This window comes from Streptomyces sp. NPDC058295 (assembly GCF_042880655.1).
Lineage (GTDB): Bacteria > Actinomycetota > Actinomycetes > Streptomycetales > Streptomycetaceae > Streptomyces > Streptomyces coriariae.
This window is the reverse complement of record NZ_JBHVYO010000010.1, coordinates 113,951-170,541: the sequence shown is the minus strand read 5'-3', so window position 1 is coordinate 170,541 and position 56,591 is coordinate 113,951. Positions and strand designations below refer to the sequence as shown.

Annotated in this window: 49 protein-coding genes, 1 tRNA gene and 3 pseudogenes (2 of these 53 running past the window's edge); 16 read left to right on the top strand and 37 right to left on the bottom strand. The window is 71.6% G+C overall.

Features of this window, described 5'->3' with window-relative positions; genetic code table 11:
- Positions 1 to 172, top strand: partial view of a YbjQ family protein gene (locus ACFVYS_RS13510; protein ID WP_389501698.1) — the final stretch only. It extends 194 nt beyond the left edge of the window; 172 of the gene's 366 nt are visible here — the last part of the coding sequence; its start codon lies off the left edge, out of view; it ends in the stop codon at positions 170 to 172.
- Between the two features lie 129 nt (positions 173 to 301).
- On the opposite strand, the gene ACFVYS_RS13505 is transcribed toward ACFVYS_RS13510, so the two are convergent.
- Positions 302 to 1,063 (bottom strand): MerR family transcriptional regulator, encoded by a 762-nt coding sequence (locus ACFVYS_RS13505; protein WP_389501696.1) that lies wholly within the window; start codon positions 1,061 to 1,063, stop codon positions 302 to 304.
- A 125-nt stretch (positions 1,064 to 1,188) separates the two neighbouring features.
- On the opposite strand from ACFVYS_RS13505, the gene ACFVYS_RS13500 reads away from it, so the two are divergent.
- Both ACFVYS_RS13500 and ACFVYS_RS13495 read left to right on the top strand, forming a co-directional pair.
- The gene (locus ACFVYS_RS13500; protein WP_389501694.1) at positions 1,189 to 2,472 is read left to right on the top strand and encodes an ion channel protein; all 1,284 of its coding nucleotides are present in this window, start codon (positions 1,189 to 1,191) and stop codon (positions 2,470 to 2,472) included.
- A gap of 30 nt (positions 2,473 to 2,502) precedes the next feature.
- Positions 2,503 to 3,909, top strand: a complete 1,407-nt coding sequence (locus tag ACFVYS_RS13495; protein ID WP_389501693.1) for a glutamate decarboxylase — start codon at positions 2,503 to 2,505, stop codon at positions 3,907 to 3,909.
- A 7-nt stretch (positions 3,910 to 3,916) separates the two neighbouring features.
- Here the strand turns inward: ACFVYS_RS13495 and ACFVYS_RS13490 are convergent, their stop codons facing one another.
- The 5 genes from ACFVYS_RS13490 to ACFVYS_RS13470 all read right to left on the bottom strand — a co-directional run bounded on the left by ACFVYS_RS13490 (position 3,917) and on the right by ACFVYS_RS13470 (position 8,874).
- Positions 3,917 to 4,678, bottom strand: a complete 762-nt coding sequence (locus tag ACFVYS_RS13490; protein ID WP_389501692.1) for an ABC transporter permease — start codon at positions 4,676 to 4,678, stop codon at positions 3,917 to 3,919.
- On the bottom strand, positions 4,675 to 5,646 hold the full coding sequence (locus ACFVYS_RS13485; protein WP_389501691.1) for an ATP-binding cassette domain-containing protein: 972 nt from the start codon (positions 5,644 to 5,646) through the stop codon (positions 4,675 to 4,677). The genes ACFVYS_RS13490 and ACFVYS_RS13485 overlap by 4 nt, the downstream gene beginning before the upstream one ends.
- Before the next feature lie 81 nt (positions 5,647 to 5,727).
- The gene (locus ACFVYS_RS13480; protein ID WP_389501690.1) at positions 5,728 to 6,369 is read right to left on the bottom strand and encodes a PadR family transcriptional regulator; all 642 of its coding nucleotides are present in this window, start codon (positions 6,367 to 6,369) and stop codon (positions 5,728 to 5,730) included.
- Positions 6,370 to 6,466: 97 nt separating this feature from the next.
- Positions 6,467 to 7,927 (bottom strand): aldehyde dehydrogenase family protein, encoded by a 1,461-nt coding sequence (locus tag ACFVYS_RS13475; RefSeq protein ID WP_389501689.1) that lies wholly within the window; start codon positions 7,925 to 7,927, stop codon positions 6,467 to 6,469.
- 122 nt (positions 7,928 to 8,049) lie between these two features.
- A complete protein-coding gene (locus ACFVYS_RS13470; RefSeq protein WP_389501806.1) occupies positions 8,050 to 8,874 on the bottom strand; it encodes a helix-turn-helix domain-containing protein in 825 nt (274 codons plus the stop codon).
- 374 nt (positions 8,875 to 9,248) lie between these two features.
- On the opposite strand from ACFVYS_RS13470, the gene ACFVYS_RS13465 reads away from it, so the two are divergent.
- Positions 9,249 to 9,734 carry an ATP-binding protein gene (locus ACFVYS_RS13465; RefSeq protein WP_028807289.1) on the top strand — a complete coding sequence of 162 codons (486 nt, stop codon included), beginning with the start codon at positions 9,249 to 9,251 and terminating at the stop codon, positions 9,732 to 9,734.
- A gap of 145 nt (positions 9,735 to 9,879) precedes the next feature.
- On the opposite strand, the gene ACFVYS_RS13460 is transcribed toward ACFVYS_RS13465, so the two are convergent.
- The 5 genes from ACFVYS_RS13460 to rpmG form a co-directional block, all read right to left on the bottom strand.
- Positions 9,880 to 10,098 (bottom strand): DUF397 domain-containing protein, encoded by a 219-nt coding sequence (locus tag ACFVYS_RS13460; RefSeq protein WP_052183895.1) that lies wholly within the window; start codon positions 10,096 to 10,098, stop codon positions 9,880 to 9,882.
- Between the two features lie 960 nt (positions 10,099 to 11,058).
- Positions 11,059 to 11,295: a 30S ribosomal protein S18 gene (rpsR, locus tag ACFVYS_RS13455; protein ID WP_389501688.1), complete on the bottom strand. Its 237-nt coding sequence runs from the start codon at positions 11,293 to 11,295 to the stop codon at positions 11,059 to 11,061.
- A gap of 3 nt (positions 11,296 to 11,298) precedes the next feature.
- The gene (locus ACFVYS_RS13450; protein WP_389501805.1) at positions 11,299 to 12,438 is read right to left on the bottom strand and encodes a CobW family GTP-binding protein; all 1,140 of its coding nucleotides are present in this window, start codon (positions 12,436 to 12,438) and stop codon (positions 11,299 to 11,301) included.
- A 2-nt stretch (positions 12,439 to 12,440) separates the two neighbouring features.
- Positions 12,441 to 12,704: a type B 50S ribosomal protein L31 gene (locus tag ACFVYS_RS13445; RefSeq protein WP_389501686.1), complete on the bottom strand. Its 264-nt coding sequence runs from the start codon at positions 12,702 to 12,704 to the stop codon at positions 12,441 to 12,443.
- A gap of 9 nt (positions 12,705 to 12,713) precedes the next feature.
- Positions 12,714 to 12,878 (bottom strand): 50S ribosomal protein L33, encoded by a 165-nt coding sequence (gene rpmG / locus ACFVYS_RS13440; protein WP_389501684.1) that lies wholly within the window; start codon positions 12,876 to 12,878, stop codon positions 12,714 to 12,716.
- 74 nt (positions 12,879 to 12,952) lie between these two features.
- Between rpmG and rpmB the strand changes: the two genes are divergently transcribed.
- From rpmB to ACFVYS_RS13420, 4 genes are all read left to right on the top strand, one after another.
- Complete coding sequence (rpmB, locus tag ACFVYS_RS13435; RefSeq protein ID WP_389501682.1) at positions 12,953 to 13,189, top strand: 50S ribosomal protein L28; 237 nt, start codon at positions 12,953 to 12,955, stop codon at positions 13,187 to 13,189.
- Positions 13,189 to 13,494, top strand: a complete 306-nt coding sequence (rpsN, locus tag ACFVYS_RS13430; RefSeq protein ID WP_389501680.1) for a 30S ribosomal protein S14 — start codon at positions 13,189 to 13,191, stop codon at positions 13,492 to 13,494. The genes rpmB and rpsN overlap by 1 nt, the downstream gene beginning before the upstream one ends.
- 142 nt (positions 13,495 to 13,636) lie before the next feature.
- Positions 13,637 to 14,164, top strand: a complete 528-nt coding sequence (locus ACFVYS_RS13425; protein ID WP_389501678.1) for a hypothetical protein — start codon at positions 13,637 to 13,639, stop codon at positions 14,162 to 14,164.
- A gap of 231 nt (positions 14,165 to 14,395) precedes the next feature.
- Positions 14,396 to 14,941 carry a DUF4232 domain-containing protein gene (locus tag ACFVYS_RS13420; RefSeq protein ID WP_389501676.1) on the top strand — a complete coding sequence of 182 codons (546 nt, stop codon included), beginning with the start codon at positions 14,396 to 14,398 and terminating at the stop codon, positions 14,939 to 14,941.
- A 71-nt stretch (positions 14,942 to 15,012) separates the two neighbouring features.
- Here the strand turns inward: ACFVYS_RS13420 and ACFVYS_RS13415 are convergent, their stop codons facing one another.
- Positions 15,013 to 16,230 (bottom strand): DUF2786 domain-containing protein, encoded by a 1,218-nt coding sequence (locus tag ACFVYS_RS13415; protein ID WP_389501674.1) that lies wholly within the window; start codon positions 16,228 to 16,230, stop codon positions 15,013 to 15,015.
- Between the two features lie 91 nt (positions 16,231 to 16,321).
- On the opposite strand from ACFVYS_RS13415, the gene ACFVYS_RS13410 reads away from it, so the two are divergent.
- Entirely contained in the window at positions 16,322 to 17,062 is a 741-nt protein-coding gene (locus ACFVYS_RS13410) for a Clp protease N-terminal domain-containing protein (protein ID WP_389501672.1), read from the top strand.
- 121 nt (positions 17,063 to 17,183) lie between these two features.
- Positions 17,184 to 18,923, top strand: a complete 1,740-nt coding sequence (locus ACFVYS_RS13405; RefSeq protein ID WP_389501670.1) for a bifunctional 3'-5' exonuclease/DNA polymerase — start codon at positions 17,184 to 17,186, stop codon at positions 18,921 to 18,923.
- A 173-nt stretch (positions 18,924 to 19,096) separates the two neighbouring features.
- Here the strand turns inward: ACFVYS_RS13405 and ACFVYS_RS13400 are convergent, their stop codons facing one another.
- From ACFVYS_RS13400 to ACFVYS_RS13390, 3 genes are all read right to left on the bottom strand, one after another.
- Positions 19,097 to 21,268 (bottom strand): BTAD domain-containing putative transcriptional regulator, encoded by a 2,172-nt coding sequence (locus ACFVYS_RS13400; protein ID WP_389501669.1) that lies wholly within the window; start codon positions 21,266 to 21,268, stop codon positions 19,097 to 19,099.
- A gap of 453 nt (positions 21,269 to 21,721) precedes the next feature.
- The gene (locus tag ACFVYS_RS13395) at positions 21,722 to 22,642 is read right to left on the bottom strand and encodes a glycosyltransferase family 2 protein (protein WP_389501667.1); all 921 of its coding nucleotides are present in this window, start codon (positions 22,640 to 22,642) and stop codon (positions 21,722 to 21,724) included.
- Between the two features lie 237 nt (positions 22,643 to 22,879).
- Complete coding sequence (locus ACFVYS_RS13390) at positions 22,880 to 23,302, bottom strand: DUF3052 domain-containing protein (protein ID WP_389501666.1); 423 nt, start codon at positions 23,300 to 23,302, stop codon at positions 22,880 to 22,882.
- 65 nt (positions 23,303 to 23,367) lie between these two features.
- Here ACFVYS_RS13390 and ACFVYS_RS13385 point away from each other — a divergent pair, with 65 nt between their 5' ends.
- Positions 23,368 to 24,327 (top strand): D-2-hydroxyacid dehydrogenase family protein, encoded by a 960-nt coding sequence (locus ACFVYS_RS13385; RefSeq protein WP_389501664.1) that lies wholly within the window; start codon positions 23,368 to 23,370, stop codon positions 24,325 to 24,327.
- A gap of 34 nt (positions 24,328 to 24,361) precedes the next feature.
- On the opposite strand, the gene ACFVYS_RS13380 is transcribed toward ACFVYS_RS13385, so the two are convergent.
- Positions 24,362 to 24,763, bottom strand: coding sequence for an ATP-binding protein (locus tag ACFVYS_RS13380; RefSeq protein WP_389501662.1), 402 nt, complete (start codon positions 24,761 to 24,763; stop codon positions 24,362 to 24,364).
- A 94-nt stretch (positions 24,764 to 24,857) separates the two neighbouring features.
- Here ACFVYS_RS13380 and ACFVYS_RS13375 point away from each other — a divergent pair, with 94 nt between their 5' ends.
- A complete protein-coding gene (locus ACFVYS_RS13375) occupies positions 24,858 to 25,148 on the top strand; it encodes a DUF397 domain-containing protein (RefSeq protein WP_389501803.1) in 291 nt (96 codons plus the stop codon).
- Between the two features lie 89 nt (positions 25,149 to 25,237).
- On the opposite strand, the pseudogene ACFVYS_RS13370 reads toward ACFVYS_RS13375, so the two are convergent.
- The 12 genes and pseudogenes from ACFVYS_RS13370 to bldG all read right to left on the bottom strand — a co-directional run.
- Positions 25,238 to 25,342: pseudogene (locus tag ACFVYS_RS13370) on the bottom strand (hypothetical protein); the annotation flags it as partial.
- A 699-nt stretch (positions 25,343 to 26,041) separates the two neighbouring features.
- Positions 26,042 to 26,115, bottom strand: a tRNA-Thr gene (locus ACFVYS_RS13365).
- Between the two features lie 108 nt (positions 26,116 to 26,223).
- Complete coding sequence (locus ACFVYS_RS13360; RefSeq protein WP_389501660.1) at positions 26,224 to 27,801, bottom strand: alpha/beta hydrolase; 1,578 nt, start codon at positions 27,799 to 27,801, stop codon at positions 26,224 to 26,226.
- A gap of 229 nt (positions 27,802 to 28,030) precedes the next feature.
- Positions 28,031 to 29,236, bottom strand: a complete 1,206-nt coding sequence (locus ACFVYS_RS13355) for a DNA polymerase III subunit delta' (RefSeq protein ID WP_389501658.1) — start codon at positions 29,234 to 29,236, stop codon at positions 28,031 to 28,033.
- A 133-nt stretch (positions 29,237 to 29,369) separates the two neighbouring features.
- A complete protein-coding gene (tmk, locus tag ACFVYS_RS13350) occupies positions 29,370 to 32,711 on the bottom strand; it encodes a dTMP kinase (RefSeq protein ID WP_389501656.1) in 3,342 nt (1,113 codons plus the stop codon).
- 204 nt (positions 32,712 to 32,915) lie between these two features.
- A complete protein-coding gene (gene topA, locus ACFVYS_RS13345) occupies positions 32,916 to 35,762 on the bottom strand; it encodes a type I DNA topoisomerase (RefSeq protein ID WP_389501654.1) in 2,847 nt (948 codons plus the stop codon).
- A 328-nt stretch (positions 35,763 to 36,090) separates the two neighbouring features.
- Entirely contained in the window at positions 36,091 to 36,288 is a 198-nt protein-coding gene (locus ACFVYS_RS13340; protein WP_389501652.1) for a hypothetical protein, read from the bottom strand.
- Between the two features lie 672 nt (positions 36,289 to 36,960).
- Complete coding sequence (locus tag ACFVYS_RS13335) at positions 36,961 to 38,502, bottom strand: methyltransferase (RefSeq protein WP_389501650.1); 1,542 nt, start codon at positions 38,500 to 38,502, stop codon at positions 36,961 to 36,963.
- Positions 38,503 to 38,558: 56 nt separating this feature from the next.
- A complete protein-coding gene (locus tag ACFVYS_RS13330; RefSeq protein ID WP_028806758.1) occupies positions 38,559 to 39,161 on the bottom strand; it encodes a hypothetical protein in 603 nt (200 codons plus the stop codon).
- 194 nt (positions 39,162 to 39,355) lie between these two features.
- Positions 39,356 to 41,761: a sodium-translocating pyrophosphatase gene (locus ACFVYS_RS13325; RefSeq protein WP_389501648.1), complete on the bottom strand. Its 2,406-nt coding sequence runs from the start codon at positions 41,759 to 41,761 to the stop codon at positions 39,356 to 39,358.
- 321 nt (positions 41,762 to 42,082) lie between these two features.
- A complete protein-coding gene (locus tag ACFVYS_RS13320) occupies positions 42,083 to 42,517 on the bottom strand; it encodes an ATP-binding protein (RefSeq protein WP_230194995.1) in 435 nt (144 codons plus the stop codon).
- 110 nt (positions 42,518 to 42,627) lie between these two features.
- Positions 42,628 to 42,969, bottom strand: a complete 342-nt coding sequence (bldG, locus tag ACFVYS_RS13315; RefSeq protein ID WP_009189842.1) for an anti-sigma factor antagonist BldG — start codon at positions 42,967 to 42,969, stop codon at positions 42,628 to 42,630.
- 81 nt (positions 42,970 to 43,050) lie between these two features.
- On the opposite strand from bldG, the gene ACFVYS_RS13310 reads away from it, so the two are divergent.
- Positions 43,051 to 45,645, top strand: a complete 2,595-nt coding sequence (locus ACFVYS_RS13310; protein ID WP_389501645.1) for a DEAD/DEAH box helicase — start codon at positions 43,051 to 43,053, stop codon at positions 45,643 to 45,645.
- Positions 45,646 to 45,685: 40 nt separating this feature from the next.
- On the opposite strand, the pseudogene ACFVYS_RS13305 reads toward ACFVYS_RS13310, so the two are convergent.
- The 7 genes and pseudogenes from ACFVYS_RS13305 to ssd form a co-directional block, all read right to left on the bottom strand.
- A pseudogene (locus ACFVYS_RS13305) lies at positions 45,686 to 46,078 on the bottom strand (Rv3654c family TadE-like protein); the annotation flags it as partial.
- Positions 46,079 to 46,292: 214 nt separating this feature from the next.
- Positions 46,293 to 46,682: pseudogene (locus tag ACFVYS_RS13300) on the bottom strand (TadE family type IV pilus minor pilin); the annotation flags it as partial.
- Entirely contained in the window at positions 46,669 to 46,884 is a 216-nt protein-coding gene (locus ACFVYS_RS13295; protein ID WP_389501643.1) for a DUF4244 domain-containing protein, read from the bottom strand. The pseudogene ACFVYS_RS13300 and the gene ACFVYS_RS13295, both read right to left, overlap by 14 nt.
- A 209-nt stretch (positions 46,885 to 47,093) precedes the next feature.
- Positions 47,094 to 47,879, bottom strand: a complete 786-nt coding sequence (locus tag ACFVYS_RS13290; protein WP_389501641.1) for a type II secretion system F family protein — start codon at positions 47,877 to 47,879, stop codon at positions 47,094 to 47,096.
- 40 nt (positions 47,880 to 47,919) lie between these two features.
- Positions 47,920 to 48,780 carry a type II secretion system F family protein gene (locus ACFVYS_RS13285; RefSeq protein WP_389501639.1) on the bottom strand — a complete coding sequence of 287 codons (861 nt, stop codon included), beginning with the start codon at positions 48,778 to 48,780 and terminating at the stop codon, positions 47,920 to 47,922.
- Positions 48,773 to 49,981: a TadA family conjugal transfer-associated ATPase gene (locus tag ACFVYS_RS13280; protein WP_389501637.1), complete on the bottom strand. Its 1,209-nt coding sequence runs from the start codon at positions 49,979 to 49,981 to the stop codon at positions 48,773 to 48,775. The genes ACFVYS_RS13285 and ACFVYS_RS13280 overlap by 8 nt, the downstream gene beginning before the upstream one ends.
- On the bottom strand, positions 49,978 to 51,090 hold the full coding sequence (ssd, locus tag ACFVYS_RS13275; protein ID WP_389501636.1) for a septum site-determining protein Ssd: 1,113 nt from the start codon (positions 51,088 to 51,090) through the stop codon (positions 49,978 to 49,980). The genes ACFVYS_RS13280 and ssd overlap by 4 nt, the downstream gene beginning before the upstream one ends.
- 573 nt (positions 51,091 to 51,663) lie before the next feature.
- Here ssd and ACFVYS_RS13270 point away from each other — a divergent pair.
- Complete coding sequence (locus tag ACFVYS_RS13270) at positions 51,664 to 52,497, top strand: HAD family hydrolase (protein ID WP_389501634.1); 834 nt, start codon at positions 51,664 to 51,666, stop codon at positions 52,495 to 52,497.
- Positions 52,498 to 52,909: 412 nt separating this feature from the next.
- Here the strand turns inward: ACFVYS_RS13270 and ACFVYS_RS13265 are convergent, their stop codons facing one another.
- Complete coding sequence (locus tag ACFVYS_RS13265) at positions 52,910 to 53,734, bottom strand: oxidoreductase (RefSeq protein WP_389501633.1); 825 nt, start codon at positions 53,732 to 53,734, stop codon at positions 52,910 to 52,912.
- A 101-nt stretch (positions 53,735 to 53,835) separates the two neighbouring features.
- Here ACFVYS_RS13265 and ACFVYS_RS13260 point away from each other — a divergent pair, with 101 nt between their 5' ends.
- Positions 53,836 to 54,816 (top strand): ATP-binding protein, encoded by a 981-nt coding sequence (locus ACFVYS_RS13260; RefSeq protein ID WP_389501631.1) that lies wholly within the window; start codon positions 53,836 to 53,838, stop codon positions 54,814 to 54,816.
- A 94-nt stretch (positions 54,817 to 54,910) separates the two neighbouring features.
- On the opposite strand, the gene ACFVYS_RS13255 is transcribed toward ACFVYS_RS13260, so the two are convergent.
- Entirely contained in the window at positions 54,911 to 56,194 is a 1,284-nt protein-coding gene (locus ACFVYS_RS13255; RefSeq protein ID WP_389501629.1) for a hypothetical protein, read from the bottom strand.
- 336 nt (positions 56,195 to 56,530) lie between these two features.
- On the opposite strand from ACFVYS_RS13255, the gene ACFVYS_RS13250 reads away from it, so the two are divergent.
- Positions 56,531 to 56,591: the start of a bifunctional SulP family inorganic anion transporter/carbonic anhydrase gene (locus tag ACFVYS_RS13250; RefSeq protein ID WP_389501627.1), read on the top strand. 2,723 nt of this gene lie beyond the right edge of the window; 61 of the gene's 2,784 nt are visible here — the first part of the coding sequence; the start codon lies at positions 56,531 to 56,533; the stop codon falls past the right edge of the window.

Genomic DNA, 56,591 nt, shown 5'->3' with positions numbered 1-56,591 from the left:
GACGAAGACCCTCGTCGAAACCCGCAACCAGGCCATGGAGCGCCTCGTCGAGCAGGCACGCGCGCGGGGAGCCAACGGCGTGCTGATGTTCCGCTTCGACGTGACGGAGGCGGCGGAGGTGGGCACCGAGGTGTGCGCCTACGGAACCGCGGTGGTGCTGGTCCGGGAGTAGCCCGCGAGTCCTCGATCTCCCGGGCGCCCGGACCAGGACCCGGTGCGCCGTCACCCGCTCGCCGCCTCAAGGCGCCTCAAGGCGTCTCAAGGCGTCTCGCTGCGCCTTACTGCGCCGCCTTGTGCCGCCCTACGCCGTCCGCCGGGCCGCGTTCGCCGTGATCGCCTCCTTGAGGTGCTCGGCGAGGCCCGGGCGCATCGCGTCGTAGAAGGCCTTGAAGCGCTCGTCGGAGACGTACATCTCGCCCAGACAGCGGTGCGTCTCGTACGGGCAGTCGTAGAACCACCTGCTGATGTGCTGCCGGTGTTCCTCGGCCATGCCCATCGCCGCGTCGCCGGTCGGCGGCTCACCGGCGGACATGAGGCCCTCGTAGCGCGCGCCCCAGTCGGCGACCTCGTCCTGCATGCGCTTCCAGTCGTCCTTCGTGTAGCGGGCGGCGCGGCGCTGCGACTCCGCGTAGGCCTCGGTGCCGCCCCAGCGCTGTTCCGCCTCTTCGGCGTACCGCTCCGGGTCCTTGTCGCCGAAGACCTCGAACCGTTCCTCGGGCGTGAGGTTGATGCCCATCTCGCGTGCCTCCATCGCGTGTTCCACGGCCGCGGCCATCTTCTGCAGCTGCTCGATCCGGGCGGTCAGCAGTTCGTGCTGCCGGCGCAGGTGCGCGCGCGGGTCGGCCGCCGGATCGTCGAGCAGGGCCGCGACGTCCTCGAGCGGGAAGCCGAGCTCGCGGTAGAACAGGATCCGCTGGAGCCGGTCGAGGTCGGCGTCGTCGTAGCGCCGGTGGCCCGCGTGGCTGCGCCCGCCGGGGACGAGCAGGCCGATGTCGTCGTAGTGGTGCAGCGTGCGCACCGTGACACCGGCGAATCCGGCGACCTGTCCTACCGAGTAGCTCACTTCGTCCGCTCCCTTCTCGTACGTGCTCCACGGTGCGTCCTCACGCCGCGTGAGGTGCAAGGGGATCCCGCCTCGTCCGCCACCGCCCGGATGTCATGTCCGCTTTGCCCGCTTATCGTGAGCCCGTGGCCCAGGACACCGCACAGCAGCCGCCCAGCGTTCCGGCGACCCCGGTACGCACCCTGCTGCCGTCGATCCTGCCCGCCCTCGCCATCGGCGTGCTGGCGAGCCTGATGCTCCTGTTGGTGGAGGGGGCGGCCGAGCAACTCCAGCACGTGCTGTGGCAGAACCTCCCGGACGCGCTGGGCGTGGGCCGGTACTCCGTGCTCTGGATGATGGTCATGCTCACCATGACGGGCGTGCTGGTGGGGCTGGTGGTGTGGAAGGTGCCGGGGCACGCCGGTCCCGACCCGGCCACGATGGGGCTGGACGCGCGCGTGCTGCCGCCCGTGGTTCTCCCCGGGCTGCTGGTGGCGACCGCGCTGATGCTGGCGGGCGGACCCAGCCTGGGCCCGGAGAACCCGATCATCGCCGTGAACGTGGCAGTCGTCTTCTGGCTGGGCCACCGGTTCCGGCCGAAGGCGCCGGGCGCGGTGTGGGTGATGCTCGCGGAGGCGGCGACCATCGGCGCGCTGTTCGGTACGCCGGTGGCGGCGGCGCTGCTGATCTCCGAGGCGTTGGCGGGACGGCAGACCAAGGGGCCGCTGTGGGACAGCGTGTTCACACCGCTGGTCGCCGCCGCGGCCGGCGCGATGACGACCACCCTGGTGGACCATCCGAGCTTCGACATGCACCTGCCCCCGTTCGGACAGCCCGGCTGGGACGACCTGCTGGCGGCGATCGTGGTCGCGTCGGCGGGCGCGGTGCTCGGCATGTGCGGCGTGTACGCCTTCCCGTACCTGCACGGCGCCTTCGCGCGGCTGCGGCACCCGATGCTGATCCTCCCGGCCGGCGGGGTCGTGCTGGGGCTGCTGGCGGCCCTGGGCGGCCATCTGACGCTCTTCAAAGGGCTGGACGAGGTCGCGGAGCTCTCCGCAGACCCCGACGGCTGGACGGCCGGACAGTTCGCCACGATGACGGTGGTGAAGATGGCCGCGCTGGTCGTCGCCGCGACCTCCGGATTCCGGGGCGGGCGGATCTTCCCGGCCGTGTTCGTGGGCTCCGCCCTCGGTCTCACCGCCCATGCGCTCGTGCCGGGCGTCCATCCGGCGGTGGGCGTGGCCACCGGGGTGCTGGGCGTCCTCCTGGCCATCACCCGGCAGGGCTGGGTGAGCCTTTTCGTCGCCGCCGCCCTGGTCGCCTCGCCGTCGATCATCGCCCTGCTCTGCATCGCCTCGCTGCCGGCCTGGCTGCTGGTGACGGGGCGGCCGCAGATGCAGTTGCGCGCGGACGGAACCTCGGTCCGCTGACACCCGTTCCATCCATCAGGAGGCACTCCCATGGCGCTGCACAAAGGTCCCGAGAAGTCCGACGAGCGGCCCCTGTCCGTGAACCCCTTCTACGGCGAGGCCGATCCGGTCAGCGGCATGATCGAGGCGCCGCCCAAGCACCGGCTGCCGGACGGCCCGACGCCACCGTCGGCGGCGTACCAGCTGGTGCATGACGAGCTGATGCTGGACGGCAATTCCCGGCTCAACCTGGCCACCTTCGTCACCACCTGGATGGAGCCGCAGGCCGGTGTCCTGATGGCGGAGTGCCGGGACAAGAACATGATCGACAAGGACGAGTACCCGCGCACCGCCGAACTGGAGCGGCGCTGCGTGGCGATGCTCGCCGACCTGTGGAACGCGCCCGACCCGTCGGCGGCCGTGGGCTGTTCGACGACCGGGTCGAGCGAGGCGTGCATGCTCGCCGGGATGGCGATGAAACGGCGGTGGGCGCAGCGCAACGCCGACCGCTACCCGGGTGCCCGGCCCAACCTCGTGATGGGCGTCAACGTCCAGGTCTGCTGGGACAAGTTCTGCAACTTCTGGGAGGTGGAGGCCCGCCTGGTCCCCATGGAGGGCGAGCGCTTCCACCTCGACCCGCAGGCCGCGGCCGAGCTGTGCGACGAGAACACCATCGGCGTCGTCGGCATCCTCGGCTCCACCTTCGACGGCTCCTACGAACCGATCGCGGACCTCTGCGCGGCCCTCGACGCCCTTCAGGAGCGCACCGGACTCGACATCCCGGTGCACGTGGACGGCGCGTCCGGCGCGATGATCGCCCCCTTCCTCGACGAGGACCTGGTGTGGGACTTCCGCCTCCCGCGGGTGGCCTCGATCAACACCTCCGGGCACAAGTACGGGCTGGTGTACCCGGGTGTCGGCTGGGCGCTGTGGCGTGACAAGGAGGCCCTGCCGGAGGAGCTGGTCTTCCGGGTGAACTACCTGGGCGGCGACATGCCGACCTTCGCCCTCAACTTCTCCCGGCCGGGCGCCCAGGTCGTCGCGCAGTACTACACGCTGCTGCGGCTGGGCCGCACGGGTTACCGGGCGGTGCAACAGACCACGCGGGACGTGGCCCGGGGCATCGCCGAGCGGGTGGAGGCGCTCGGCGACTTCCGGCTCCTCACCCGGGGCGACGAGCTGCCGGTGTTCGCCTTCACGACGGCCCCGGGCGTCGACTCGTACGACGTCTTCGACGTGTCACGGCGGCTGCGCGAGAGCGGCTGGCTGGTACCGGCGTACACGTTCCCGCCGAACCGGGAGGACCTGTCCGTCCTGCGGGTGGTGTGCAGGAACGGCTTCTCGGAGGACCTCGCCGACATGTTCGTGGAGGACCTGTCCCGGCTGCTGCCGGAACTCCGTCGGCAGTCGGCACCGCGGACCCGGGACAAGACCGCGGCGACCGGCTTCCACCACTAGCCGCCCCTCAGCGGCTCATGCGGGCGAACTTCCGGACCGCCAGGGGGAAGAAGACCGCCAGCAGGGCCAGTGGCCAGGCGACGGCCACCCACAGGTGGGCCGGGTCTGCGCCCGAGCCGCCGAACAGGTCGCGTACCGCGGTCGCCGTCCGGGACATCGGGTTCCACTCGACGGCGATGCCCAGCCAGCCGGGCATCGCCGCGGGTGCGGCCAGGGCGTTGGAGAGGAAGCCGACCGGCCAGACCAGGATCTGCACGGCCTGCACCATCTCCGGTTTGCCGGCCACCAGCGCCAGATGGATGCCGATCCACAGCATCGCGAAGCGGAAGAGGAGGAGCAGGCCCACGGCGGCCAGGAAGGCGCCCGGCCCGCCCTGGGGCCGCCAGCCGAGCGCGAGGCCGACGACGATCAGCACCGCCAGGCCCACGGCCGACTGGAGCATGTCGGCCGCCGAACGGCCCACCAGGACCGCGCCGTCGGCCATCGGCATGGCGCGGAACCGGTCGATGACGCCCTTGCCGAGGTCCTGGGTGACGGCGAGCATGGTGCCCTCCAGGCCGAAGGCCATGGTGAGCGCGAGCATGCCGGGCATCAGGTAGTCGAGGTAGTCGCCGCTCACCCCGCGGCCGCCGCCGACCAGGTAGCCGAACATCAGCAGCAGCATCACGGGGAAGACGAGCCCGACGACCAGCCGGCCCGGCTGCCGTGCCCAGTGGGCGAGTTCACGCCGCGTCATGGTCCAGGAATCGATCAGCGCGTACGTACTCACACGGTCTCCTTCGTACGGTCGTCCTGCCCGGTCAGGTGCAGGAACACCTCGTCCAGCGTGGGGCGGCGCAGGGCCACGTCCTCCGCCTCGATCCCGGCCTCCTCCAGGGCGCGGACGACGGCGGAGAGGGCGGCCATGCGGTCGGTGACCGGGGCGCTGAGCAGCCGGCGGTCGGGGTCGACGGTGACGTCCTGCGTGGACAGGGGCAGCAGTGCGAGGGCCGCGCCCAGCAGGCCCGCGTCGCGCAGGACGACGTCGATGCGGTCGCCGCCGGTCAGCGCCTTCAGCTCGTCCGCCGTGCCGTCGGCGATCACGCGGCCCCGGTCGACGACGGAGATCCGGTCGGCGAGCTGGTCGGCCTCCTCCAGGTACTGGGTGGTGAGCACGACCGTCGTCCCGCCGCCGACCAGCGAGCGGACCGCGGACCACACCTCGGCGCGCCCGCGCGGGTCGAGGCCGGTGGTCGGCTCGTCCAGGAAGAGCACCTCCGGGTCGGTGCCGTGTCGGGTGCCGATGAGGGAGGCGGCCAGGTCGAGGCGGCGGCGCATGCCTCCGCTGTAGGCGCGGACCGGCTTGCGGCCGGTGGCGGTGAGGTCGAAGCGCTCCAGGAGTTCGTCGGCGCGCACGCGCGCGTGGCGGGCGCCCAGGTGGTGGAGTCGGCCGAACATCTCCAGGTTCTGGCGGCCGCCCAACTCCTCGTCGAGGGCGGCGTGCTGGCCGAGCAGTCCGATGCGCAGGCGGACCTCCCCGGCGTGGCGCACGACGTCGTGGCCGGCCACCTCGACGCGTCCGGAGTCCGGCCGCAGCAGCGTGGACAGGATCCTGACCAGGGTCGTCTTGCCCGCGCCGTTCGGCCCGAGCACCCCGTGCACGGTGCCGCGGGCCACCGTGAGGTCGAGCCCGTCCAGTGCCTGTGTGTCGCCGTACCTCTTGCGTACGTCTTCGACGGTGATCGCCGTGTCGGCCACGAAAGCCCCCCAGATCCATCCACTAATCAAACTTGATTACTGAGCCAAAGTAACGCCGCGAACCAGGCTCGTCAAACTTGATTAGCGGGCGTCTCCCGGATGCCGCTCATCCGTGGCGTACGGGTTCTCCTCGCCCTCGGCGAGGACGCCGACGAACGGCTCGCCCTCCCCCGCGAAGGTGTACGCGCCGCGCTCGATCCGCGCGATCAGGCCCCGCGTCCAGGTGGCCTCGGCGTCGGCCGTGTGGATCCAGAGGTTCATGATCTCCCCGATGTGGCCCAGTTGCTCCGGCCCGTCCGCGGGGACGTAGTGCTCGGTGACGGCGGAGCGCCACTCCTCGATGCCGTGGATGCGCTCCTTCAGGAGCGACACGGCCTCCGCGCGCGGGAGGTCGACCACGAAGCCGATGGCCGCCGACTTCACGTCCGTCTTCTGGTCGTACGAGGTCAGCGCCTCGCGCAGCAGCCTGAAGAACTCCTCGGTGCCGGCCTCGGTGATCTCGTACTCGGTGCGCGGCGGGCCGCCCGCGGTGGACGGGGCCGTCTCGTGCTCGCGCAGCAGCCCCTGCTTCGCCATCTGCTTCAGGGCGTGGTAGATCGAGCCCGGCTTGGCGTTGGACCACTCGTGGGCGCCCCAGTACTCCAGGTCGCCGCGCACCTGGTAGCCGTGGGCCCGCCCGTGCTGACGCACGGCGCCCAGCACGAGAAGACGGATCGCTGACATGCGCCCAGGTTATGGCGTGGCGGACACGCGCCCGTCAGGTGCCCGGGCGCATGTCCGCCGTACTGCCGAGGTGCCGGCCCTCAGGGGATCGGACGGCTCAGAACGGGAAGCCGCTGCGGCCGTGCTGGACCGAGATCCACTTCGTGGTGGTGAAGGCCTCCAGCGTCGTCTCGCCGTTGAGGCGGCCGACGCCGGAGTTCTTCTCGCCGCCGAAGGGGACGATCGGCTCGTCGTGGACGGTGGCGTCGTTGACGTGGAACATGCCGGTGACGATCTGCTTGGCGAAGGCGACGCCCCGCTCGATGTCGGCGGTGTGGACGGCGCCGCTGAGGCCGTACGGCGTGTCGTTGGCGATACGGACCGCCTCCTCCTCGCCGTCGAAGGTGTTGATGAAGACGACCGGGCCGAAGACCTCCTGCTGGAGCAGGGCGGAGTCGGCGGGCAGATCGGCCAGTACGGAGGGCTCGACCAGGTTGTCCGTGGTCGTGCCGTGCAGCAGGGCGGTCGCGCCCTCGGCGATCGCCTGCTCGACGGCGCCGGTCACGGCCTCCGCCTGCTGGGAGTTGATCACCGGGCCGATGGCGGTCTGCGGGTCGCGCGGGTCACCGGCCTTGAGGGTCTTCACCTTGGCGACGAACTTCTCGGTGAACTCGTCCGCGAGCGAGCGGTCGACCAGGATGCGGTTGGCGGCCATGCAGACCTGGCCCTGGTGGACGAAGCGGCTGAAGACGGCCGCGTCGACCGCGTAGTCGACGTCGGCGTCGTCGAGGACGACGAAGGCGCTGTTGCCGCCGAGCTCGATGATGGACCGCTTGAAGTGCGAGGCGGCGACGGTGGCGACATGGCGGCCGACCTTGTCGGAACCGGTGAAGGAGATGACCCGCGGGATCGGGTGCTCCAGGAAGGCGTCGCCGATCTCGGCGATGTCGGTCACGACGACGTTCAGCAGACCCGGAGGCAGACCGGCGTCCTCGAAGAGCTTGGCGATCACGGTGCCGCCGGCGATCGGGGTGTTCTGGTGCGGCTTGAGCACCACACCGTTGCCGAGGGCCAGCGCGGGGGCGACGGACTTCAGCGACAGCAGGAAGGGCACGTTGAACGGGCTGATCACACCGACGACACCGACCGGCTCCCGGTAGACGCGGTTCTCCTTGCCGTCGATCGGCGAGGGCAGGATGCGGCCCTCGGGACGCAGCGCCAGGTGGATCGACTCGCGCAGGAACTCCTTGGCGAGGTGCAGCTCGAAGGCTGCCTTGCCGAAGGTGCCGCCGGCCTCGGCGACGAGGACCTCGCTGATCTCCGCCTCGCGCTCCTCGACCAGCCGCAGCACCTTCTCGAAGACCGAGCGGCGGGCGTAGGCGTTGGTCGCGGCCCACTGCTTCTGGACGCGGGCGGCGGCGCGGTAGGCGTCGTCGACCTCCTCGACCGTGGCTATGGTGATCGAGGCCAGCTTCTCGCCGTCGTAGGGGTTGAAGTCGATGATGTCCCAGGACCCGGTCCCCGGACGCCACTTACCGTCGATGTACTGCTGGGCCAGGTCAGTGAAGTAGGACGTCATGTGATCCCTCAATCCCCTGCTGCGATCGGCTGCGATCGATCGGCATCACGATCTGATCACACGTCATCGTACGGAAGTTTCAAGGGAGTTGGGGCCGATCCGAGAGGCGCCTGGGGGAATCCCTAGGAGAGCTGGATCAGTCCGCGCAGGATGTCCCGGCTCTCGTCCGGCCCGGGGCTGTCCTGCTGGAGCTCCTTCAGTGCCTGCTCGTACTGCGCGACGTCCTCGCGCTTGTCGAGGTACAGGGCGCTGGTGAGCTGCTCCAGGTAGACGACGTCCTGGAGGTCGGACTCCGGGAAGCTCAGGATGGTGAAGGCGCCGGACTCGCCGGAGTGCCCGCCGAAGCTGAACGGCATCACCTGGAGCCGCACGTTGGGACGCTCGGAGATCTCGATCAGATGCTGGAGCTGGCCGCGCATCACCTCGCGGTCGCCGTACGGCCGGCGCAGCGCCGCCTCGTCGAGGACGATGTGGAAGTCGGGGGCGCTCTCGGCGACGAGGTACTTCTGCCGCTCCAGACGCAGCGCCACCCGCCGGTCGATGTCGGCCGCGTTCGCGCCCTTCATGCCCCGGCTGACGACCGCGTGGGCGTACGCCTCGGTCTGGAGCAGGCCGTGCACGAACTGGACCTCGTACGCCCGGATCAGCGCGGCCGCGCCCTCCAGGCCGACGTAGGTGGGGAACCAGTTGGGCAGGACGTCCGAGTAACTGTGCCACCAGCCCGCCACGTTGGCCTCACGGGCGAGTCCGACGAGCGCCTGGCGCTCGGTGTCGTCCGTGATGCCGTACAGCGTCAGCAGGTCCTCCACGTCCCGGGTCTTGAAGCTCACCCGGCCCAGCTCCATCCGGCTGATCTTCGACTCCGAAGCCCTGATCGAGTAACCGGCCGCCTCGCGTGTGATGCCGCGTGCCTCACGCAGTCGCCGTAGTTGCGAACCGAGCAGCATCCGCCGCACCACCGATCCGGGCTCTCCCGCGCTCACGTTCGCCAGCCTCCCCAACCGTCTTAGGGGCCGCAGTCTGCCACTAAAACACTTCGAGCAGTACTCGTCCGATTACAGAGATGGAAAGAAGACAAAGGATACGTACAGCGCGACGCGAGCGAACAGTGAGGGGAAAGCAAGAGAAGTGGCTCTGATGGGCGAGAAGTTGGCGGAAAAAATGGCCAAGAAGCGGTACGGGCGGGTCCATTTCGGTCACGTGCACGTGCATCTGCCCTTGCATCCGCAGTGCGCATCGGAAACCATGGTCTCGCGCCACCGCTGCATCGCAACGACCGCGAATCCCGGGAGTGCCTCGCATGGGGACGAATGGATCGACCATGCTCGAGCCGTTACGGCAGGGCCTTCCGCCGCTGGATCCCGCGGCCGTGTCCAACGCCGCCTCGTGCGCCCTGCCCGCCCGCTTCGAAGCGGTGCGCGAAGCCCGGCAGTTCACCAAGCGGACCCTCGGCCAGTGGGACGTCGGCGACCGTTTCGACGATGTCTGTCTGGTTGTCTCGGAGCTGGTGACCAACGCCCTGAGACACGGGCTCTCCTCCGACGACGTCCCGCACGTACCGGACCGGCAGCATCCGCCCGTGCGGCTGCACCTGATGCGGTGGACCGAACGGCTCGTGTGCGCGGTGCGCGACCCCAGCCGGGAGAGTCCGCTGCCCCGCGAGAGCGACGACTTCTCGGCGGAGTCGGGCCGCGGCCTGTTCCTCGTCGACTCCTTCGCCGACAGCTGGGGCTGGCACCCGCTCTCCGGCAGCCTGGGCGGCAAGGTCGTCTGGGCGCTCTTCCGGCTGCACACGCCCGCCGAATGACGAACCGCGGCGCGCTCTGACGCCGCGGTTCTACGCGCGTTGCCCACCGTTTTCGCGCGACAAGTCCGAAATCCGGGTGCGCGCGGAGCAGAGACGGAGGAGAGGGACAGCGCGGCCGAGGAGAGGGCGAGGGCGTCGAGGGACGTCAGCTCGCGATCAGGTGATCGAACTCGCCGTCCTTGATACCAAGCAGCATCGCCTCGATCTCCGCGCGGGTGTAGACGAGCGCGGGACCGTCGGGGAAGCGCGAGTTGCGCACGGCCACGTCACCGCCCGGCAGCCGTGCGAACTCGACGCAGGAACCCTGCGAGTTGCTGTGCCGGCTCTTCTGCCAGGCAACCCCGTACAGCTGTGTGGCCGTCATGCCGTTGTACACGTCGTGCCCCCCGTCAACGTGGTGGTCCACAGGTCGCTCCCTGGTGGTGCACTGGCTCGTGTGGCCATTGGTGCCGTGGTCAACTGTCCCGGATCATAACCCCGTTCACGTGCAGACGCGTGAGCAGATGCACGTGCACGCGCGGTGCCTGCCTGGTTACAGCTTTGACGCCCGCTTTACCCGGCGTTCCGCCCCGCACGTCCGGGTCGGCGGTCGACGTCGGGTCCACGTGAAAGTCGTCCGGATCGAACTACTCCTGCACTAGGAACAGACGCGTGGCACGGCCGTCCTGTTCCGTCGACACGGGAACGGATCGGCTGCCGGGGGCCGGTGTGTGGCGGTGGGGCCGTCCCGGCAGGAGGGGTTCCGGCGGATGCGCGTCATCCGCTCGGCACGGTGGGACGCCCCTCCGGATACGGCTCCGCCCGGAGTGCGCCGATCCCGCGGGGCGGCGGCCGACGCGTCGGCCGGGCACGTCTCCGGCGCCCCGGCCACCGCCGAAACCCCCCGGCACCTGTCCGTCCGAGGACGACTCGACCGGTCCGTCGCCCCGCCCGGAACCGGAACATCCCGGGCGACGACGATCAGCGGCGACAAGCCGCCGCCCCCGCGCACGACATTGAAGTCGGCCGCGAGGGTGGGACGGAGACGGCCCGACGCCGTAGCGACGCCTCGGCTCCCAGTTGGGCCGACGGCCGCTTCGAACGGCCAGGGCGAGTAGACGGTGTACGTGAATCCGCTCATACGGGTGAGGGGCGAGCCGTACGGAGACAGCGGGCCCGGAAGTACTCCTGGAGCTACTCCCGGGCGGGGCGCGAGTGGACGGGGAGGGCGCGTACAGGACAGCCGCGGGAGGGGGCTGTGGTGGGTCGGCGCGGGCGGTGGGGCGGGGCGGGTCAGCGGGTGGGGGCGGGGCGGTGGGTGGGGCGGTTCGCGGGGGGGGGTGGGTCAGTGGGGGGTGGTGTACGGGAGGAGGGCCATTTCCCGGGCGGTTTTGATCGCTCGGGACAACTGGCGTTGCTGCTGGGCGGAGATGCGGGTGATCCGGCGGCTGCGGATCTTGCCTCGGTCGGAGAGGAACTTCCGCAGGAGGTCGGTTTCCTTGTAGTCGATGTACGTGATCTTGGCCTGGTCGAGCGGGTTGGGGCGGGACCTGGCGGGCCGGTGCTCGGTCTTGCGGGGCATGGGTCAGACCTCCAGGAGGGTGTCGAAGGCGGGCGGCAGCCGCTTCCAGGCGGCCCGGCCGGCGGCGTACTCGGCGTCGGTGAGCAGGCAGGACTCCAGAAGGTGCGCCAGGCCGTCCCGGTCCAGGCCGGGGGACGTGAAGACCAGGTGCTGGCAGCAGTCGCCGTGCTCGGGGTGCCAGTCCAGCGCGGCGGCGGCGCGGCGCACCGGCGGGACCATGTCCCAGGCCGCGTCGGGCAGGGACGCCAGCCACGGACCGGCCGACTCCACGCACAGCGCTCCCCCGGCCGCGTCCCAGTGGAGCAGGACGTCGGGTTTGTCGGCGAGCCAGAACCGGCCCCGGCTGCGGGCGGCCGCGCAGGTCAGGTCCTCCAGCGCCGCGTACAGCCGCTCCGGGTGGAACGGGCGGCGCCGGTGCCAGACGAAGGTGCTCACCCCGTGCGCGTCGGCCTCGGCGGGCAGCAGCGCGCAGGCCGGGTGCTGGGCGGCGGCGGCCGACTCCACGTCGAAGCCGGCCAGCGCCGCCCGGGCGAGAGCCGACCGCGCGTCCGCCCGGCCGGCCGCCCCGATCCGGACCTGTCGGGCCGTCGGATGCAGCTGCGCCAGCAGCTCGCGGTCCTCGTCGTCGGCCTCCTCGGAGTCGACGACGGCCAGCACGGGCGCGTACTCCAGCTGGCGCGCGAAGGTGTCGGCGACCGTGCGCCGGTCGGTGGCCGCCGCGGCGAGACCGCACTCGGCGAGGTCGTCGCCATTGCCGAGGCAGGGCAGGAGCAGCGCCGGATCGACGGCGGTGACGACGCCGGTGACCGTGAGCCCGCCGGCCACGACCACCTCGGCCATGGCCTTGGGCTCGACGGAGTCCCACAGTTCGACGACCGCGAGACGCGTGCCGTCGTCGGCGAGGCGGCGCAGCTCGGGGACGAGATCCTCGCGCAGGGCGCAGCAGGCGCAGTCGTTGGCCAGGGGCGCCTCACCGGCGGAGAGGATGCCGGTGGCGTCGCCGATGGTCCGTACCACCGTGCCCGCCACGGCCGTCGAGAGGTCGTGGTGGAGGACGACGCTGTCCGGGACGTCGGCGAGCAGACGTGCGACCGTCGTCCGGCGGGCGTCGGCGTGCAGCCCGCCGACGATCACGACCGACATGTTCACGCCCCGCCCCCCTTCCCGTAGCGGCGCTCGAAGCGCTCGACCCGGCCGGCCGTGTCCAGGACGCGGGCGGTGCCGGTGTAGAAGGGGTGGCTGACGTAGGAGATCTCGACGTCGACGACGGGGTAGGTGTTGCCGTCCTCCCACTCGACGGTCTTTCCGGCCGTCGTGGCGGTCAGCGTCGAGCGGGTGAGGAAGGCGTGGTTCGCGGCGCGGTCACGGAAGACGACGGGACCGTAGGCCGGGTGGATTCCCTTGCGCATGGCGGTGGTTCAGCGCTCCTCTCGGAAGTCGACGTGCCGGCCGACGACGGGGTTGTACTTGCGCAGGGTCATACGGTCCGGGTCGTTGCGGCGGTTCTTGCGGGTCACGTAGGTGAAGCCCGTTCCCGCCGTGGACCGGAGCTTGATGACCGGGCGGAGTTCGTTGCGTGCCATGCTGCTACCTTACTGAAAATGAATTCCATTAGCGCTATCGCCCCTGGCATCGCCCGAGGAGAGGTACGTCACCCGTGTCCGCGCACTGCATGCTGACCGGCGCCCAGCCGGGCTTCGGCAACCGCATCTCCCACTCCCACCGGCGCACTTCGCGCCGCTTCGACCCCAACGTCCAGTCCAAGCGCTACTGGCTGCCGAGCGAGAGCCGGCACGTGCGGCTGCGGTTGAGCACGAAGGGCATCAAGACCGTCGACACGATCGGCGTCGAGGCGGCCGTGGCACGCATCCGCGCGCGGGGGGTGCGGATCTGATGGCGAAGAAGAGCAAGATCGCGAAGAACGGCAGGCGGCAGGAGACCGTCGCGCGGTACGCGGCGCGGCGGGCCGAGCTGAAGGAGATCATCCGGCGGCCGGCGTCGACGGACGCGGAACGGGATGCTGCACAGCGGGAGTTGCGCGCCCAGCCGCGGGACGCGAGCGCGACGCGCGTACGCAACCGGGACCAGGTGGACGGGCGCCCGCGCGGGTACTTCCGGACGTTCGGGCTGTCCCGGGTGAGCCTGCGGGAGCAGGCCCACGCCGGACATCTGCCCGGGGTCCGGAAGTCGTCCTGGTAGGTCACAGGCCACCCCCAGTGTTCTGCGGGGGCTTGCTGGTAACTTGCTGCGGTCCCTTACCGGTCCGTACGGCCTCACGGTCCGTGCGGGCCACGGTCCGTGCGGTCGACCCGGTCGGCCGGCTACAGCTTGGGAGCTTGCAGTGACTTCGGCGATCTTCACGCGGAGCGCGTCCCGACGGCCGGTGCGGGCCACGGCCGTTGCCGTGGCCGCCACACTGGCGGGCGTACTCGTGCTGACGGGGTGCAGTGACGACGGGGGGTCCGACGACGGCTCCTCGGCGACGCCCACGACGGCGACCGGGGGCACGGGCGGTGCGACGGACTCCGCGTCCGCCTCGTCCTCCGTCTCCGCCTCCGGCGAACTGGAGGGCAGTTGGCTCGCCACGACGGACGGCAAGGCCGTGGCCCTGATCATCACCGGCAAGCAGGCCGCCCTCTTCGTGACCGGCGGGACCGTGTGCAGCGGGACCGCCGGCGAGGAGGCGGGCATGCAGATGATCCACCTCAAGTGCACCAGCGGGACGGACGACCGGACGACCGGCATGGTCGACTCCGCCGACGCGAAGTCCCTGAAGGTCACCTGGTCGGGTGCGGTCGGCAAGGAGACGTTCGCCAAGGCGGAGGGCGGCCAGTGGCCGTCGGGGCTGCCGTCGTCCGGGCTCGGGTAGTCCGGAAGTCCTCTCGGGGGTCTGAACTCTCGGGGGTCTGAAGGTGACTCAGGTGGTTCTGGAGGGCCTCGGAAGGCTTTGGTCGGGAGGCGCTCGGCAGGCTCCGCGCGGCCTGGAACGGCTCGGGCGGGCCCGGTAGCGAAGCGGTCACGAGAGCGGGGGCGCGCGACACGTGCACGCGCGCGTGCGTGATGATCCTTCGAGCACCGTCACGAACCCTAGGGATCACTCATGCGCGCCGTTCCCCTCACCGTCACCGCCCTCGCCGCGGCCCTGCTCCTCACCGCCTGCGGAGGCGGGGACGACAGCGGCTCCGACACCGACGCGAGCAAGGCCTCCGAATCGACCCCCTCCACCGGCGGCGCCTGCGCCGCCGGTGACCTCGGCCAGGACGTCGGCCCCGTCAACGCCGCTCCCGCCGCCGGTGACAGCGGCAACGTCACCGTCACGCTCACCAACAAGGGCGCGGAGTGCACCCTGAACGGCTTCCCCACCGTCGACCTCACCTCCGACGGCGCCTCCGCGACCGTCCCGAAGGACGAGGCCGCCGAGGCGCAGGCGCTGACCCTCCCGGCTCAGGGCACCGCCACCTTCACGATCACCTACGTGCGCGGCGAGGACGGCGGCGACCAGAGCCTCGCCGTCAAGACGGTGAAGTACGGCCTGCCGGGCGGCTCGGCCGACCAGAGCTTCCCCTGGACGTACGGCGATGTCGCCCTCAAGAGCGGCAAGGTGCCGGACGCGACGGTGAGCGCCTTCCAGCAGGCGGGCGACTGATCCACCAGGCACCAGGCACCAGGCACCGGGCACCGGCCCCCGCCCGGGGGGTGACACGGCACCCGCGGCCCTCACGGCAGCCGTGGGCGGGACCGCATCCGGGCCCGGTCCGCCGCTTCGGCGCCCTCGGTCCAGCCCGCCTCGTCGGTGACTCCGCGCAGGCGGGTGGAGACCGTTGCCGGGAACATCCGGTCCGTCGCGGCGGTGACCGCGACCTCGCGGGAGGCGAGCACCGGCAGCAGCTCCTCGGTCACCTGGGTCTCGGCGGCGGCGGTGACCTCGCCCAGACGGGTGCCGATGCGGTGGGCGTAGGCGGCGAGGAAGGACTGCCGGAAGGTCTTGGTCCGCCTGCGGCCGCCGGCCCGCTGGGCCGCCTCCGCCTTCGCCATCGCGGACTGCGCCTGCACCAGCAGCGAGGTGTAGAGCAACTCCACCGCCTCCAGATCGGCCTCGAAGCCGACGACCGTGGAGAAGGCGAAGGGTTCGTTCCACACCGCCCGGCAGTGGTTAGCGTCGGCGACCGCGTGCAGCAGCACCGCCTTCGCCTGCTCGTACGGCGGCTCGACGCCGATCCGGCAGGCGCCCGGCGCGTCCGGGGCCGGCGCCTGGGCGTCGAGCAGCGCCTCGTCGACGCTGTGCCGGGCCATCAGCTCCTGCGCCTTCGCCGTGAGCGCCTCCGCCTCCTGCGGGAACCCGGTCGCCTCGGCCTTGGCGAGCAGCGCGCGGATGCGGGTGAGCATGCGGGAATGCGCGCCCGGGCGGGACTGCCGGTGCGGTGCGGATTCCTGGAGGGGTTCGAGGGCGGGCAGGCGCAGCAGCAGGCGGTAGAGCTCCAGGACCGTGGTGGCGTACGAGAAACGGTCGATGGCGGGCGCGGGCGGAGTGTCGTCGGACAGCTCCGCCAGCTGGGCCGCCCAGCGCCGCCCACGCGCCCGGTCGTCACGCGCCTGCGCGCGGATCAGCTCCGTCACCAGGCCGACGTGGACGTCGTCCAGCTCGCGCCGTACGAACCGTACGAGGTCGGCGGGCTGCCAGCCCCGCCGCCAGGCTCCCGCCACGAACTCCTCGCCCCGCCGGGCCAGTTCGGTGTCCGCCGCACGGTCGGCGGCGAGGAGCGAGGCGCCGGTGTCGAGGGTGGCGTCGGCGGTGTCGTAGAGCGCGGCCCGGAAGGCGCGTTCGACGGTGGCGGACGGGCCACCGGACGAGTCGCCTGCCGGGTCGTCGGACGGACCGCCGGACGAGTCGCCTGCCGGGTCGCCGCTCGGGCTGCTGTGGTGGGTGCTGCTCACCGGTCGATCGTGTCACGGAGCGCGGCGCCGAAGCCCACGGGAGTGACAACCTCGGGTTGACACTCCCCCACTGTCAACCTACGGTTGACATATGACGTCTCCACGACCCGCGACCACCTCGTCCGTCCGTCTCGACGACCTCATCGACGCCATCAAGAAGGTCCACAACGAGCCGCTCGACCAGCTCCAGGACGCCGTCATCGCCGCCGACCACCTGGGCGACGTGGCGGACCATCTCATCGGCCACTTCGTCGACCAGGCCCGTCGCTCGGGTGCCTCCTGGACCGACATCGGCCGGAGCATGGGCGTCACCCGGCAGGCCGCCCAGAAGCGGTTCGTGCCGAAGGAGTCGGCCGACCTCGACGCGAGCCAGGGCTTCACCCGCTACACCCCCCGCGCGCGGAGCGCGGTCATGGCCGCGCACCACGCGTCCAAGACCGCCGGCAACGCCGAGGGGCTGCCCGCGCACCTCGTCCTCGGCCTGCTCGCCGAGCCGGAGGCCCTCGCGGCGAAGGCGATCGTCGAGCAGGGCGTCTCCCTGGACACGGTCCGCGAGGCGGCGACCGCCGCACTCCCGCCCGCCGTGGCGGAGGCGCCCGAGCTGGTCCCCTACGGCCCGGACGCCAAGAAGGTCCTGGAACTCACCTTCCGCGAGGCGCTCCGCCTCGGCCACAACTACATCGGCACCGAGCACATCCTGCTGGCGCTGCTGGAGTTCGAGAACGGCGAGGGCGTCCTCAGCGGCCTCGGCGTCGACAAGCCCGGCACGGAGCGGTACGTCGCCAGGGTCCTGGCCGCGATCTCGGTGAATCAGGAACAGGAGCAGGAGTAGTTCTCCGGGAGCAGGAATAGCTCTCCAGGAGCAGGAGTGGTTGTCCGGGAGCAGGAATAGCTCTCCAGGAGCAGGAGTAGCTGTCCGGGCCGTTGTCAGACCCCCCTGCCACACTCGCGGTATGGCCGACCGGTGGGCACTCGCTCCGGCCGAGGACGGTGGCGTGGAACTCGCCCCCCTCGGTCCCGGCGGGCTGCCCACCGGCCCGGTGCTGCGGGAGGCGGACCTGGCGCGGGCCGTGCGCGAGCGGCCCGACGTCACCCGGTGGGTCTGGCGCTCCACGGCCGAGGTGTATCCGCGCCTGCTCGCCACGGGGGTGCGCGTCGAGCGGTGCTACGACGTCGAGGACGCCGAGACCCTCCTCCTGGGTCACGAGGGGCGCTCCGGAGAGCCCCGTTCGGCGGCCGCCGCCCTGGCCCGGCTGCGCGGCGGCCCCGTACCGCCGGATCCGCCGCAGCGCTCCGCCGCGCCCGGCGCGCAGTCCTCGCTGTTCGAGGCGCAGGACACCGCCGTCCGGCTGCCGCTCGAAGACCTCCTCACCGTCTACGCCGAGCAGCAGCGGCGGCACGAGCTGGCCGAACACCCGGCGCGGATGCGACTGCTGACGGCGGCCGAGTCGGCGGGGATGCTGGTGGCCGCCGAGATGAACCGGTCCGGACTGCCGTGGAGCGCGGACGTGCACCGCGCGGTCCTGCACGACCTGCTCGGCGAGCGGTACGCGGGCGGGGGCGGGCCCCGGCGGCTGGCCGAGCTGGCCGACGAGGTGTCGGCCGCCTTCGGGCGCCGGGTCCGCCCCGACCTGCCCGCCGATGTGGTCAAGGCCTTCGCCCAGGCCGGCATCCGGATCAAGTCGACCCGGCGCTGGGAGATCGAGTCCCTCGACCACCCGGCCGTGAAGCCGCTGATCGAATACAAGAAGCTGTACCGCATCTGGGTGGCTCACGGGTGGTACTGGCTCCAGGACTGGGTGCGGGACGGGCGGTTCCGGCCCGAGTTCCTCGCACACGGCACGGTCACCGGGCGCTGGGTGACCAACGGCGGCGGCGCCCTCCAGATCCCCAAGGTCATCCGGCGGGCGGTGGTCGCCGATCCGGGCTGGCGGCTCGTCGTCGCCGACGCCGACCAGATGGAGCCGCGCGTGCTGGCGGCGATCTCCCGCGATCCCGGGCTGATGGAGGTCGCCGGCCGGGAGAGCGACCTCTACCAGTCCGTCTCCGACCGGGCCTTCTCCGGCGACCGCGCCCAGGCGAAACTCGCCGTCCTCGGCGCGGTCTACGGCCAGACCTCAGGGGACGGTCTGAAGAACCTCGCCGCGCTCCGCCGCCGCTTCCCGCGCGCGGTGGCGTACGTCGACGAGGCGGCGCGGGCCGGCGAGGAGGGGCGGCTCGTGCGGACCTGGCTCGGCCGGACCTGCCCTCCGGCGAGCGGGGCGGGGGACGAAGGTACGGAGGAGGCCGGCATCCCCGTCGACTCCGCCGGCCCAGGCGGTCCTGGCAGCCCTGGCAGCCCTGGCGGAGACGACGAGCCCTCTGCCGACCGGCAGTGGGTGCCGGGGTACGCCTCGACCAACGCACGCGCGCGTGGCCGGTTCGCCCGCAACTTCGTCGTCCAGGGCAGCGCCGCCGACTGGGCGCTGCTGCTGCTCGCCGCGCTCCGGCAGGCCTGTGCGGGAATGGCGGCCGAGCTGGTCTTCTTCCAGCACGACGAGGTGATCGTGCACTGCCCCGAGGAAGAGGCCGAAGCGGTCGTCGCCGCGATCCGTGAGGCGTCCGGCCTGGCCGGGCGGCTGACGTTCGGGGAGACACCGGTGCGGTTTCCGTTCACCACGGCGGTGGTGGAGTGCTACGCCGACGCGAAGTGACCGGGCGCGGCCGGATCGGGCGGATCGGCCGGATCGGGCGCCTGGGCGCCTGGGCGGTGGTCGGCCGGCCGGTGACCGGACTTGGGTCGTGGGGCTGGGAGACGGTCACTCGGCCCGTGGCCGCGATCGGCCGGTGACCGCCTTCGCCCGATCGACGTCAGCCCCGCCGACCTTCATCCCCTCGACATCCCGTCGACGTCAGCCCCGTCAGTCTTCGCCCCGTCAGCCTTCGCCCCGTCGGCTTTCGCGAGTTCGCGGGCGAAGTCCCGTACCAGGTCGTGTGGGGTGTAGTGGCCGTATGCGTGCTCCTCGAGGAGCGCCACGTCGACGAGCCGGTTCAGGGCTGACTCGGCGCGGTGTTCGTCGGTGCCGGTGAGTCGGGCCAGGAGGGGGGCGTCGTACATGGGCAGGTCCAGCGCGCCGATGCGGCGCAGGGCGAGGGCAGCGTCCCGGTCGGCCTGACGTCCGGAGGCGGCGAGCGCGTCGTGGGCCACGGCGAGGGACCGGCGGACGCTGAGATCGTCGTACTCCAGATGGGGCAACCTGCTCTCGGTGTCGGCCAGTTGACCGGCCAACCCGTCCGGGGTGAGGGCACTGCGCGCGGCGAGTCGGGCGGCGACGACGCGCAGTGCGAGCGGGAGGCGGCCGGTGAGGTGGACGAGAGGATGCGTCGCGTCCAGACCGGCACACCCCTCGCCCGGTCCGGACGCCGCACGCAGGAGGGCGGCGCTGTCCTCGCCCGACAGCGGCCCGAGTGGGAAGCGGTGGGCGCCGTCGAGCGTGGTCAGCGGCGAGCGGCTGGTGACGATCACAGCGCAGCCGGGGCCGGCCGGCAGCAGCGGGCGGACCTGGGAGGCGGTCGCGACGTCGTCCAGTACGACGAGCGTGCGGGTCGGCGCGAGCAGGGTCCTCAGCAACGCGGATGCGGCGTCCGGGTGTTCGGGGATGTGCCGGGGTTCGTTACCGAGATCGCGCAGCAGGGCGGTGAGCGCCTGGCGTGCGGTGAGGGGGGCCATGCCGGGGGTGGCGCCATGCAGGTGGAGGTAGAGCTGCCCATTAGAGAAACGTTCCTTCAGAGCGTGTGCGACGTGCAGCGCGAGCGCGCTCTTGCCTACGCCGGCCATACCGCTGAGGACGACGACCTGACTGCCGCCGGCAAGCGTGGAGTGGAGGAGGCGCAGGGCTGCTACGCGGCCGGTGAAGTGGGCGGGCGGGGGCGGCAGTTGCGCCGGTCGGGTGCGCGGGTGGGCAAGACGGGGTGCGGACCTGGGCGTGAGCACGGGCGGGGGCGCGGCCTCGGGCTCGGCCTCGGGCTCGGCCTCGGGCTCGGCCTCGGGCTCGGGCTCGGCCTCGGGCTCGGCGGCCGGGGTGGGGGGTGAGGTAGTCGGCGTCGGAGCCGCAGCCGGAGTTGCAGCCGGAGCTCGATCGGGAGCCGGAGCCTGCGTCGGATCCGAAGCCGCAGTTGGCGTCGCAGCCGGGGTCGTAGTCGGCGTCTTAGTCGGCGTCGGGCTCGGGCTCGGGCTCGGAACCGAAATCGGGCGATCGTCGGTCGCAGGGGCCAGGACCTGCACGTGGGCGTCGCGGATCGCCGGCCCTGGTTCGATGCCGAGTTCCTCGGCGAGGCGGGCACGCAGGTCGCGATGGACGGCGAGGGCCTCGGCCTGGCGGCCGGTGCGGTGCAGGGCGAGCATCAGCTGGCGGTGGTAGGCCTCGCGCAGCGGATGGTCGGCGGCCAGGGCCGTCAGCTCCGGGACGAGCCGATCGAACCGCGTTCCACCGAGGGCGAGTTCGGCGTCGTAGTACCACTCCAGCAGGAGCAGCCGGGCTTCCCGCAGGCGTCGTGCGAAGGCGTAGCCGCCCAGGTCGGCCGGGAGTCCGCTCAGCGGGGTGCCTCGCCACAGCGCGAGTGCCGCCGCACACTCGCGCGCGACGCGTTCCCAGTTCCGGGCGGCGTGCGCGCCGCGTGCCGCGGCGACGTGCCGCTCGAACACGTGAACGTCGAGCTCGCCGTGTTCGACCCGGAGCCGGTAGCCGGGCGGCACCGCGCGCAGCCGCTCGGGGTCGTCGAGCAACCGACGCAGCCGGGTCACGTGATTGTGCAGCGAGGCCTGCGCGGACGCGGGCGGCGCGCCGCCCCACAGTGCCTCCTTGAGCGACTCGACGGGCACGATCCGGCCCGCGTCGAGAAGCAGGGACGCCAGCAGGGCACGTACTTTCGGGCTGCGGACGGTGTCGTAGGGAGGGACGCCCGCCTCGCACTCGGCGTCCGGCGCGTCGGTCGTGTACAGGACCGGTGGGCCCAGCAGCCCGAACCGCAGCCCGTACCGCCGCATCACGCCGCCCATCGCCCTTCCACGCCCGGTCCGTACCGAGGGTCTGTACCTGAGTTGCTCTGCCGAGTCGCCTTGCCAAGTCGCACCACGCGTCACACCACGCGTCACATGACGCGTCGTTGCCGAGTCGCATCACCGAATCGCTCTGCCGAGGCGCTCGCGGTCGGGACGCGTAACCGGCCGCCCTACCGGAACGCCAGGTGACCAGCGACGACGCGAAGAGCCATTGGCCCCATGTTAGCGATCCGTTGGCGCTATCTGATGTGATCACATCATCGGAATCGGCCCGACGGTGCGCGCGTATCGACGCGCAACTCGGGGGAGTGTCGCCGCCGCGGCCGGATCCGGGGGCGCGCGGGGCCTCGGTCGGCGGAGGTGACCGACCGGGCCCTGCGCCCCGTTCCGTGCCGGTTACGAACGGATCCCGACGGCCTCTCAGGTGACTGGCCCTCAGGTGTCCGTCCCTCAGATGACCGGCGGCCTGCCCAGCCGGGTCAGCCGCCACACCGTCCGCCACTTCATGGGCCGCCGATGTCCGGCCGGCTTGCGCACGCCCTCCGCGAACCCGCCGAACCAGGCCTTGAGACCGCCGAGCGACCGGGTCCGCAGGAGGGTGACGGCGATCCAGACGCCCAGGTGGACCGGGATGAGGAGCAGCGGAAGGTTCCGGCGGACCAGCCAGACCCGGTTCCGGGCCGTGACCCGGTGGTATATCGCGTGCCGGGCGGGCGAGGTCTTGGGGTGCTGGAGCAGCAGCTCGGGCGCGTAGAGGATCTTCCAGCCGGCGTCGGTGGCGCGCCAGGCCAGGTCGGTCTCCTCGTGCGCGAAGAAGAACTCGGCGGGCCAGTCGCCGGTCTCCGCGAGCATGGCCATGCTCAGGGCGTGGCCGCCGCCGAGGAAGCCGGTGACGTACCCGCCCTGCATCGGGTCCGAGGCGCCGACGCGCGGCACGTGCCTGCGCTGGGTCTCGCCGTGCTCGTCGGCGATACGGAAGCCGACGATGCCGAGGCGCGGGTCGGCGGCGTACAGATCGCGGACGCGGCTCAGCACATCAGCGTCGACGAGCAGCCCGTCGTCGTCCAGGTCGACCACGACGTCCACGTCGCCGTACTCCCGCAGCCGGGCGAGGGCGACGTTGCGGCCGCCGGGGCAACCGAGGTTCTCGTCGACCTCGATCGTCGTGACCTCGCCGGGCAGGAAGAGGCGTTGGGCGAAGTCGGGAAGTTCGCAGCCGTTGCCGACGATCACGATGCGGGCGGGCGCCAGGTCCTGCTTGGCCACCGACTCCAGCAGCGCGTCGACCTCGGCAGGCCGGTTGCCCATGGTCACCACGGCCACGGCGATCCTCGGCTCCGCCGCTTCCCCGATGTCCCCCACGTCCACCACGTCCCTCACTCCGTCCGGCCCTCGACGCGACCGCGTCCCGTCCACGCGCGGGCCCGTCGTTCACCTAGATGTTGCCTCAGGTGCGGGCGTTGCTCCGACGCCGCCTCTTTCTGCCTCCCCTTTTATGCCGGTTCTGCCTAAGCGAACTCCGCCGATCCGGTCTTGGCCGCGCCGGTTCGATGGACGTCGCCTCTCTGAATACGTCGGCCCCGGACAGGTCGGTTCAGCCGCGACGGTTCAGCCGCGTCGGTTTTCCCGGCGCCGGACGAACTTCAGCCCCGACCAGTCCTGCCCCAGGGCGGCGACCTTCACGTCCACGACGCCGAGGGGGAGGAAGAGGCCGCGCAGGGCGTTCTCGGTGATGTCGCTGACATGTCCGGCCGCCTTGCGGGGCCAGGCGACCCAGAGCATGGCGTCGTCGGCGAGGTCTCGGACGAGGGCCGGGGTCTCGGCGGCGAGCTCGGCGTGGCTGCGGTAGAAGGCGACGGTGATGTCGGCGTCGCGGGTACCGCCCGGGGCGAGGTGGACGCCGTCGGGGAGGCCGGGCACGTCCCAACCGTCCGGGGCGTGTCGCAGTCGCACCCGGTGGCCGGGCTCGACTCCGAGCTTCTTGGCGAGGGGGGTGCCGGAGTAACCGCCGGTCGCGGCCGAGTCGCTCACGGGCTCACCGTAGCCTCGGACCGGACCTGCCCCCGGTCGGAACCACCTCACCTGGAGGATCAGCCGTGCCCTTCCGTTGTGCCGTACTCGACGACTTCCAGAACGTCGCGACGACTCTCGCCGACTGGTCGGCGCCGGGTGAGCGGCTCGATGTCGTGTCCTTCACCGACCACTTCGGCGACGAGGACGGACTCGCGGCGGCGCTGGCCGACTTCGATTGTGTGGTCACCCTGCGGGAGCGCGTCCCCTTCCCTGCGTCGCTGCTGGACCGTCTCCCCCGGCTGCGCCTGCTGATCGCCTCCGGCATGCGGAACTCGGTGATCGACTACGCGGCGGCGACGGCGAACGGCGTGACGGTGTGCGGGACGGAGAGCTCCTCGACTCCGCCGGTGGAGCTGACGTGGGCGTTGTTGCTGGGCCTGGCCCGGGGCCTGGTCCAGGAGAGCACGGCCCTGCGGGAGGGCGGACCCTGGCAGTCGACCGTCGGCGCCGACCTGCACGGGCGGCGGCTCGGACTGCTGGGCCTGGGGAAGATCGGCGCGCCGGTCGCCCGGGTGGGCCTCGCCTTCGGCATGGAGGTGAGCGCGTGGAGCCAGAACCTGACGGCGGGTCGGACGACGGAGGTGGGCGTGCGGTTGGCCCCCTCGAAGGAGGAGCTGCTCGCCGAGAGCGACTTCGTGTCGATCCACCTCGCCCTGAGCGACCGCACCCGGGGTCTGCTCGGCCCCGCCGAACTGGCCCTCCTCAAGCCGACGGCGTACCTGGTGAACACCTCGCGGGCGGCGATCGTCGACCAGGACGCGTTGCTGGCGGCGCTGCGTGAGGGCCGTATCGCGGGCGCGGGGGTCGACGTCTTCGACGTGGAACCCCTCCCCGCCGGCCACCCGATGCGGACGGCTCCTCGCCTCCTGGCCACTCCGCACCTGGGGTATGTGTCCCGGGCGAACTACGAGCGGTACTACGGGCAGGCGGCGGAGGGAGTGCGGGCGTATCTGGCGGGGGCGCCGGTGCGGGTGCTTGGCTGAGTCGACCGGGTGACCGGGTGACTTCGGAAACGAGCTACGCCGCGTTCAGTTCGCACCACACGAGCTTGCCCCGACGTCCCATCCGGGACAGCGGCTGCCAGTGCCAGAGGTCCGAGCAGGCCCGAACGAGTGCCATGCCGCGCCCGTTCTCGGCGTGGGTGAGCTCCTCCAGCCGTCCCGGCGGCTCGGGCGGCTCGGGGTCCGCGTCCCAGGCACCGATCTGCAGGACCCCGTCCCGGAAACGGAGACGCAGGCACGCGGGGCCCTTCGTATGCAGTACGGCATTGGAGACCAGCTCCGAGGCGAGCAGCTCCGCTGTGTCGACCAGGTGGATCAGGCCGTGCAACGTCAGGATCAGACGCAGGGTGCGGCGGCAGACCGTGACAGCGCGGGGGTCGCAGGGGATGCAGAGGGAGTACTCCCAGGGATCGGGCATGCGTCAACTCCGAGTGGCTCTTCCGTAAGCTGAAGGCGGAGTCGCTGGATCCCGCATCTTCGCGCGACTTCATGAGCAGGCTGGCGAAGGAGCTGTGAGGCGTGCTGTGACCACTCCCGGCAACTGGCAGAAGTCATCCTTCTCCGGAGGGTCCGACGGCAACAACTGCCTCGAACTCACCTCCACCACCGCCGACGCCCTCCGCCTCCGCGAAAGCGACAGCCCCACCACGATCCTGACCACCACCCCCGCCGCCCTCGCCCAGTTCCTGTCCGGCATACGCCGGCTCGGTGCCCCCGTCGCGTCAGAACACGCGGACGTCGGTGGCGTCGTCCCAGAGCATGTCGGCGTTCGGGCCGCCGACAGAACCCTGCCGTTCCCGTAGTAGACGAACACCTGGAAGTCGACGGGCCGCAGGAGGTCGGAGAGTCCGTCGCCGTTCACATCGCCCGTCGCGATCACCGGCTCGTCGCTGGGCCAGGCGTAGGGCAGCTTCTTGCGCGGCACGAAGCCGCCCTTGCCGTTGCCCGCGTACAGCCACAGCGCACGTGATCCGTCGCGGGCCACCAGGTCGCTCATGCCGTCGCCGGTCATGTCGCCCGGTGAGACCAGTCGTTCGACGCGGCCGGCAACACCTCCCCGAACGTCCGCAGTACTTCTTCTACGTCCGCGCTCGGTCTCGGACGGTGCCGGCGACCTGAACGGCGACGGCACCGGCTGTTCCTCTACCCCGGCTACGGCGCCGTCGACGTGAGCAAGCGCATCGAGCTGCGGCTGCCGTCGAACGCTGAGCACGCGCCCCTGCTGTGGGCCGCCATGACCTGCATCGTCGTGTGAAAGGCGGGCGCAGGACGGCGCCCCGGCTCGGTGGCGCCGCCGATTTGATCTCGGGGAAGGTGGACGGGGCGGGGGTCTACACCGACGGGGAGGGCGACCAGATCATCAACTACTCCCCGTCGTCACCTTCACCACCCAGGACGGCACCCACGTCACGGTCCTCTCCCGCGACGGCATCCCCGACCCGAGCCGCTCCCTCCACCGCGAACTCACCATCCACTACGCCCCCTCCGACCCGGCCGTCCACACCCCCGACCTCGGAGCGGACCGCCGCGCCACCGAACGGGCCATCGGCTGGATCATCATCATGTGGATCACCGGCCTCGCGGCGACCGCGACCGGCGCGACCCTGCTGTGGCCGTGACGCCTGCACCCGGCGCCCCGCACCCACCAAAAGCAAAAGCCCCAGGTCACGGCGAGTGAGTCCTGAGGCTTCGGCAGAGCCGCCTTCGGGATTCGAACCCGAGACCTACGCATTACGAGTGCGTTGCTCTGGCCATCTGAGCTAAGGCGGCGCGCTGGCCACACCATGGTGCGATCAGCAACGTCGGTAAGTCTACACAGTTTCCAGGGGTGCTCCGAACAGCCCCCGGGAGCGGTCCTCCCGGGGTTCGCGCCGGTCGCTACTTGCAGCGCTTGCCGTCCGTCGGAGGCGTTCCGCGGAGCAGATAGGTGTCGATCGCGGAGTCGATGCAGGCGCTCCCGCGGCCGTACGCGGTGTGGCCGTCGCCCTCGTAGGTGAGGAGGCGGGCCGAGGCGAGCTGGTGGGCGAGGGACCGGGCCCAGCGGTACGGGGTCGCCGGGTCGCGGGTGGTGCCGACGACGACGATCGGGGCGGCGCCCTTCGCCTCGATGAGGTGCGGCTCGCCCGTGGGCCTCACCGGCCAGTACGCGCAGTTCAGGGAGGCCCAGGCGAGGCCCTCGCCGAAGACCGGGGACGCCTTCTCGAAGGACGGGAGCGCCTTCTCGACCTGGTCGGGGGTGGAGAAGGCCGCGGGGAGGTCGAGGCAGTTCACCGCCGCGTTGGCGGCCATCAGGTTGGCGTAGCGGCCGTCGGCGTCCCGCTCGTAGTAGCTGTCGGAGAGGGCGAGCAGGCCCGCGCCGTCCTTGTCCTTGATCGCCGAGGTCAGCGCCTCGCGCAGCTGCTCCCAGGTGCTCTCGTCGTACATCGCCGCGATCACGCCGGTGGTGGCGAGGGCCTCGCCGAGCTTGCGGCCGTCCGGGTCGCCGGTGGGGATCGGGTGTGCGTCGAGTTTGCGGAAGAAGGCCTTGAGGTTCTCGCCAACCTTGGCGGGAGCCGTGCCCTTGCCGCCGAGCGGGCAGTCGGATCGCGTGACGCAGTCCTTCGCGAACGACTGGAACGCCGTCTCGAACCCCGCCGTCTGGTCCAGGTTCAGCCGGCGGGCGGGCAGCGACGGGTCCATCGCCCCGTCCAGGACGAGCCGGCCCACCCGGTTCGGGAAGAGCCCCGCGTACGTCGCGCCGAGGAACGTCCCGTACGACGCCCCCACGTAGGTCAGCTTCCCGTCGCCCAGGACCGCCCGCAGGATGTCCATGTCGCGGGCGGCCTCCACGGTGGAGACGTGCCGCAGCAGCCGTGCCGAGTGCGCGCCGCAGCCCTCCGCGAACTCCTTGTACGCGTCGACGAGTTCGCCGGTCTCCCGCTGGTCGTCGGGGGTCGTGTCCGTCTGCGTGTAGGTGTCCATCGCGCGCCCGTCGAGGCACTCCACGGGCTCGCTGCGGGCCACGCCCCGCGGGTCGACGGCGACCATGTCGTAGCGGGCGCGGACTCCGGCGGGGTAGCCGATGCCGGCGTACTGCTGGAGGTAGCCGACCGCCGAGCCGCCCGGTCCGCCCGGGTTCACCAGCAGCGAGCCGAGCCGCTTGCCCGGCCCCGTCGCCTTCTTGCGGGCGACCGCGAGCCGGACGTCGCCCGCGCCCGGGTCGGCGTAGTCGAGCGGCGCCTTCAGGGTGGCGCACTCGAAGCCGGGCACACCGCAGCCGCGCCAGCTCAGCTTCTGCCCGTAGTACGGCGCGAGCGCCGACGGCGTGGCCCGCGGCAGCGCGACGAGTGCCGCCACCGCCGTGGAACCGGCGGAGCTCGTCGACTCCGCGGCGGAACAGCCGGAGACGAGCAGCGCGGCGAGCGAGAGGAGGGTGACGCCGGTACGGGACCTGCGGAGAGAGCGCCTCATGTACATCCAGCGAGCGTAACTCTGCGCAATGTCACGAACGCGGTAGGTACGCGAACGGACACGGACGAGTGACGCCGTCAACCCAAGATCGACGTCGGCGCCGGCCGGGCGCTCAGTGTCGGCCCGGCGACCGGCCTCGGCCCGGGGTCGGCGTCGGCCCGGCAACCGGCGTCGGCCCGGTGGTCGGTACCAGCCCGGTGGTCGGTACCGGTCCGCCTGCCGTCGTCGTCGGGCGTCAGCCCGCTCTCAGTGCCATCGTCATCGCTTCGACCGCCAGCAGCGGAGCCACATTGCGGTCGAGGGCCTGTCTGCATCCGGCGATGGCCTCGATACGGCGGAGGGTGGACTCCGGGCTGCTGCCCCGGGCGAGCCGCTCTAGGGCGTCCTCGGCGTCCATGTTGGCGATCGCGACGCGGGAGCCGAGCTGCAAGGCGAGGACGTCGCGGTAGAAGGCGGTCAGGTCGGTGAGCGCGAGGTCGAGGCTGTCGCGCTGCGTACGCGTCCTGCGGCGCTTCTGCTTGTCCTCCAGGTCCTTCATCACACCCGCCGTACCGCGCGGCATCCGGCCGCCCTGGACCGCGCCCATCGCCGCCTTCAGCTCTTCGGTCTCCTTGCCGTCCATCTCCTCCGCGAGCTGCTTGGCGTCCTCGGTCGCCGCGTCGACCAGCTCCTGGGCGGCACGGAGACAGCCGCCGACGTCGTCCACACGCAGGGGCAGTTTCAGCACGGCCGCGCGGCGCTCGCGGGCGGCGGGGTCGGTGGCCAGCCGGCGGGCCCGGTCGACGTGCCCCTGCGTGGCCCGGGCGGCGGCCGCGGCGACGGCCGGCTCGATGCCCTCGCGCCGGATGAGCATGTCGGCGACGGCGTCCACGGAGGGCGTGCGCAGGTTCAGGTGCCGGCAGCGGGAGCGGATGGTGGGCAGCACATCCTCCAGGGAGGGCGCGCAGAGCAGCCAGACCGTCCGCGGGGCGGGCTCCTCGACGGCCTTGAGGACGGCGTTGGCGGACTTCTCGTTCAGCCGCTCGGCGTCCTCGACGAGGATGATCTGCCAGCGGCCCGTGGCGGGCGAGGTGTACGACTTGCGGACCGTGTCACGCATGTCCTCGGCGAGGATCTGCGAACCGACCGCGGCAACGGTGTTGACGTCGGCGTGGGTGCCGATGAGCGCCGTATGGCAGCCGTCGCAGAACCCGCAGCCCGGGACGCCGCCGAGCGCCCGGTCCGGGCTCACGCACTGGAGGGCGGCGGCGAAGGCCCGCGCCACCTGGCCGCGACCGGCCCCGGGCGGACCGGTGATCAGCCAGGCGTGCGTCATCTTCGACGTCTCGGGCGGCGGGGCGGCCGTGCCGGCCGCGGTGACGAGCGCGTCGGCGTCCCGAGCGGCAGCGGCGAGCTGCTCGCTCACCTTCTCCTGCCCGACGAGGTCGTCCCACACGGTCATGCGTCACGCCGCCCTTTCGTCACGTTTCGCGTTGCGGCTTCCATTGTGCGGGGAGCCACTGACAATCGAGCCACGGGTGGTGTCGGCGTCCCGCCGCCGACCGACGGCGGGACGACCGGCGGTGCCGGAACGCTCAGCGGCGTCGGCCCCGCCCACGGCCCTCGTCGTTCCCGTCCTCGTCGTGGCGCGGGCCCAGCAGTTCGTCCGCCAGCGTCGGTAGATCGTCCAGCGGGGTCTCCTCGGCCCAGTCCGGCCGGGGGCGCTGCCGGGGCGTGCCGTCCTCGTCGACCTGCGGCAGCTCGCGCGTACGGTCGTCGGCCCCGTCCGGCCGCGCCCCGCCCTGCTCGCCCCGCTCGTCACGGAAGTACCCCGGCGGCACCCGGTCCGAGGGGTTCCGGTCCGAGGGGTTCCGGTCCGAGGGGTTCCGGCCCGAGGGGTTCCGGCCCGAGGGGTTCCGGCCCCGCACGGGAGGCAGCACGGCCGTCTCGTCGGCAGGGTTCTCGTCCCGGACCGAAGGCAGTACGGAGGTCTCGTCCTCGGAGCTGTCGCGGCGCACCGGAGGCAGTACCGCGGTCTCGTCCGCGGACCCCGGCGGAATCGAGGGCTGCGGCAGCTCGGCCGTCACCTCGGCGTCGGCCCCGCCCGCGGAACCCTGCTGCTTCCCGGATCCGGACGCGTTCCCGGACGCCTTGGATGGCTGCTCGGGCTCCTTGTCCATGCGGATCGGCGGCAGCACCGCCGTCTCGTCCACCGGCCCGCCCGACGCGTTCGTCGGGGTCACCACCGGCGTCGGCACGGTCACGGCCTCCGGCGGGACCGCCGAAGCCGCGGTCGCCGTGGGGCGCACCGGCTTCGGTCCGACCCGTGCCGCGGCGGCGGCCTGCTCGGCCGCGCGTCGGGCCTGCTCGGCCCGCACCAGCGCCTCCTCGGCCTTCCGCTGCTTCTCCAGGCGCCGGGCCTCGGCCTCGGCACGCAGCCGCGCCTCCTCCTCGGCCTGCCGACGGCGCCGCTCCTCCTCCGCCTTGCGGCGGGCCTCCTCCTCGGCGCGGGCCTTCTCCTCCGCGAGGAGCCGGACCCGCTCCTCCTCGGCACGCCTGCGTGCTTCCTCGGCGCGCAGCCGCGCCTCCTCGGCCTGCCGCTCGGCCTCGCGCCGCTGCGCCTCCTCCAGCTCGCGCCGCTTGCGCTCCTCCTCCTCGGCGCGCAGCTTGGCGAGCTGCTCCTGGCGCTCGCGCTCCAGGCGCTCCTCCTCGGCCTTGCGGGCGGCCTCTTCCTCGGCCTTGCGACGGGCCTCTTCCTCGGCCTTCTTGCGCGCCTCCTCCTGGGCCTTGATCTCGGCCTCGGAGAGGGGCAGCTGCTGGTCGAGCCGGTGCCGGACGGCGGTCGTGACCGCCTCGGGCTCCTGGGCCGCGTCGACGACCAGGTAGCGGCCCGGGTCGGCGGCGGCCAGTGTGAGGAAGCCGGAGCGCACGCGCGTGTGGAACTCGGCCGGCTCCGACTCCAGCCGGTCCGGCGCCTCCGTGAACCGCTCGCGGGCGGCCTCCGGCGACACGTCCAGCAGGACCGTCAGATGCGGGACCAGGCCGTTCGTCGCCCAGCGCGAGATCCGCGCGATCTCGGTCGGGGACAGGTCGCGGCCCGCGCCCTGGTAGGCCACGGACGAGTCGATGTACCGGTCGGTGATGACGACCGCGCCGCGCTCCAGGGCGGGCCGGACGACCGTGTCGACGTGCTCCGCGCGGTCCGCCGCGTACAGCAGCGCCTCCGCGCGGTGCGACAGCCCGGCGCTGGAGACGTCCAGCAGGATCGAACGCAGCCGCTTGCCCACGGGCGTGGCCCCCGGCTCACGCGTGAGGACGACCTCGTGGCCCTTGGCCCTGATCCACTCGGCGAGCGCCTCGGCCTGCGTGGACTTGCCGGCGCCGTCACCGCCCTCCAGGGCGATGAAGAAGCCGGTCCCGACCGAGGTCTGCACCGGGTCGTCGCCGCCGAGCAGCGCGTCCCGCAGGTCCTGCCGCAGGGGTACGCCGGAACGGTCGTCGACCTTGGCCAGCACCAGCGCGGCCACCGGCAGCAGCAGCGCACCGACCAGCATCAGAGTGAACGCCGCCCCGCCGTGCGCGAACACGAACTTGCCGCTTTCCAGCCGGTGCGGCCCGATGAGCGCCGCCACCAGCGGGGCGATCACCGCGCCCAGCGCCACCACGACTCGTACGACGGCGTGCAGGTGTTCCGTCGTCCGCGCCCGGCGGTGTTCCTCGGTCTCCTGGTCGAGGAGGGCGTGCCCGGTGTTGGCGGCGACGCCCGCGCCGACGCCGGCCAGGGCCAGGATCAGCAGCACGCTGGTGACGTCCGGCACCAGCCCGGCGGCCAGCAGCGCCACGCCGGTGAAGGCGATGGCCAGCGCGAGCAGCCGGCGCCGCGACAGCGACGCCAGCACCTTCGGCGCCGTACGGACGCCGATGACGACTCCACCGGTCAGCGCGAGCACGAACAGCCCGTACATGACCGGCCCGCCGCCCAGGTCCTTGGCGTGCAGCACGGCCACGGCGACGGCGGCGGCGATCGCCCCGGCCACGGCCGCGCAGGCGAGGATCAGCAGCGGGATCGCGCCGGTGCGGCCCGCCTCGACGCCGGTGGCGGTCCTCGGTCGGCGCAGCCCCTCGAGCGGCGACCGCGCGCGCGGGGTGCGCAGTCCGGGCAGCTCCAGGAAGGTCACGATGGACAGCGACCCGGCGAAGAGCCCCCCGGCGACATACGAGGCGAGGGCCGCCTGGTGCTGTCCGAACCAGTCGATCCCGGCACCCAGAAGATTGTTGAACAATGCCGCGACGACCAGCGTGGCCGCGCCCAGCGGGATCGTCACGAAGCCGGTGCGCAGCGACAGGCGGCGCAGGGCGTCCATGTGGTCCGGCAACGGCCGGACGGTCGCGCCCTCCAGCGGCGGGGCGGGCAGCAGGGCCGGGGACGCGCTTTCGCGGGCGACCGTCCAGAACCGCTCGGCCACCCCGGTCACGAACACCGTGACGAGCAGCAGGGCAAGCGCGTCGTCCGGCGTCCAGTCGATCCACAGCGGCGCGACGATCAGCAGCGCGGCGCGCACGCCGTCCGCGCCGACCATGGTCCAGCGGCGGTCGAGCGGGCCGTCCGGCGAGGTCAGTGAGGTCAGTGGGCCCAGGAGGACGGCACCGAAGAGGAGGGTGGCCAGAATCCGCACCGCGAAGACGGTCGCGACAGCGAAGGCCACGCCGCGGTAGCCGCCCCCGAAGGAGCCCTCCACGATGGCCGCCTGGAGGACGAGGAGGACGAACACCAGGAGTGCGAGGGTGTCTCCCACCCCGCTCACCAGCTGTGCGCTCCAGAGCCGCTTGAGCTGCGGCTCGCGCAACAGGGCGCGCACAGCGCGCTCGCGGGAGTCCGCCACCAAGGCGTCGTCCGGTGCCGGGTGGTGGGCCGTTGGCTGCTCGGCTCGCGTCATGCTTTCAGCCTATCGGCCGCGACTGACACCCTGTCGCCCCCGTCCACGCGCGCGACCGCCCCGACACCAAAGTGATGCCGGGGCGTTGGTTTGACGAACCGCCTTTGAGGAACGGTGACGGGCTCGGTCGCCGATCAGGCGTCCGGCCGGCCGTACCGGCAGGCACCCGATCCGTGGGTTGCCCGCCGGGTGCCGGCCGTCCGATCAGTCCTCCGACGAAGCCGGGGAAGCCGTCGGGGAAGAAGCTGTCGCCTTCTTCGTGACCGTCTTCTTCGCCGTCGTCTTCTTGGCCGTGGTCGTCTTCGCGGCGGTCTTCTTGGCGGCCGTCTTCTTCGCCGGGGCCGCCTTCTTCGCCGTCGCCTTCTTCGCGGGCGCCTTCTTGGCCGTCTTCTTGGCCGGCGCCTTGGCCCGCTTCTCGGCGAGCAGCTCGAAGCCGCGCTCCGGGGTGATCTCCTCGACGCTGTCACCGGAGCGCAGGGTCGCGTTGGTCTCCCCGTCGGTGACGTACGGCCCGAAGCGACCGTCCTTGACGACCACCGGCTGTCCGCTGACCGGGTCCGCGCCCAGCTCCTTCAGCGGCGGCTTGGCGGCGGCCCGGCCACGCTGCTTGGGCTGGGAGTAGATCGCCAGCGCCTCTTCGAGGGTGATCGTGAAGAGCTGGTCCTCGGTCTGGAGGGACCGCGAGTCCGTGCCCTTCTTCAGGTACGGGCCGTAGCGGCCGTTCTGCGCGGTGATCTCCACGCCCTCCGCGTCGGCGCCGACGACACGCGGCAGCGACATCAGCTTGAGGGCATCCGCCAGCGTCACCGTGTCCAGCGACATCGACTTGAACAGCGAGGCCGTACGCGGCTTCACGGCGTTCTTGCCGGTCTTCGGGGTGCCCTCGGGGAGCACCTCGGTGACGTACGGGCCGTAGCGGCCGTCCCGGGCGATGATCTGGTGGCCGCTCTCCGGGTCGGCACCGAGCTCGAAGTCGCCGCTCGGCTTGGCGAGCAGCTCCTCCGCGAGTTCGACGGACAGCTCGTCCGGGGCCAGGTCCTCGGGCACGTCCGCCCGCTGGTGACCCTCGGCGTCCTTCTCTCCGCGCTCGATGTAGGGGCCGTAGCGCCCGACCCGCAGCACGATGTCGTTGCCCACCGGGAACGACGACACCTCGCGGGCGTCGATCGCGCCCAGGTCGGTCACCAGCTCCTTGAGGCCGCCGAGGTGGTCCCCGTCGCCGTTGCCGGCTTCGGCCGCGCCGCCGTGGCCCGCGCCTTCGCCGAAGTAGAACCGCTTCAGCCACGGCACGGCCTTCGCCTCACCGCGGGCGATGCGGTCGAGGTCGTCCTCCATGCGGGCGGTGAAGTCGTAGTCGACCAGTCGGCCGAAGTGCTTCTCCAGGAGGTTGACCACGGCGAAGGACAGGAAGGACGGCACGAGTGCCGTGCCCTTCTTGAAGACGTAACCGCGGTCGAGGATCGTGCCGATGATCGACGCGTACGTCGACGGGCGGCCGATCTCGCGCTCTTCGAGCTCCTTGACCAGGCTGGCCTCGGTGTAGCGGGCCGGGGGCTTGGTGGCGTGCCCGTCGACCGTGATCTCCTCGGCGGTCAGCGGGTCACCCTCGCCGACCTGGGGCAGCCGGCGCTCACGGTCGTCCAGCTCGGCGTTCGGGTCGTCGGCACCCTCGACGTACGCCTTCAGGAAGCCGTGGAAGGTGATCGTCTTGCCGGAGGCGCTGAACTCGACGTCCCGGCCGTCGGCCGCGCCGCCACCGATCTTCACCGTGACGCTGTTGCCGGTCGCGTCCTTCATCTGCGAGGCGACCGTCCGCTTCCAGATCAGCTCGTAGAGCTTGAACTGGTCGCCGGTCAGACCCGTCTCGGCGGGCGTGCGGAAACGATCACCCGAGGGGCGGATCGCCTCGTGCGCCTCCTGCGCGTTCTTGACCTTGCCGGGGTACGTGCGCGGCTGGGGCGGCAGGTAGTCGGCGCCGTACAGCTGCGTGACCTGGGCGCGGGCGGCGGAGATCGCCGTCTCGCTCAGCGTCGTGGAGTCCGTACGCATGTACGTGATGTAGCCGTTCTCGTACAGCTTCTGCGCGACCTGCATGGTTGCCTTGGCGCCGAAACCGAGCTTGCGGCTGGCCTCCTGCTGAAGCGTCGTCGTACGGAACGGGGCGTACGGCGAGCGGCGGTAGGGCTTCGACTCGACGGAGCGGACGGCGAACCGCGTGTTCTCCAGGGCGACGGCCAGGGCGCGGGCGTTCGCCTCGTCGAGGTGGAGGATGTTCGCGCTCTTGAGTTGTCCCACGGAGTCGAAGTCGCGACCCTGCGCGACTCGCCTGCCGTCGACGGTCTGGAGGCGTGCGACCAGCGACGACGGGTCCGACACGTCACCGGCGCGACCGGTCGAGAAGGTGCCCGTCAGGTCCCAGTACTCAGCAGAACGAAACGCGATGCGCTCGCGTTCCCGCTCCACGACGAGGCGGGTGGCGACGGACTGGACACGGCCGGCCGACAGGCGCGGCATGACCTTCTTCCACAGGACCGGCGATACCTCGTAACCGTAGAGACGGTCGAGGATGCGGCGGGTCTCCTGGGCGTCGACGAGCTTCTGGTTGAGCTGGCGCGGGTTGGCGACGGCGGCCCGGATCGCGTCCTTGGTGATCTCGTGGAAGACCATCCGCTTGACCGGGATCTTGGGCTTGAGGACCTCCTGGAGGTGCCAGGCGATCGCCTCGCCCTCGCGATCCTCATCGGTGGCGAGGAAGAGCTCGTCGGACTCCTTGAGGAGGTCCTTCAGCTTCTTGACCTGCGCCCGCTTGTCGGCGTTGACCACATAGATCGGCTGGAAGTCGTGTTCGACGTCCACACCGAGACGGCGGACCTCGCCCGTGTACTGGTCCGGCACCTCCGCGGCGCCGTTGGGAAGGTCACGGATGTGCCCGACGCTGGCCTCGACGATGTAGCCGGGGCCGAGGTAACCCTTGATCGTCTTCGCCTTGGCAGGCGACTCGACGATCACGAGTCGGCGGCCGCCCTTCGCGGTCTCGCTGGTCGGGGACAACTTCGCTCATCTCTCCGGTCGACGCTGGGGCCTCACCCAGGCCTTGCTCCCGGGGTCGGGTCATGGTGACGCTGCGGAGTGTGACGGTACATCCCGCCCCCGTGTCAAACGGGAAAAGCCCGCAACGGCCACTCGAACGGTAACCCGACTACCGCCATTCCTGCCGCCCGGAGTACCGACCGGCCCTTTTCCGTACGACCGGAACGCGTCTTCCCCTTTACCGGCGCGGCCACGTTCACGCGGTTCGAACGAGGTTCCGGCGAGATCCGCGAAGGCGGCCTCGGAGTCGGCCTCGTAGGCGCTTGTGCAGGTGGTCACGGAGGTGGCTTCAGAGCCGGGCGAAGCACCACACTCCGACGGCCAGCGCGCCGACGGAGGCCAGGGTCGCCAGGGTCGCCGATGCGACGGGGCTCACATCCTGGGCCACGGGTTCACGGTGTCGTACCCGGATCGCGGTCCACATCAGCAGCGCGGCCCCGAACAGGGCGAACACCGTTCCCGTGAAGATCGTCGGCCCGCTCTCCATGATCGTCCACGCCCCTTTCGCTCGGCCCGCGCCTGCCCCGGCCACGGGAGGCTGTCACGCGCGGGCGGCGCCCCGGCGAACCCGAGGTGAACGCCAGGATCACGGATGGGGCCGGGGCCCGGCGAGCCGTCGTCCGGGAGGGAGCGGACGGAGCCGGAGCGGGGCCCGGCCGGTCCGGAGCGCGGTGGAGCACACCGAACCGGGTGCGGGCTTATCCGGCCGACTTCGCCGTCTTCGGCGTTGCCGGCACCGTAGGCGGTGTCCTCGTTGTCGATCGCCTCACATTGCATACGATCTTGACGAATCGGCGCCGAGCGCGAAGAAAACATGGAGAGCGGGGAAGAACGGGGCGGCGCAGCCGGCGCGGCACGAGTAGGTCGGGCACCAGAAAACGTTCCGGACGATGTCCCGGATCACGCCCCAGAGGGCTTCCCGGATGACGTCGCAGGTGATGTTCCGGACGGCACCGCGGGCAATGTTCCGGGCGGCACCGCGGGCAATGTTCCGGATGACATCCCGAGTGACGACCCGAGTGACGACCCACGTGATCCCTTGTGAGGGACGCCCCGAGTGACGCCCCGGATGGCAGCCGGTGGCCCGCTCCGCCGGTCCGGGCGACCGGCTGCCATCCGGGGGGCCGGGTCCGGCCGGACCCGGCCGGACCCGCTCGGGTCACTCCGCCGGTTCGAGGAAGCCCTGCTCCACCAGAAGGCGGATCTGGGCCGGAGTCCGGTCCCGCAGCAACACCGGATCCTCGCCGACCAGTTGGGCGATGGCGTCGAGAATGCGGCCTGCGCTCAGCGAGCCGTCGCACACGCCGGCGAAGCCCGCGCCGACCGTGTCCACCTTGGTGGCCCGGCGCATACCGCGGTGCTGGCGCAGCACGACGTGCTCCGGGTCCTCGGCGCCGGGGAGCCCGACCTGCTCCTGGACGACCTCCGTGACCAGCCGGAAGCGCCCGGCGAGCAGGGCCGCGTCGTCATGGGCACGCAGATAGTCCAGCCGTCCGAAGTGCGCCAGGACCGCGTCGCCCAGCGGCTGTTCGACCGGGTGCGGCCACTCCTCCACCGTGATGACGGGCTCCGCGGCCGTCGTCCTGCGCAGCGTGATCCAGCCGAAGCCGACACCCTTCACCTTGCGTGCCTCGAACTCGTCCAGCCAGGTGTCGTAGTGCGCCTGGTACTCGGCCTGGTCGCCACGGTGATCACCGGCGTCCCTCAACCAGAGCTCCGCGTACTGCGTGACGTCCTGCACCTCACGCTGCACGATCCACGCGTCGCACCCGTGCGGCACCCATGACCTGAGCCGGTCCTGCCAGTTCTCCCCTTCCACGTGCTGCCAATTGGCGAGGAACTGCGCGAACCCGCCTTCGCTCAGCCGCTCCCCCGCTCCTTGAACGAGCGAGCGGCACAGATCGTCCCCGCCCATCCCGCCGTCCCGGTAGGTCAGCCGGGCGCCCGGCGAGATCACGAACGGCGGATTCGACACGATCAGGTCGTACGTCTCGTCGTCCCGGACCGGATCGAAGAGCGAGCCCTCGCGCAGGTCCGCGGCCGGAGCCCCGGACAGCGCGAGCGTGAGGGCGGTGATGTGCAGCGCGCGCGGGTTGAGGTCGGTCGCCGTCACGCGCGTGGCGTGCTGGGCGGCGTGCAGCGCCTGGATGCCGGAGCCGGTGCCGAGATCGAGGGCGGCGGAGACGGGCATGCGCACGGTGATACCGGCGAGGGTCGTCGACGCGCCGCCGACACCGAGGACGACAGCGGTGTCCGCCTGGCCGCCTTCGCTCCCGCTGCCGCCCGCGCCACCGACCGCGCACCCGAGGTCGGAGATGATGAACCAGTCCTCGCCGTCCGGCCCGCCGTACGGCCGTACGTCCACCGTCGCGGCGACCTCGTCCTCACCCGTGGGGACCAGCCAGCCGCTCTCCACGCACGCGTGTACGGGCAGGAACTCCTCCACGCGCGCGTACGGCACGGGCTGCTGGAGCAGGAAGAGGCGGACGAGTGTCTCCAGCGGCGTGTCCCCGCGTGTCGCGCGCAGCGCGGGGACGGTCTCGCTGCGGGCCAGGGCGGCGTAGGCAGGCGCGCCGAGCAGGTCGAGGAGACCGTCCGCGGTGAAGGAGGCCGCGAGCAGCGCCTCGCGCAGCCGGGCGGCCACGTCGGGGCGGTCGGCGGAGGGCAGGGGGGAGAGGGTGGCGTTACTCACGCCCCCCATTGTCTCCCGTCACCACTCGGGGCGCGTTCCCCCGGATCGTTCCGAGCCGCGCGGCCTCAGCTGGTCGTCGCGCGCGCCGAGGCGGAGGTGGCCACCTTCTTGCAGCTGGCCTGGTTGGCCATGGCGTTCTTGACGTCACCCTGCTCGAGGTTCTTCAGCGCGGTGTTGCCGCTCTTGCTGAGCTCGCCGAGGTCGGTGGCGATGTCCTGGAGACCGTCGGCGAACTTCGCCTGGTCCTTCGTGTCCAGCGCGTCGACCTGCTTCTTCAGGCCCGCGTAGGAGGTGGAGAGAGTGGTGAGCGCCGAGACGGCGTCCTTCTGCTTCTTCTCGCCGTCGTCGACGCCGGGCGGCGTCCCGGCCTTCTGGACGGCCTGGGCGAGTGCTCCGTAGGCGTCGGACATGTCCTGGAAGGCCTGCGAGTCGGTCTTCTGGACGTTCGCCGGAGCGTTGTTGTCCGTGGCGGCCTGCTTGATGGCGGCGTTGGCCGCGTCGACCTTCGCGTCCTGGGCAGGCAGCGCGTCGCAGACCTGCTTGGCCCAGGCGTCGAGCTCCTTGTTGCCGTCGTCGCCGCTGCTGCATCCGGTCAGCGCCAGTACCAGTACCGCACCGCCGGACATCACGGCCGCGAGCTTCTTGTTCACCGGGTTGGTCCCTTCCATGGCTCTCGGCCCCGGAACATACACGGCAACCGGGCGAGAACCCCAGAACGAATGTCCGCCATGTGGATTATTAAAGCCATTTGTACCAGGAGAGAGAAGGCTCACGGCTCGGGCACATACTCAACACAACGGGCGGGCGACGCGACAACGCGCGTCACCCGCCCGCCCCTTGAGCTGGGCCCCGGTGGGCTGGTCTACGAAATCACCGCCGGATCGGCGGACTTGGACGGAGAATCGGCGTTGTCTTCGTCACCCACGGCGATCCCGCGCCGCTTGGAGATGTACACGGCGACCACGATGACCGCGAGCGCCAGGACCGCGATCAGGATCCGTACGCCGATGCTCTTGTCCTCGCCGTAGCTGAACTTGATCACGGCGGGCGCGATGAGCAGCGCCACGAGGTTCATGACCTTGAGCAACGGGTTGATCGCGGGGCCGGCGGTGTCCTTGAACGGGTCGCCGACCGTGTCCCCGATCACCGTGGCCGCATGGGCCTCGCTGCCCTTCCCGCCGTGGTGACCGTCCTCGACGAGTTTCTTGGCGTTGTCCCAGGCGCCGCCGGAGTTGGCGAGGAAGACGGCCATCAGCGTGCCGGAGCCGATGGCGCCCGCCAGGAACGCGCCGAGTGCGCCGACTCCGAGGGTGAACCCGATGAAGATGGGGGCCAGCACGGCGAGCAGTCCGGGGGTGGCCAGCTCGCGCAGGGCGTCCCGGGTGCAGATGTCGACGACCTTGCCGTACTCCGGCTCCTCGCTGTAGTCCATGATCCCGGGGTGCTCGCGGAACTGCCGCCGCACCTCGAACACCACGGAACCCGCCGACCGCGACACCGCGTTGATCGCCAGCCCCGAGAACAGGAAGACGACCGCCGCGCCCGCGATCAGGCCGACGAGGTTGTTGGGCTGCGAGATGTCCATCATCAGGCTCATCGGGGCGCCCGGGCCGGAGAGCTTCTCCCCGACGTCCTGCGCACCCGTCGTGATGGCGTCCCGGTACGACCCGAAGAGCGCCGACGCCGCCAGGACGGCGGTGGCGATGGCGATGCCCTTGGTGATGGCCTTGGTCGTGTTGCCGACGGCGTCGAGGTTGGTGAGCACCTGCGCGCCCGCCCCCTGGACGTCACCGGACATCTCGGCGATGCCCTGCGCGTTGTCGGAGACCGGCCCGAAGGTGTCCATGGCGACGATCACGCCGACCGTGGTGAGCAGGCCGGTGCCGGCCAGCGCCACCGCGAACAGCGCCAGCATGATCGAGGTACCGCCGAGCAGGAACGCCCCGTACACCCCCAGGCCGATCAACAAGGCGGTGTAGACGGCCGATTCGAGACCGACGGAGATACCGGCGAGGACGACGGTGGCGGGGCCCGTCAGCGACGACTTGCCGATGTCGCGCACGGGCCGGCGGGTGGTCTCGGTGAAGTAGCCCGTCAACTGCTGGATGACCGCGGCCAGCAGGATGCCGATCGCCACCGCGACGAGGGCGAGGACGCGCGGGTCGCCGTTCTTGCCGTGGATCGCCGCGTCGGTGACGCCGTCGAGGTCGGCGTACTTGCCGGGGAGATAGAGGAAGACGGCCACCGCGACCAGCACGAGCGAGATCGCCGCGGAGATGAAGAAGCCCCGGTTGATCGCGGTCATGCCACTGCGGTCGGTGCGCCGCGGGGCGACCGCGAAGATGCCGACCATGGCCGTGAGCACCCCGATGGCGGGAACGAGCAGCGGGAACGCGAGCCCGGCGTCGCCGAAGGCCGCCTTGCCGAGGATCAGCGCGGCGACCAGGGTCACGGCGTACGACTCGAACAGGTCGGCCGCCATGCCCGCGCAGTCGCCGACGTTGTCGCCCACGTTGTCGGCGATGGTCGCGGCATTGCGCGGGTCGTCCTCCGGAATGCCCTGCTCGACCTTGCCGACCAGGTCGGCGCCGACGTCGGCGGCTTTGGTGAAGATGCCGCCGCCCACCCTCATGAACATGGCGATGAGGGCCGCGCCGAGTCCGAATCCCTCCAGCACCTTCGGCGCGTCGGCCGCGTACACCAGCACCACGCAGGCGGCGCCGAGCAGACCGAGCCCCACCGTGAACATGCCCACGACGCCGCCCGTGCGGAATGCGATCTTCATTGCCTTGTGCGAGACGGCGGTGAGATCCTTTTCCGGTTCACCTTCCGCCGGAGTCGCTTCCCGGGCCGCCGCGGCGACGCGGACATTAGCGCGCACGGCGAGCCACATGCCGATATAGCCGGTGGCCGCTGAGAACCCCGCGCCGATCAAGAAGAACACCGATCGTCCGGCGCGCTGATTCCAGTCGTCCGCGGGCAGCAGCAAGAGCAGGAAGAACACCACGACGGCGAAAACACCGAGCGTGCGCAGCTGCCGGGACAGATACGCGTTGGCCCCTTCCTGGACCGCTGTCGCGATCTTCTTCATGCTGTCGGTGCCGTCGCCTGCCGCGAGCACCTGGCGCACCAGTACGCCCGCGACCACGAGTGCGGCCAGGGCGACGACCGCGATGACCACCACGAGCAGGCGATTGCCGTCGGTCAGCACTGCGGCTGCGAAGGTTGTGGAGTGGTCCAACCGATGAGGGGTAGAAAGCCCCGCCATTCGTCCTCCTTGACGCTTGGGCTGAGCTCAAGATGTGGACGGATTGTAGGTACCGGAACCTGATCAAAACAGTGTGCGGCAAGCGGAATTCGCCTTCGCACGCAAAACCCGCACGATCTCGCTCGGTAATGGCTTCAAGGCATTCAGGTTCGTGAATTGATTCACGATATTCGCGGCAAGATTCACTTCACCAAGATTCGCTGCACCGAGATTCCAAGATTCATTTCACGGAACCACTGTAAGCGCGGTCGCCGAGGTCCGCACATGCCGAAGGGCCCTATGAGGTAGGGCCCTTCGGGTGAATGAATCGCGAGGTTCGGGTCAGGACAGCGTCGCGGTCGCCGGCGTGGTCGGCCAGGTCATACGGATCAGCCCGCCGTGCTCGCCCGCGGAGACCTCGACGTCGTCGACGAGGCCGCTGATGACCGCCAGGCCCATCTCGTCCTCCTCGGCCTCCACGTCGACGCCTGCGCCCGAGCCGGGCGCCCGGTCACCGGGCGCCGAGCGCGGCGCTTCGTCGCCGACCTCGATGGAGAACTGTTTCTCCTCCTCGATCAGCGACACCTTCACCGGCGCGGTGATGCCACCGGTCTGATGCAGTCCGACGGCACGGGTGCAGGCCTCGCCGACGGCGAGCCTGACCTCGTCGAGGACGGCCTCGTCCACTCCGGCCCTGCGCGCCACCGCTGCCGCCACCAGTCGGGCGGTCCTGACGTGCTCGGGCAGCGCGCTGAAGCGGAGTTCAACGGTGGCCATGCGTCCCCCTCGGAACTACGGGCGTGCTGTCGGGGGGCCGGGCCACCAAGCCCGGACCCCCTCTTTGTTCAACCAGCCGTGCCGGGCCGCGCGGGCCCGGGACGACGTGGTCAGTCAGTGGCAGCGACCGCTTCGTCGACCGAGGTGTGGATCGGGAACACCTTGGTCAGACCGGTAATGCGGAAGATCTTCAAAATACGCTCCTGGTTGCAGACCAGGCGGAGCGAGCCCTCATGAGCACGCACCCGCTTCAGTCCGCCGACCAGCACGCCGAGCCCGGTGGAGTCGAGGAAGTCCACGCCCTCCATGTCCACGACGAGGTGGAAATTCCCGTCGTTCACCAGCTCGACCAGCTGCTCGCGCAACTTGGGCGCGGTATATACGTCGATTTCGCCACCGACCTCGACGACCGTACGATCGCCGACGGTACGGGTCGACAGAGACAGGTCCACGGATCCTCCAGCACCTTGCTATCGAGCGGTCGCCCCTCGGAACACCTGGGCAGGAGTCCCCGGGACGGTACGCCAGCCGCCATGGCATTCAATCACTTACCGGCAGGCGTGCACGACGCCTTGGCCCCATTGTCCGTCACGCCAGTGACACACTCGGTGCCGATGGCCAAGAATCACCGATCCGATCGACCCTCGCCCGAGGCCGTGCCCCGCCTGTCCCCGGCCGCGGTCCTGGACCGGCTCGCCCCGGGACCGAACCGGGCGTCGCGCATCACTCATACGGAGCACTTGCCCCCGCGTGTGGGCCGCCATGCCGTCTGGCCGGACCGGATTCGCCCCGAGGTCATCGCGGCCGTGCAGGCCTGCGGCATCGAACACCCCTGGGCCCACCAGGCCCGGGTCGCCGAGCACGCCCTGGACGGCGAGTCCGTGGTCGTCGCCACGGGCACCGCGTCCGGCAAGTCCCTGGCGTACCTCGTACCGGTCCTCTCTGCCCTCCTGGACGGCTCCGAGGCGCCGAACGGCCGCGGGGCCACCACCCTCTACCTGGCCCCCACCAAGGCCCTGGCGGCGGACCAGTGCCGCTCCGTGAAGGAACTTTCACAACCGCTGGGCAACGCCGTCCGGCCGGCCGTGTACGACGGCGACACCCCGTTCGAGGAACGGGAGTGGATCCGCCAGTACGCCAACTACGTCCTCACCAACCCCGACATGCTGCACCGCGGGATCCTCCCGTCCCACCCCCGCTGGTCCTCCTTCCTGAAGTCCCTGAAGTACGTCGTCATCGACGAGTGCCACACGTACCGCGGCGTGTTCGGCTCCCACGTCGCCCACGTGCTGCGCCGGCTGCGCCGCCTGTGCGCCCGCTACGGCGCCTCCCCGGTCTTCCTGCTGGCCTCCGCGACGGCCGCCGAACCCGCGGTGGCCGCCGGGCGCCTCACCGGCCTCCCGGTCGTCGAGGTCGCCGACGACGCCTCACCCCGCGGTGAACTGGTGTTCGCCCTCTGGGAGCCCCCGCTCACCGAGATGGTGGGCGAGAAGGGCGCACCCGTCCGGCGTACCGCCACCGCCGAGACCGCCGACCTGCTGACCGACCTCGCCGTCCAGGGCGTGCGTACCGTCGCCTTCGTCCGCTCCCGGCGTGGCGCCGAGCTGATCGCGCTGATCGCCCAGGAACGCCTCGCCGAGGTCGACCGCTCACTCGCCCGGCGTGTCGCGGCCTACCGCGGCGGCTACCTCCCCGAGGAACGACGCGCCCTGGAGCAGGCCCTGCACTCGGGCGAGCTCCTCGGCCTCGCCGCCACCACCGCCCTGGAGCTCGGCATCGACGTCTCCGGACTCGACGCCGTCCTGATCGCCGGCTACCCGGGCACACGCGCCTCCCTGTGGCAGCAGGCCGGCCGCGCGGGCCGCTCCGGGCAGGGCGCGCTGGCGGTGCTCGTCGCCCGGGACGACCCGCTGGACACCTTCCTGGTCCATCACCCGGAAGCGCTGTTCGACCGCCCGGTCGAGTCGACCGTCCTCGACCCCGACAACCCCTACGTCCTGGCCCCGCACCTGTGCGCGGCGGCCGCGGAACTCCCGCTGACCGACGAGGATCTGCCCCTGTTCGGACCCGAGGCCGAAGGCCTGCTGCCGCAGCTGGAGGCCGCGAAGCTGCTGCGCCGCCGGACCAAGGCCTGGCACTGGACCCGCCGGGAACGCGCCGCCGACCTCACGGACATCCGCGGCGAGGGCGGCCGGCCCGTCCAGGTCGTCGAGGTCGGCACCGGCCGACTGCTCGGCACGGTCGACGCGGGCTCCTCCCACACCACCGTCCACGAGGGTGCCGTCCACCTCCATCAGGGCCGCACCTATCTCGTGCGTTCCCTGGACCTGGAGGACTCCGTCGCCCTGGTCGAGGAGGCCAACCCCCCGTATGCGACGGTGGCCCGCGACACGACGTCGATCTCCGTCCTGGAGACGGACGTCGAGATCCCCTGGGGCCAGGGCCGGTTGTGCTACGGCTCCGTCGAAGTCACCAACCAGGTCGTCTCCTTCCTGCGTCGACGTGTCATCACCGGAGAAGTCATGGGCGAGTCGAAGCTCGACCTCCCTCCTCGTACGCTGCGCACGCGTGCCGTGTGGTGGACGGTGACCGAGGACCAACTGGACACGGCCCGGATCAACCCCGAGATCCTCGGCGGGGCCCTGCACGCCGCCGAACACGCCTCGATCGGCATGCTGCCCCTCTTCGCGACCTGCGACCGCTGGGACATCGGCGGCGTCTCGGTCCCCCTCCACCCCGACACCCTGTTGCCGACGGTCTTCGTCTACGACGGTCATCCCGGCGGCGCGGGCTTCGCGGAGCGGGCCTTCCACACGGCCCGCGCCTGGCTGACCGCCACCCGCCAGGCCATCGCCTCCTGCGAGTGCGACGCCGGCTGCCCGTCCTGCATCCAGTCCCCCAAGTGCGGCAACGGCAACGACCCGCTCCACAAGAGAGGAGCCGTACGGCTGCTCACGGAACTGTTGCGGGAGGCTCCCGCGGAGAAGGCCTGGGAGGCGGAGCCTCCGACAGCGCCGGAGACCGGGCCGGAGCCGGGGACAGGGGCGAGGCCGGGGGCGGCAACGGGTGAGGCTGCGGGGGCAGGTGCGGGGGCGGCACCGCGTCCGCAGGCCCCGCCCGCGCCCTGACCTCGGCCACGAACAGCCCCCGTCCCGACGCCGCCGTCACGTCCGAGATCCCGCCGACGACCACGCACCGCACCAGTCGCGCCCCCTGCGCCCGGGCCACCCGGTCCGCCCGGTCGCAGGCCTGTGAGACGCCGTCCGTCCCATGGTCGGCGGCCGCCAGCGCCGCGAGGTCGGCGCCGCCCGCGGCACGGTGCCGGGCCGCCACGGCCTGGCCGAGGGCGAGCACGATCCCGAACACCACGCACAGCACGGCGATCGCACCCACACTCCAGACGGTGGCGGAACCCGGTCCCCGTCCCCGTGACGCCCTTCCAGGACCCGCCCACCAGCGGCCCGCCCACCGAGTGCCCGCCCAGCGCGGACCCGGGCCCTCATGGCCCTGCCTCCACGCCTCGCGCCCCTCACGGCGCACCTCCCAGCGGCTGCTGGGCATCTGCCGGCGTACCTCGGGGGTCGCCTGGCGCGCGGAAGGGATCTGGCGCGCCTCGGGGGACACCTGGCACGCGGGCATCACCCGGCGCGCCCCAGGCCTTCTCAGCCGCGCCTGCGCCCTTCTCAGCGGCGCCTACGCCCTCCTCAGCCGTCCCCACGGCGTTCTCGGCCTCTCCTACGGCTTCCTCCCCCGTCCCCCCTGCCGACTTCTCCGTCCCCACGGCCTCCTCCGCCGCTGCCACGGCCTCCTCCCGTACCTCGAAGGGCAAGCCGCGCAACGCCGGCGGTTTGGCCACGACCACGACGCGGACCTGGTCGCCCTCTCGGCTGATCGTCACCTCCGCTCCGCGCGGCGCCGTCGCGCGGGTCACGTCGAGGACCGCTTCGGCCGGGTCCTGCCGGGCCGCCGCACGGGCGCCGGTCCTGGCCGCGTCCACGCACTGGATCTGGGCCGCCATGACCAGCAACCCCCACACCAGCGCCGTCGCGAACACCACCAGCACCGGCAGCACCACGGCCGACTCCGCCGTCACGAACCCCCGGTCCCCGGCACACCCCCGCCGGGGCGCGCGCCGAGGCTTCCCTACACGCTCACGCCCCCGCACTGAGCGCCCGCTTCACGATGGCCTGCAGCTGAGCCGCGACCACCTCGCTCGTCACCACCTGGTAGAGGAGCACCGCGAATCCCACGGCCGCCACGATCCCCATCGCGTACTCGGACGTCACCATCCCCGCGTCACCGCGCGCCGCACGCACCCGCGCCCTGCACACCAGGGCGCTCAGCCGCGCCCACACCGCCTTGTACATCTCAACCCCCGTGAGGTCCGTTGTGTTGATCTCTGTCTCTGGTTCGACTACTCGCCTTCGACCATTCGCCGCTCGCCCGCTCAGCCAGTCACCGCTCGGCCCCTAGGCCCCTCGGCCATCCATCGACCTACGGCCGGCTCCTCAGCCACCCGCGCCGGTACTTCAGGCACCCGCGCCGTCGCGCTGCGGCGTTCATGTTGTCCACGCCCTCATCGGCCACCCCCTCCCAGCACCCCGCCCGCGAGCCCGATCACGATGGGCAGCACACCGACCGCGATGAAGGCGGGCAGGAAGCACAGCCCCACCGGCACGGTGACCATGACGGCCGCCCGGCGGGCCCGAGCCGTCGCGGCACGCGCCCAGTCGGCCCGGGTGTCGGCGGCGAGCCGGGCGACCGGTCCGGCCGCGGGCAGTCCCGAGACATCGGCCCGCTCCAGCAACCGGGCCAGGGCCGCCGCACCTGGTATCGAGGCCAACCTCCGCCAGGCGACCGCCGGTTCGCCGCCCAGCCGCACCTCGGCGGCACCGCGCGCCAGCCCTTCCCCCACGGGCCCGCCAAGGGCCTCACCCACGGCTTGCGCCGCGATCACCGGGCCGGCACCCGCCGCGATGCACGCGGCCAGCAGGTCGGCCGCGAGCGGGAGTTGACGTGCGGCAAGTTGGACGTCGACCTCGCTCACCACACCCCCCGCCTGTTGCCGACGACGCCACCGCCCCAGCACCACCGCGCCGATCAGCCCCAGTACGAGACCGGCGACGCCACCGACCACCACCCATCCGGCACCGACCACCAACGCGTCGGGAAGCCACCGCCGTACGGCCTTCCGGAGCCCGGCTCCTCGGACGGTCGCCGCCGTGGCCGACGCGAGCAGTCCGGCCAGCCGCCGCCGCGCCCTGCGCCGGCGTCGCCCGGTCTCCCACCACCGCGTCAGCCACCAGAGGGTCACCACGATCCCCACGGTCGCCCCCAGCCTGTGGACAACTTCCACGCTCACGCCTCCTCCGTCCACGTCACCCACCTCCCTCTCGTCACGCTCACTTCGCTTCCGCGTGGCGGACGATCCGCAGCGCCCACCACATCCCCACGCCCTCCAGCACTCCGCCGACGAGCAGGCAGCCCAGCCCCGCTCCGGTGTGCAGCAGGACGTGCAGCGGGTTCGCTCCGAGCGCGGCACCCAGCAGAAGGCCCAGGACCGGCAGACCGGCGAGCATCACCACCGTGGCGCGCGGACCGGCCAACTGGGCGCGCAGATCGGCACGTTGATCGCGCTCCGTACGTAAGGCCGCCTCCAGCCGGTCGAGTCCGGCGGCGAGACCGGCGCCCTGGTCCACGGCCACCCGCCAGCACGCGGCGAGTCCCAGCAGGCCGTCGGCACCCGGTTGCCGGGCGGCGGCCGCGAGAGCCTTGGGCACGTCGCCGCCGAACCGTGCCGCCGCCAGCACGGAGGGCTGCGCCGCGCCCAGCCCTCCGGAGTCCTGCGCGGCCCGCCGCAACGCCTCCCCCGGCTGCCGGCCGGCGAGCACCTCCCCGGCCAGCGCCGCGCACAGCGCGATCACCGCGTCCCCTCGGCGCTCCCCCGCCCGCCGGGTCTCGGCGGCCCGCCGCGCTCGGCGCAGCAGGGGTACCCCGGCCGCCCCCGCGACGACCGGCAGCACCGAACCACCCAGCAGCGCCAGGATCAGTCCGGCGACCGGTGCCCACCATTCGGGTCGCCATCGTCCACGGAGCTTGCGGAACTCGCCGGTGAGCTGTCGCCATGGCGGGGGGCCACTGCCGGCCACGCCACCGCCGGCCAGGAGCAACTGCGCCCGCTTGGCCCCCGAGTACGGTCCGCCCATCAGCCAGGCCGCCGCTCCGGCGCAGGCCACGGCCGCAGCCATCGGCATCTCACTCATCACACCCGCCCCTCCCTTCGCTCGCCTCGCCCCGCAGCAACTCCCGCAGCCGCTCCCATCCCCGCTCGCAGGCGAAGGCGTCCGCCCGCCATCGCAGTGCCGGCACGGTCCGCACCAGCCCGGAGGGGTCCCGCTCCAGCACGTGCACCTCGGCGATCCGCCGCCGCCCGGCGGGGTCGCGTACGAGGTGCAGGACCACCGACAGGGCCGCCGCCAACTGGCTGTGCAGCGCCGTCCGGTCGAGCCCGGCCGCCGTGCCGAGCGCTTCGAGCCGGGCGGGGACGTCCGCGGCGGCATTGGCGTGGACGGTCCCGCAACCGCCCTCGTGGCCCGTGTTGAGCGCGGCCAGCAGATGGACGACCTCCGGCCCGCGCACCTCGCCCACGACCATCCGGTCGGGCCGCATCCGCAGGGCCTGCCGCACCAGGTCCTCGAGCGTGACGAGCCCTGCTCCCTCCTGATTGGCGGGTCTGGTCTCCAGGCGGACGACGTGCGGGTGATCCGGCCGCAGCTCCGCCGAGTCCTCGGCGAGCACGATCCGCTCTCCTGGCCCGACCAGGCCCAGCAGCGCGCTCAGCAGGGTTGTCTTGCCGCTGCCGGTGCCGCCGCTGACCAGGAAGGACAGCCGCGCCCGCATCAGATCCCGCAGCACCCTGTCGCCGCCCGGCGGCACCGTGCCCGCGGCCACCAGTTCGCCGAGCGTGAACGCCCGGGGCCGTACGACGCGCAGCGACAGACAGGTGCAGCCGACGGCGACCGGGGGCAGCACCGCGTGCAGTCGCGTCCCGTCGGGCAGCCGGGCGTCGACCCAGGGCCGCGCGTCGTCCAGGCGCCGTCCGGCGACGGCGGCCAGGCGCTGCGCGAGGCGCCGTACGGCCGCCGCGTCCGGGAAGGAGACGCCGGTCAGCTCCAGACCGCCGCCCCGGTCGACCCAGACCCGGTCCGGAGCGGACACCAGTACGTCGGTCACCCTGGGGTCGGTGAGCAGGGGTTCCAGGGGCCCGCTGCCGATCAGCTCGGACCGCAGTTGCTCGGCCGCGCCGAGGACCTCCGCGTCCCCGAGGACCCGCCCCTGTTGGCGCAGTGCCTGCGCCACGCGGGCGGGTGTCGGTTCGGCGCCGCTGTCGGCAAGCCACTGCCGTACGCCGTCGAGCAGCGTCCCCGTCGCCTTCGCCCGTTCGAGGCCGACCGGCGTGCTCATGAGCCACCCGCCTCGGGGAGCGCGCGCTCCCAGAACTCCTTGCAGAAGCGCGCGAGCGGACCGCGAGGGGTCGCGCCCGGCGGCGACTTGCCGCCGTCCGGGCGCAGCAGCCCCGATTCGACGGGGACCTCGCCGGCCAACGGCAGGCCGAGCAGTCGGGCCACCTCGCTGTCGTCGAGTCCGGGCGCGTAGGGGCCGCGCACCGCCACCCGCAGGTCGCGCAGCACCATGCCGACCGCGGAGGCCACGCGCTTGCCCGCCGCGACGGCGCGCAGTTCGGCGGGGACCACGAGGAGCCCGAGATCGAGCTGGGCGAGGATCTCGGCGACTCCGTCGTCGATGCGGCGCGGGAGGTCGACGACGACCGTGCCGCCCCGGCGCCGGGCCGCCGCCAGCACCGCGCGTACGGCCTGGGGCGCGATGGCCACACAGTCGCCCCGGTCCCAGCTGAGCACCCGCAGCGAGTGCAGCCTGGGCAGCGACTCCTCCAGGGCGCTGCCGCCGACCCTCCCGCGCGAGGCGGCGAACGCGGGCCAGCGCAGGCCTTCCGTGCTCTCACCGCCGAGGAGGACGTCGAGTCCGCCGCCGAGGGGGTCGGCGTCGACCAGAAGGGTGCGCAGCCCTTCTCGTGCGGAGGTGACGGCGAGGGCGCACGCGAGGGTGGAGGCCCCGGCACCGCCGCGTCCGCCGATGACACCGACGGTGAGGGCGGGCCGTCCGGCGCCCTCGGCGACGTCGGCGATGCGGTCGACCAGCCACTGTTCGCCGTCGGGCAGCATCAGGACGTGGTCGGCGCCGATCTCCACGGCGCGCTGCCACACCCCGGAGTCGTCCTGGTCGCGGCCGACGAGGACCACTCCGCGCCTGCGGACGGCCCCGCGGGCACGGCGGGCCGCGTCGTCGCCGACCAGGACAAGTGGCGCCGACTCCCAGCTCCCCCGGCGTTCGGGCACCGAGTGGTGCACCTCCGGTGTGGCGCCGGCGGCGGCGCACAGGCGCAGGAGGTCGTCGAGGAGTTCCGCGTCCTCCGTGACGATCAGTGGCTTGCCCGGTCCGCCTCCGTTGGTGGGCGGCGGGCCGTGTGTGACGGCTCCGGTCACGATTTCCATCCCCCTTCACTGCGGGCCCGCAGTCGCTGCGGTCCCGCGATTCCCGAACGTGTGAAGAACCGGCAGCCGGTCTCCATATGAACGGCCGACGGAATCCGGCCGAACGCCCCCGGCAATCGGAACCGGCCATGAGAAGCCGGCTCGGAGCGGACGCGTTGGAATCACGGTGCAGTGAGCCCGGAAATCGTGTGGATCTTGGTGGAAAACTGTGGACGAGCGGGGGGTTGTGAATATCGCTGCCACCCATACCGGTGAGCCCCGCACCACTGTTGTGCGACTTCCGCAGAGGAGTCCGACGACCACGCACAGTGACGGCGAGGGGGCAAGCAAAAGAGGCGGCCGCAGCCGCCTCGATGCGGCGCAGTAGCCGCGTTCAGAACCGAAAAACCCGCCCGGACATGCGACGACCCCCGCCGGGGGGGAGAGCGGGGGTCGCCTTCACGGCCGACTCGGGGGGGGGGAGGAGTCGGACCGCGTTAGCACGGTCGCGAACGATCCGTGACTTCCATGGTGTACCCGGGAGCCTTCTCAGGCAAACCCACGCGCCCACCTTACGCCGAATGGGCTGCCCCTATGCTCATGGTTGTGGAAAACCACTCCTTGCCCCGCACAGCGGCCTTCTTTGACCTGGACAAGACGGTCATTGCGAAGTCGAGCACGCTCACCTTCAGCAAGTCCTTCTACCAAGGCGGTCTGATCAACCGCAGGGCGGCCCTGCGGACCGCATACGCCCAGTTCGTCTTCCTCGTGGGCGGTATGGACCACGCCCAGATGGAACGGACCCGCGAGTACCTGTCCGCCCTCGTGCGCGGCTGGAACGTCCAACAGGTGAAGGAGATCGTGGCCGAGACCCTTCACGACCTGATCGACCCGCTGATCTACGACGAGGCTGCCTCCCTGATCGAGGAACACCACACGGCCGGCCGTGACGTGGTGATCGTCTCCACGTCGGGCGCCGAGGTGGTCGAGCCGATCGGCGAACTGCTCGGCGCGGACCGCGTGGTCGCCACCCGCATGGTGGTGGGCGAGGACGGTTGCTTCACCGGCGAGGTGGAGTACTACGCCTACGGCCCGACGAAGGCGGAGGCGATCAAGGAGCTGGCCGAATCCGAGGGGTACGACCTCTCTCGCTGTTACGCCTACAGCGACTCGGCGACCGACCTGCCGATGCTGAAGGCGGTGGGGCACCCGCACGCGGTGAACCCGGACCGGGCCCTGCGGCGCGAGGCCGTCGCCCGCGGGTGGCCGATTCTCGACTTCCATCGGCCGGTGCGCCTCAAGCAGCGGATTCCCTCGTTCTCCGTACCGCCCCGCCCCGCGCTCGTCGCGGCGGCGGCGATAGGAGCGGCGGCGGCCACCGCGGGCCTCGTCTGGTACGCGAACCGACGCCGGGCGGCGACCGTCTGAAGCGCTCCGCGCGTGGGGGCGGCCCATCCCCCTCAGGGACGCCCCTTTAAAACCCGTTTGGGAGCAAAAGCAAAGAACTGGTGCCGGCACTTCCGCTTGTCGGGGTCCAGGAGTACAAAGGACTTAACGGCCCGCGAGACCAAGGACATCCGAGAGGATCACCTTAATAACGCATTTGGCCCCACGGACCGCGCATGACCACTGGGCACCCACGCGACGTCGACCCGTCGATTACGGGCCGCCGCACCAGGTCACGGGCGAAGTTCCCGGCCTGATGGGCAATATATCGAGGACGCTTGGTAACCGGGTGAGCATGCCAGCGGCGGTACGAGACCTCGTACCGCCGCAACCCTTTGTACGGCCCCCGCGAGGGGGCCTTTTCCGTACCCCGGGGCTCACGCGCGCGTGGGGCTCACGCCGCCCCGCGCTGCAGCGCCTCGCACACCGCCGTCGACTCGCGGGCACCCAGCTCGACCGCCCTGCCGCAGTGCGCGATCCAGGCCGCCATGCCGTCCGGAGTGCCGGAGACGTAACCGTCCAGGGCCGCCAGATAGGCCGCCCGCCCCAGCTCGGCGTGTCCGACCTCGGCCGGGCAGACCGACTTGGGGTCGAGGCCGCTGCCGATCAGGACGATTCGCTCGGCGGCGCGCGCGACCAGGCCGTTGTGGCAGGTAAACGGGCGCAGGGCCAGCAGCTCGCCATGGACGACGGAGGCCGTCACCAGGGCGGGCGCGGAGCCTCCCGCGATGATCAGCTCGGACAGCCCCTCAAGACGCCCGGCCACCTCGGCGGCACTCGGCAGTGGCAGCTCGATCAGCGGCTCGTCGACCGTCTCACCGGCCTGTCGCGGGCGGCCGACCTCGTCGCCACTGGTCGCCGCGGCCACCAGATGCAGCCGCGCCAGCACCCGCAGCGGTGACTGCCGCCAGATGGACAGCAACTGGCCCGCCTCGGCGGACAGCCGCAGAGCCGCACCCATGACGCGTGCCTCGTCCTCGGCACCGAAGTCGGTGCGCCGACGCACCTCCTCCAGTGCCCAGTCCGCGCCGGACAGGGCCGCCGAGCCACGGGCGCCGCGCAGTGCGGCCTCGGAGGTGATCTCGGTGCTGCGGCGACGCATGACACGGTGGCCGTAGACCCGGTCCACGGCCTTGCGCATGGTCTCCACGGACTCGGCCACACCGGGCAGGGAGCCCAGGGCGGCGAGCGGATCGGCGGACGCGCCTGTCGTACTCATGAGTACGACCCTACGCAACCAGCGCGCACACCCCACGAAGGAGTGGTCTTCTTCACGCACTCCTGCCACACACAGCAATCACCACACTACCCTTTGTGAACATGAAAATTGCTTTCGTCGGGAAGGGTGGCAGCGGCAAGACCACCCTGTCCTCCCTGTTCATCCGCCATCTCGTCGCCGACGGGGGGACCGTGATCGCGGTCGACGCGGACATCAACCAGCATCTGGGGCCCGCTCTCGGCCTCGACGAGGCGGAGGCCGCCGGGCTGCCCGCGATGGGCGACCGGCTGCCGCTGATCAAGGACTACCTGCGCGGCTCCAACCCCCGTGTCGTCTCCACCGAGACGATGATCAAGACGACACCGCCCGGTGAGGGCTCCCGGTTGCTGCGGGTGCGCGAGAACAACCCGGTGTACGACGCCTGCGCCCGGCCGGTGGAACTCGACGGCGGCGCCGTCCGTTTGATGGTCACGGGCCCTTTCACGGACGCCGACCTGGGGGTCTCCTGCTACCACTCCAAGACAGGAGCGGTGGAGCTGTGCCTGAACCACCTGGTGGACGGACCTGACGAGTACGTCGTGGTCGACATGACCGCGGGGTCGGACTCCTTCGCCTCCGGCATGTTCACCCGCTTCGACATCACGTTCCTCGTCGCCGAGCCGACCCGGAAGGGAGTCTCCGTCTATCGCCAGTACAAGGAGTACGCCCGCGACTTCGGCGTCGAGCTGAAGGTCGTCGGCAACAAGTTGCAGGGCAAGGACGACATCGACTTCCTGCGCGCCGAGGTCGGGGACGACCTGCTGGTGACGGTCGGCCACTCGGACTGGGTGCGCGCCATGGAGAAGGGCCGGCCGACCCGGTTCGAGCTCCTGGAGGAAACCAACCGCCAGGCCCTGCGCCTGCTGCGGACGACCGTCGACTCGGCGTACGAAAGACGCGACTGGGAGCGCTACACACGGCAGATGGTGCACTTCCATCTGAAGAACGCCGAGTCCTGGGGCAATGAACGGACCGGAGTCGACCTGGCGGCGCAGGTCGACCCCGGATTCGTCCTCGGCGAAAGCCTCACGGCCTCCGTGTAACGGCCTCCGTTTGACGGATCCTGTGTGACGGATCCGGTCGGTGAAAGTTGCCGCCGGGTCATCACCCGGCTGCGGCGCCCGTCGGCTCGGGTGTCTACTGCCTGACCGCCGGAGCCCCGGGCACGCCCTTCGGGGCCGGGGCGGGGCTGCCGGACAGGAAGGACGCCCAGCCGGGCTTCGGGGACTCGCCGACCTCCAGGGTGCGCAGCTTGGCCAGGGCCTTCGGGTCCTGGGCGTCCAGCCAGTCGGAGAGCTGACGGAAGGACACACAGCGCACGTCCGGCTTGTTGCAGACGTTCTCGACGACCTCCTCGACGGCGCGCATGTACGTGCCGCCGTTCCAGGACTCGAAGTGGTTGCCGATGATCAGCGGTGCGCGGTTGCCGTAGTAGGCCCGGTCGAAGCCCTTGAGCAGGCCGTCACGCATCTGACGCCCCCAGAACGCCCGCTTGTCGGGGTCGCCCTGAGTGGTACTGCCGGACTGGTTGACCATGAAGTTGTAGTCCATGGTGAGCTGCTCGTAGGAGTGGCCGGGGAAGGGCACGAGCTGCATCGACAGGTCCCACAAGCCCTGCTTCTTGCCGGGCCACACCTGGTTGTTGACGCCACTGGTGTCGTAGCGGAAGCCCAGCTCGCGGGCGGCCTTCATGAAGTTCTTCTGGCCCTCGAGGCAGGGGGTACGGGCGCCGATGAGCTCCTTGTCGTAGTCGAAGGGCAGCGGAGCCGCGTCCTTCAAGCCGGTGTTGGTCTTCCAGGTCCTCACGAACCGCTTGGCCTGGTCGATCTCGTCCTTCCACTCCTCGACCGACCACTCACCGACGCCACCGTTCTTTCCGCAGAAGTGGCCGTTGAAGTGGGTGCCGATCTCGTTGCCCTCCAGCCACGCCATGCGCAGCTGCTTCACGGTGTCGGCGATGCCCTGCTCGTCGTTGAAGCCGATGTCGGAACGGCCCGGCGAGTGCTGCGGCGGTCGGTACAGGTCGGCCTTCTCCTCCGGCAGCATGTACACGCCGCTGAGGAAGTACGTCATCGTCGCGTGGTTGGCCTTGGACACCTGGCGGAAGTGAGAGAACAACCTCTGGCTGTCCTCGCCTGCGCCGTCCCAGGAGAAGACCACGAACTGCGGCGGCTTCTGGCCCGGCTTCAGCCGCTCGGGGCGGGGCAGGTGGGGTTGCGCCCCGGTGTACGCGGTGGAGCCGTCGCCGATCAGGCGGACGACACTCTTGGGAGCGGCGGGTGCCGGCTTGGCCTTCTGCGGGCCCGGCACCCCCTCCTCGGAACCGTGGGAGCCCCCGGTTCCCGTCGCGCAACCGGCAAGCGATGCGGCGACAGCCGCGGCGACCACTGCGCCCGCGGCGATCCTCTGGGTGGCGGCCATCTTCCGCCCACCTTCTTCCTTCTCTCGGCCAACGCCGACGAGGGCGTTCTCTGGTGACGCGCCGGGACGAGCCGGCAGCGCCGTCAAGGTCGCATGGAGGCGAAAAGGAATTAGTACGACAAGCCGATAAAAAGGCCACTTCATTCTTGGGAGTGATTACCTGCCCCATTTGCCGCAAAAATCCATGCTTGGCCTTTACTCTGCATTACGATCTGTTTACCGAGCGTTGATTTTCATCCCGCCGCTGCATGCCGTGACCCACGGCCGCGACCGCCCCCGCCCCAACCGGGGGACCACATGTTCCGCGACCGCGCTGCCCCGGAGGAGACGGGAACCATGTCTGCCTGCGCCCCCACCCGCACCGCCCACTCGACGCGCACCGAGCGCATCCAGCCGC

Coding starts and splice junctions, on each gene's coding strand:
- ACFVYS_RS13400 (WP_389501669.1), bottom strand. CDS start 21,268: ATGGGCGGCGTGATGCGGCGGTACGGGCTGCGGTTCGGGCTGCTGGGC.
- ACFVYS_RS13340 (WP_389501652.1), bottom strand. CDS start 36,288: ATGGAGAGCGGGCCGACGATCTTCACGGGAACGGTGTTCGCCCTGTTC.
- ACFVYS_RS13355 (WP_389501658.1), bottom strand. CDS start 29,236: ATGACCGTGTGGGACGACCTCGTCGGGCAGGAGAAGGTGAGCGAGCAG.
- ACFVYS_RS13450 (WP_389501805.1), bottom strand. CDS start 12,438: ATGTCGGTCGTGATCGTCGGCGGGCTGCACGCCGACGCCCGCCGGACG.
- ACFVYS_RS13475 (WP_389501689.1), bottom strand. CDS start 7,927: ATGACGTCCTACTTCACTGACCTGGCCCAGCAGTACATCGACGGTAAG.
- ACFVYS_RS13465 (WP_028807289.1), top strand. CDS start 9,249: ATGCTCGAGCCGTTACGGCAGGGCCTTCCGCCGCTGGATCCCGCGGCC.
- ACFVYS_RS13285 (WP_389501639.1), bottom strand. CDS start 48,780: ATGAGTGAGATGCCGATGGCTGCGGCCGTGGCCTGCGCCGGAGCGGCG.
- ACFVYS_RS13405 (WP_389501670.1), top strand. CDS start 17,184: ATGGCCGACCGGTGGGCACTCGCTCCGGCCGAGGACGGTGGCGTGGAA.
- ACFVYS_RS13295 (WP_389501643.1), bottom strand. CDS start 46,884: ATGTACAAGGCGGTGTGGGCGCGGCTGAGCGCCCTGGTGTGCAGGGCG.
- ACFVYS_RS13495 (WP_389501693.1), top strand. CDS start 2,503: ATGGCGCTGCACAAAGGTCCCGAGAAGTCCGACGAGCGGCCCCTGTCC.
- ACFVYS_RS13310 (WP_389501645.1), top strand. CDS start 43,051: ATGGCATTCAATCACTTACCGGCAGGCGTGCACGACGCCTTGGCCCCA.
- ACFVYS_RS13335 (WP_389501650.1), bottom strand. CDS start 38,502: ATGGGGGGCGTGAGTAACGCCACCCTCTCCCCCCTGCCCTCCGCCGAC.
- ACFVYS_RS13445 (WP_389501686.1), bottom strand. CDS start 12,704: ATGCGCAAGGGAATCCACCCGGCCTACGGTCCCGTCGTCTTCCGTGAC.
- ACFVYS_RS13270 (WP_389501634.1), top strand. CDS start 51,664: ATGCTCATGGTTGTGGAAAACCACTCCTTGCCCCGCACAGCGGCCTTC.
- ACFVYS_RS13320 (WP_230194995.1), bottom strand. CDS start 42,517: ATGGCCACCGTTGAACTCCGCTTCAGCGCGCTGCCCGAGCACGTCAGG.
- ACFVYS_RS13325 (WP_389501648.1), bottom strand. CDS start 41,761: ATGGCGGGGCTTTCTACCCCTCATCGGTTGGACCACTCCACAACCTTC.
- ACFVYS_RS13380 (WP_389501662.1), bottom strand. CDS start 24,763: ATGCCCGATCCCTGGGAGTACTCCCTCTGCATCCCCTGCGACCCCCGC.
- ACFVYS_RS13280 (WP_389501637.1), bottom strand. CDS start 49,981: ATGAGCACGCCGGTCGGCCTCGAACGGGCGAAGGCGACGGGGACGCTG.
- ACFVYS_RS13360 (WP_389501660.1), bottom strand. CDS start 27,801: ATGTACATGAGGCGCTCTCTCCGCAGGTCCCGTACCGGCGTCACCCTC.
- ACFVYS_RS13410 (WP_389501672.1), top strand. CDS start 16,322: ATGACGTCTCCACGACCCGCGACCACCTCGTCCGTCCGTCTCGACGAC.
- ACFVYS_RS13480 (WP_389501690.1), bottom strand. CDS start 6,369: ATGTCAGCGATCCGTCTTCTCGTGCTGGGCGCCGTGCGTCAGCACGGG.
- ACFVYS_RS13260 (WP_389501631.1), top strand. CDS start 53,836: ATGAAAATTGCTTTCGTCGGGAAGGGTGGCAGCGGCAAGACCACCCTG.
- ACFVYS_RS13460 (WP_052183895.1), bottom strand. CDS start 10,098: ATGACGGCCACACAGCTGTACGGGGTTGCCTGGCAGAAGAGCCGGCAC.
- ACFVYS_RS13470 (WP_389501806.1), bottom strand. CDS start 8,874: ATGCTGCTCGGTTCGCAACTACGGCGACTGCGTGAGGCACGCGGCATC.
- ACFVYS_RS13420 (WP_389501676.1), top strand. CDS start 14,396: ATGCGCGCCGTTCCCCTCACCGTCACCGCCCTCGCCGCGGCCCTGCTC.
- tmk (WP_389501656.1), bottom strand. CDS start 32,711: ATGACGCGAGCCGAGCAGCCAACGGCCCACCACCCGGCACCGGACGAC.
- ssd (WP_389501636.1), bottom strand. CDS start 51,090: ATGGAAATCGTGACCGGAGCCGTCACACACGGCCCGCCGCCCACCAAC.
- rpsN (WP_389501680.1), top strand. CDS start 13,189: ATGGCGAAGAAGAGCAAGATCGCGAAGAACGGCAGGCGGCAGGAGACC.
- rpmG (WP_389501684.1), bottom strand. CDS start 12,878: ATGGCACGCAACGAACTCCGCCCGGTCATCAAGCTCCGGTCCACGGCG.
- rpsR (WP_389501688.1), bottom strand. CDS start 11,295: ATGCCCCGCAAGACCGAGCACCGGCCCGCCAGGTCCCGCCCCAACCCG.
- ACFVYS_RS13265 (WP_389501633.1), bottom strand. CDS start 53,734: ATGAGTACGACAGGCGCGTCCGCCGATCCGCTCGCCGCCCTGGGCTCC.
- ACFVYS_RS13255 (WP_389501629.1), bottom strand. CDS start 56,194: ATGGCCGCCACCCAGAGGATCGCCGCGGGCGCAGTGGTCGCCGCGGCT.
- ACFVYS_RS13330 (WP_028806758.1), bottom strand. CDS start 39,161: ATGGAAGGGACCAACCCGGTGAACAAGAAGCTCGCGGCCGTGATGTCC.